The organism is Arthrobacter sp. P1_C12_2 (genome assembly GCF_056406415.1).
Window position 1 is genome coordinate 57,672 of record NZ_JBFUAF010000008.1, and the last position, 54,696, is coordinate 112,367.

Consider the following 54,696-nt stretch of genomic DNA (forward strand, 5'->3'; position numbering starts at 1 on the left):
CTCATCGCTGTTGGTGAAAAAGCGGGTCGGAACCGGTGCGGAATTGACGCCCAGGAAGAAGTTGGCGAGGACCCGGTCCACGGCGGACGAGCCGAGGAGCGCGATTGCCGAGGCGTCGCAGCGCTTGGCGAACACAGCCCGGGCGGCCCGGCTGACGGACTCCGTGGTGGCCATGTCGATCAGCAGCGGCGTGGGCCGGCCTGCGCACAATTCATTGACACGGTCCATGGCCAGTTGGGCGTTGGGGGCATCAATCACCACGCCCCGGGCCCACTGAAGGCGCAGGATGCCGCTGCTGTCGAAGTCCAGGGACGAGATGTCGCGCCCGCCCGGAGTTTCACGATCCTCTTCTGGCACCAGCAATCCTCAATTTCGCCCCAACGTGTCCATTCATGATGACACTAACGCACCGGCCGTGGTGCGCAGGCCACTAAGGCGCCGGGGCAGTACTGCTAGGCGGCGGCGCGGGCCAGTTTCCGGGTCACGGAGTTCTTCCGGGCCGTGTGCAGCATGTCCACGGTCAGCACCAGCAGCGCCAGCCAGACGACGCCGAAACCGGCCCAGCGGTCCGGTGTCATGGTTTCCTTGAACACGACGAGCGCCACGATGAACTGCAGCACGGGCGCGAAGTACTGCAGCAGGCCGATCGTGGTCATCGGCAGCCGGCGGGCGGAGGCCCCGAAGAACAGCAGCGGCACGGCGGTGATGACGCCCGACGCCACCAACAGCCAGAAATGCCCCGCACCGTTGGAGGCCAGAGTTGCCGCCCCGCTGACCGTGAGGAAGATCATGGTGGCCCCAGCCACTGGCGCCAGCACCATCGTCTCCACGGTGAGGCTCGTGACCGCGTCCGCCCGCGGGCCCACCCGCTTCTTGACGAATCCGTACAGGCCAAAGCTCAGCGCAAGCGTCAGCGCGATCCAGGGGAGCTTGCCGTAGGAGACCGTCAGCACCCCGACGGCTACGAAACCGATGCCGACGGCGGCCCACTGCAGCGGCCGCAGCTTCTCCTTCAGGACGAAGACGCCCAGCAACACGGAGACCAGCGGATTGATGAAGTAGCCCAGGGAGGCCTCGACGGCCTGGCCGGTGGTCACGCCGTAGGTGTACGTCAGCCAGTTCACCGCGATCAGGGCAGCGGCGATGGACAGCGGGCCAATCACCGTCCGGTTCCGGAAAGCAGCCGCCAGCACCCGCCAGGACCGCGTGACGGTGACGAGCAGGACGCAGAACAAGAGGGACCAGACCACCCGGTTGGCGACGATTTCGACCGCGCCGGCCGGATGCAGGACAAAGAAGTACAGGGGCAGCAGCCCCCAGAGCCCGTAGGCGCCGATGCCGAACAGGATTCCCGCCGTCGTGTCCTTGTCGACCGGCGCCGGGCCCGCCGGCCGGGCCGGTACCGGCCCTGCTCCAGCGGCGGAGCCGACCGGCGCTGTCAGTGGGGCGGGGGAGAAGGATCCTTCGGGCTTAGGCACAAGATCAATAACACCACCGGCGCGGAGCCTATTCCTGCCAATCGGAGCACGAGCGAGCCGGTGACATTTAGAATAGGGGCCTGTGCGCTGTATCTACTGGCGCTGTCCCTAAGACTCAGAAGGGCTCCCGGTGTCCAACTCGGCCGAATCCACCTCCTCCCGTCCCCTCCGTGTCGCGATTGTTGGCGCCGGTCCGGCCGGCGTCTACGCCGCGGACATCCTGACGAAGTCCAATGAGGTCAAAGACGGCAACTTCCAGGTCAGCATCGACCTCTTCGAGGCATATCCGGCACCCTATGGCCTCATCCGCTACGGTGTGGCTCCTGACCATCCGCGGATCAAGGGGATCGTCAACGCGCTGCACAAGGTCCTGGACCGCGGCGACATCCGGTTCCTCGGCAACGTCACGTATGGCCGGGACCTGACGCTGCATGACTTCCGTGCCTTCTACGACGCCGTCATCTTCTCCACCGGAGCCATCAAGGACGCGGACCTGGACGTTCCCGGGATCGGCCTGGAGGGTTCCTTCGGCGGGGCAGACTTCGTCTCCTGGTACGACGGCCACCCGGACGTGCCGCGTGACTGGCCGCTGGAGGCCAAGGAGATTGCGGTGATCGGCAACGGAAACGTGGCCCTCGATGTGGCCCGCATGCTCGTCAAGCACGCCGATGAACTACTGGTCACCGAAATCCCGGACAACGTTTACCGGGCGCTGAAGGATTCGCCGGTCACCGACGTCCACGTGTTTGGCCGCCGCGGCCCGGCCCAGGTGAAGTTCACGCCGCTGGAGCTGCGCGAACTCAGCCACGCCAAGGACGTGGATATCGTCCTGTATCCGGAGGACTTCGAGTTCGACGAGGCCTCGGACGAGGCCATCCGCAGCAACAACCAGATCCGGACCATGGTCAACACCCTGACGAACTGGCTCGTCGAGGAGCATGCCGAGGCCGAGGAGCCGTCCTCCCGCCGGCTGCACCTGCACTTCCTGCACAGCCCCGTCGAAATCTATGGAACAACAGACGACGCCGCGAACCCCGGCAAGGTCGCCGGCATCAAGTTCGAACGCATGCAGCTGGACGGCACCGGGAACGTCAAGGGCACCGGGGAGTTCCTCGACTACCCGGTCCAGGCCGTCTACCGCGCGATCGGCTATCACGGTTCGCCCCTGGATGAGCTGGAATACGATGCCCGCCGCGGCGTCGTCCCGAACGAAGGCGGCCGCGTGCTCGACGCCGAGGGAAACGCCGTGCCCGGTATCTACGCCACGGGCTGGATCAAGCGCGGGCCCGTCGGGCTGATCGGCCACACCAAGGGCGACGCGCTGGAGACCATCGGCTTCCTGCTGGAGGACCGGCTGACCCTGCCGCCGGCTCAGAACCCGGACCCGCAGGCCATCATCGACCTGCTCCAGGAGCGCGGCATCGAGTACACCACGTGGGAGGGGTGGATCAAGCTCGATGCCCACGAGCTCGCCCTCGGCGCCGAATGGTCCGCGGCGGACTCCGCCAGCGGGATCGAACGGGAGCGCATCAAGGTAGTGCCGCGCGAGGACATGATCGAGATTTCCCGCGGGTAGCCTGTGACCGCCTGAGACGGCAGGCCGGCGCGTTTCCAAACCCCCCGTGCGGAACTAGACTGGGCCGGACGAGGCGGCCTTCGGCACGCCGTCGAGCCCGTCCGGTGGGAGTTCAATGAGGAAACTGGTCCATCCCGCAGCACTGTTACCGCCAGCAGGCGGGGTCACCGCAGCGCTGCGCCAGCAGCATGCCAGCGCCGGGCACGAGGACCTCGACTCGCAGGGGCTCGTTTTCCCGGAGAACCTGCAACTGCCTGGACTCAGCACCCTGATCCAGGAGTCGTGGCGACGTTCCGCGCAGCTGCACGCCAACCCGGACAACCCCGAGGCGCCGCTGGCCATGGACCGCGAGGAACTCGAAGACTACCGCCGCCAGCACCCCCTGGCCGCCATCATGCCCGTGATCCACAAGCTGCTGGTGCTGCCCAGCCACGACAGCGGAATGCTGGTGGCCGTGGGCGACGAGGTGGGCCGGCTGCTCTGGGTGGAAGGCGACGCCGCCCTGCGGCGCCGGGCCGAGGGCATGATGTTCGTCCCGGGCGCAGACTGGTCCGAGGCGAAAGTCGGCACCAGCGCCCCCGGCACCGCGCTGGCCCTGGGCCGGGGAATCCAGATCTCCGGCGCCGAACACTACAAGCGCTCCGTCCATCCGTGGAGCTGTACGGCCGTGCCGTTCCACGACCCTGATTCCGGCGCCCTGCTGGGGGTCGTGGACATCACCGGCACGGAGTCGGCCGTGGCACCGCATACGTTGTCGCTCGTTGAGGCGACGGTCGCCGCGGCCCAGGCACATCTCCGGGTGGAGCGGCTGCAGCTGGCCGCCGCAGGCCAGTCCCCGGCGTCCCGGCGGCGGAGCTCGGCGCCGAAAACGTCCGGGAGCCCGGGCGCCGACAGCCTCTACCGCAACAGCCTCCAGCTGCTCGGCCGCGACCAGGCCCTGCTCAGCATCGACGGCAGCACCGTGGCCCTGTCCGGCCGGCACAGCGAGATCCTGGCCCTGCTCAGCACCCACCCCGCGGGGCTGAATGCGGAGGAGCTCTGCGCCCTCCTCTACCCCGGGGAGGCCTCCACCATGACGCTGCGCGCGGAGATGGTGCGGCTGCGCAAGGTACTTCAGCAGCTCCATCCCGGTGCCGTCCCGGAATCACGCCCTTACCGTCTGCCGCTGGACCTGGTTCCCGACGCCGGACAGGTGCTGGACTGCCTGCAGCGCGGCGCCCACCGGATAGCGCTGGAAATTTACCGCGGCGCCGTGCTGCCCCGCTCCGAGGCGCCCGGCATCGTGGAGCTGCGGACCAGGGTCTCCGCGCTGATGCGCGAGGCCCTGCTGACGGACGGCAGCGCCGAATCGCTCCTGAAGTACGCCGCGCTGCCCGAGGCAAAGGACGACGTCGACGTCCGCAGCGCCGCGCTGAAGCTGTTGGCACCGCGCTCGCCCAGGCGCGCCGCCGTCGTCGCCGATCTGGAACGGCTGGACCGGGAACTGAGCGCCTGAGCCGTCGCGGTGCCCGCCGGAATGCCCGTCCAGTGACCTGGCTCACGCGGTTGCAACCTGACTGCAACCTTCGCGCGCCTACGCTGGGTGCAACGGGGACCGGAAGCGCCTTGCTGCCCCCATCTTGCACAGCAAAGGAGCTAGCAATGACTGTTTATGCCCAGCCCGGAACCGACGGCTCGAAGGTCACCTTCAAGGACCGCTACGAAAACTGGATCGGCGGCGAATGGGTTGCCCCGGTCAAGGGCCAGTACTTCGAGAACATCACCCCGGTGACCGGCAAGGCTTTCTGCGAGGTGGCCCGCGGCACCGCCGAGGACATCGAGCTGGCGCTGGACGCCGCCCACAAGATTGCACCGTCCTGGGGCAAGACCTCCGTGGCCGAGCGCGCCGCGATCCTGAACAAGATTGCCGACCGGATCGATGAGAACACCGAGATGCTCGCCGTCGCCGAGTCCTGGGACAACGGCAAGCCGATCCGCGAGACCCTCAACGCTGACATTCCGCTCGCCGCCGACCACTTCCGCTACTTCGCCTCCGCCGTCCGCGCCCAGGAGGGCCGGCTGTCCCAGCTCGACGACGACACCACCGCCTACCACTACCACGAGCCCCTCGGCGTCGTGGGCCAGATCATCCCCTGGAACTTCCCGATCCTCATGGCCGTCTGGAAGCTCGCCCCGGCCCTCGCAGCGGGCAACGCCGTCGTGCTGAAACCGGCCGAGCAGACGCCGTCCTCGATCCTGGTGCTGATGGAACTGATCAGTGACATCCTGCCGGCCGGCGTGGTCAACGTGGTCAACGGGTTCGGAGTCGAGGCCGGCAAACCGCTGGCCTCCAGCCCGCGGATCCGCAAGATCGCCTTCACCGGCGAAACCACCACGGGCCGCCTGATCAGCCAGTACGCCAGCCAGAACCTGATCCCGGTCACCCTGGAACTCGGCGGCAAGAGCCCGAACATCTTCTTCAACGACGTCGCCGACACCAACGACGCGTTCTACGACAAGGCCCAGGAGGGCTTCACGCTCTTCGCCTTCAACCAGGGTGAGGTCTGCACCTGCCCGTCCCGCGCCCTGGTCCAGGACGGCATCTACGACTCCTTCATGGCCGACGCCATCGCCCGGGTGCAGAAGATCGTCCAGGGCAACCCGCTGGACACCGAGACGCAGCTCGGCGCCCAGGCCTCCAACGACCAGCTGGAGAAGATCCTCTCCTACATCGACATCGGCAAGCAGGAAGGCGCCAAGCTGCTCACCGGTGGCGCCCGTGCCGAACTGTCCGGCGACCTCGCCGGCGGCTACTACGTGCAGCCCACCATTTTCGAGGGCCACAACAAGATGCGGATCTTCCAGGAGGAGATCTTCGGCCCCGTGGTGTCCGTGACGCGCTTCAGTGACTACAACGACGCCATGGGGATCGCCAACGACACCCTCTACGGCCTCGGCGCAGGCGTCTGGTCCCGCAACGGCAACGTTGCCTACCGTGCCGGCCGCGAGATCCAGGCCGGCCGCGTGTGGGTCAACAACTACCACGCCTACCCGGCCGGTGCCGCGTTCGGCGGGTACAAGTCCTCCGGCATCGGCCGCGAGAACCACTCCATGATGCTGGACCACTACCAGCAGACGAAGAACCTCCTGGTCAGCTACAACGAGAACAAGCTCGGCTTCTTCTAAGCCGCTTTTGACCCGGGCGGGGCGGATCGGCAGTGATCCGCCCCGCCCGTACCACTTTCCGGACCAGCCAGGGAGACCCCGATGACCCAAACCAGGATCGACGCCGCCATCACGCGCGACGGCGAGGACTTCTCCCGCGTGGCGCTCACCCTTGAAGCAGCCGAACTGCTGCGCAAGCTCTGGACACAGTACGGGCCTTTGATGTTCCACCAGTCCGGCGGCTGCTGCGACGGGTCCTCACCCATGTGCTATCCGGCGGGGGAGTTCCTGACCGGCGACTCCGACGTCCTGTTGGGCCTGTTCGACATCTCGGACGGGCTCCAGCCCCAGCCGCTGGAATTCTGGATGTCGCGGGAGCAGTTCAACTACTGGAGCCACACGCACCTGACTGTCGACGTCGTCCCTGGCCGGGGGAGCGGTTTCTCGGTGGAAGCGCCGGAAGGCAAACGGTTCCTGATCCGCTCCACACTGATGGAAAACTGGCCCGTCTGACCCGGCTCCCGGACCGGTCAGGGCCGCTGCGAAGCAGCCTTTCCGGCTGCTCCGACCGGAGCCTTCGTCTCACTATGTGGGACAAATCGGGCCGCCCAGTGGATGGACACTAGTATGGATAGGTCTGTTTCCAAACCAGTTATCGAGATTGCGGACCTTCCTATGAACCTTTTCCGGACCAAATCCATCGAGCAGTCCATGTCCGACGCCGATGAACCCGGACGCAAGCTGAAGCGCTCGCTTAGCACGTGGGACCTCATGATCATGGGCGTCGCGGTTGCTGTGGGCGCCGGGATCTTCTCGGTCGGTGCCAAGGCCGCGGCGAATTTCGCCGGCCCCGCCGTCACCATCTCCTTCGCGATCGCCGCCGTCACCTGCGCGCTCGCCATCATGTGCTACGCCGAGTTCGCCACAGCCATCCCGGTGGCAGGCTCGGCCTACGTCTTCACGTACGCGACCATGGGTGAAATCCTGGCGTGGATCATCGGCTGGAACCTGATCCTCGAACTCTTCACGGCCGGCGCCGTGATCGCGAAGTACTGGGGCATCTACCTCAGTAAAGTCTTTGCGCTCATGGGCGTGGACATTCCGCCGTCGATCTCCCTGGGCGGCATCGACCTCTACTGGGGCGCCTTCCTGATTGTTGCCATCTTCACCGTGCTGCTGGTCCTCGGGACCAAGCTCTCCGCCCGTGTCGGCAACATCTTCACGCTCATCAAGATCGCGGTGGTCCTCTTCGTGATCGTCGTCGGCTTCACGTACATGAAGGTCGAAAACTACAGCCCGTTCGTCCCGGCGTCCGAGCCGACCGGAGGCACCGGAACCGCGGATGTCCTCAAGCAGTCCTTCTTCGGCTTCCTGACCGGCGCGGCCCCGGCCCAGTACGGAACCCTCGGGATCTTCGCCGGCGCCGCCCTGGTCTTCTTCGCCTTCATCGGCTTCGACGTCGTCGCCACATCGGCCGAAGAGGTCAAGAACCCGCAGAAGACGCTGCCCCGCGGCATCTTCGGTGGCCTGGCGATCGTTACGGTGCTCTACATCCTCGTGTCGCTGGCGCTGACCGGCATGGTGTCCTACACGAAGCTGGCTGAGGCCAAGAACCCGACGCTCACCACCGCCTTCGAGGCCGTAGGCAATACCGACGCCGCCAAGGTCATCGCCTTTGGCTCCCTCGTGGGCCTTACTACGGTCATCATGGTGCTGCTCATGGGCCTCTCCCGCGTGGTCCTGGCGATGAGCCGCGACGGCCTGCTTCCGCGCTCCCTGTCCAAGACCAGCTCGGTGCGGGGGACGCCGGCCCGCCTGCAGATCATCTGCGGGGCCGGGGTGGCACTCGTTGCCGGCCTGACCAACGTGGACCTGCTCGAGGAAATGATCAACATCGGGACCCTGTCCGCCTTCGTGATGGTCAGCCTCGGCATCCTGGTGCTGCGCAAGAAGCGCCCCGACTTGAAGCCGGCCTTCCGTGTCCCGTTCGGCAAGGTGCTCCCGATCGTCTCTGCCGTCCTCTGCCTGTACCTGATGACGAACCTGGCAGTGGAAACCTGGATCTTCTTCGCCATCTGGCTCGTGATCGGTGTTGCGATCTACTTCGCCTACGGCCAGCGGCACTCCCGGCTCAACGAAAAGTTCGCCGAAGCCCGTGCTTCGGTGAACGGCCCGGGCACGGCAGGCGCCGTCAACGCGGCTGCGTCGTCCGGGTCGGCCGCGTCGTCCGCGGAGGACGACGAGGACGCGCTCACCCGCTCCTGACCGCGAAGCGAACGGCCCCGCCACACCGAAGTCGCCGGAGCGGTGCGAATTCGCTGGAATCTTCCGGCGTAATCGTACGGTTCCGGCGACTTCGGCGTCTGGGCGCGGCGCTCCCTAAGATGGACACATGGCCCGCCCAGCAAGACCGGAACGCAAATCAGAGTTGCTGTCGGCAATTCTCGACTACCTCATGGACAAGACCCTGGCGGAGCTGACGTTCCGCAGCCTCGCCGACGGGCTGGGCGTCAGCAGCTACGTCCTGGTGTACCACTTCGGGCACCGCGAACAGCTGATCAACGAGATCATCCGCGGCATCGAATCCCGGCTGGACAGCATCCGCGCCACCGACGTCAGGGACATCGACCGGGACGCGTGGCGCGCCTTCCTTCTTGAGTCCTGGCAGTGGACCATGGCGCAGCGCAACCGGCACCTGGCCCGGCTTGAATTTGAGGCGACAGCGCAGGATGTTGTGGCGGCGGKGCCGCGCGGCACCGCCCAGGAGCACTTCCGGATGCTGCACGAGAAGTCCCGGGACTGGCTGATCATCCAGGGCATCCAGCCGGAGTTCGCGGACACCGACGCCCGCCTGTTCACGGCCGCGTTCTACGGGCTCCAGTTCGATTTCGTCGTCAACAACCAGCCCGAGGAGGCCAGCAAGGCCTTTGAGCTGATGATGCTGGTCTTCTTCAACAACCTCGACAGGCGCCTCGCCACCGACGGCCAGCACATCTGAGCTGAACCTCAGGGAGCGGCGTAGCGGCCCTCCCACTCCACGAGGGGACGCAGTTCCTCCCAGCGCTGTGCCACTTCCTCCACCGCCCCGGGCCCGGCAAGCCAGCCCGGCTGGCCCACATTGACCCCGGCCGTGAGGGATTTGTGCTTGAGCAGCTCCGCCCTGGGATGGTCCTTGTCGAAGCCCCGCGGCACTGTCTTCAGCCGTTCGCCCTCCACCGCGAACCCTGCCGTCTCGACCTTCCGCACGATCGCCTTGAGGGCCTCGCCGCTGGCGGGGTCATCCACGGCACCGCGAAAGCGTGCCAGCTGGGCGGGAGTGTGGGTGTGGCAGCCGCCGCCGATCAGGAGGCCGTCGGCGCTGAGCTGGATATAGAAACCGACCCCTTCGTCCACCGCCGCGAAGGCCCCCTGCGCGGTCTTGTAGGGCGACTTGTCCGGCGAGAACCGGACATCCCGGTTGGGGCGGAAGAGCTTGGCCGGGCCGAAGCGTGGCTCCAGCTCGGCCAGCAGCTGGGTCAGCGGCCCCTTCACCGCGGCATCGTAGACGGGCTTGTGCTCCAGCCACCAGTCCCGGTTGTTGTTCTGTTCAAGATCGGCGTAGAACCGGAAGGCGTCACTTGGAATGCCGGCGAATGGAATGCCTGTGAATGCGGTCATGCCCAAATCCTACGGAGCCGCGGCACACGGCGGCGAGGGGCGCGCGCACCCATGTGGATAACGGCAGAACGCCCCGCCACGGAAGTCCGTGGCGGGGCGTTCTGTTGGCTCAAGCGGTCACCGGCAGCCTGCATTCAAGGCCGGCTATCAAAGCGGCCGGCCGTCAGGCAACCCTCGACGCAGCCGGGGAATCAGACCTTGTTGGCGGCCTCGGCGTCGGACTCAACCTGTCCGGCGCCGAGGTTGGCGCGCAGCTTGGCGCCGAACTCGGCGTCGACGTTGGTCCAGTACTGGATGGCGCGTTCCTTGATGCCGGCGTTCTTGACGCCGCTGACGGCGCCGGTGACGGTCTCCAGCAGGCGGGCCTTCTCGCCATCGTTGTACACCTCGCGGTACAACGTGCCGGCCTGGCCGAAGTCGCCGTCCTCGGCGTGCAGGGAGTGCGCGGAGTGCGTGAGCTCGCCGTCGTTCTCCCAGCCGCCGCCTGCAACGCCAGGCTCAACCGCAGTCGGGCCGCCCACGGAGTTCGGTGCGTACACCGGAACGGACGGAGCGTTGAAGTGGTAACGCCCGGCGCCGTCCTGGCTGTAGTTGTTGACCTGGCTCTGGGGCGCATTCACCGGGAGCTGGGCGTGGTTGGTGCCGACGCGGTAGCGGTGAGCGTCCGCGTAGGAGAAGATGCGGGCCTGCAGCATCTTGTCCGGGGAAGCGGCGATGCCCGGCACGAAGTTCGACGGCGCGAAGGTTGCCTGCTCGATCTGAGCGAAGTAGTTCTCCGGGTTCTTGTTCAGCTCCATGGTGCCGACCTTGACCAGCGGGTAGTCCGCGTGCGGCCACACCTTGGTGAGGTCGAAGGGGTTGAAGCGGTACGTCTTGGCGTCCTCGTATGGCATGACCTGGACGTGCAGGTCCCAGGACGGGAAGTTGCCGGCGGCAATGTTTTCCTGGAGGTCGCGGATGTAGAAGTCGCCGTCGGCGCCGGCCAGGGCCTCGGCCTCGTCACCGGTCATGGACTTGACGCCCTGGTTGGACTTGAAGTGGTACTTGACCCAGAACCGCTCGCCCTCGGCGCTGATCCACTGGTAGGTGTGCGAGCCGTAGCCCTGCATTTCACGCCAGGAGGCCGGCAGGCCGCGGTCGCCCATGAGCCAGGTGACCTGGTGGGCCGACTCGGGGGAGAGGGTCCAGAAGTCCCACTGCATGTCGGCGTCGCGCAGGTGGGTGCCGGGGAGGCGCTTCTGGGAGTGGATGAAGTCCGGGAACTTGATGCCGTCGCGGATGAAGAACACCGGCGTGTTGTTGCCGACGAGGTCGTAGTTGCCCTCGGTGGTGTAGAACTTCACGGCGAAACCGCGGGGGTCGCGCCAGGTGTCGGGGGAGCCTGCCTCGCCGGCAACGGAGGAGAAGCGGATGAGCATGTCCGTCTCAACACCGGGCTGGAACAGTGCGGCCGCGGTGTACTTCGAGACGTCCTCGGTGGTCTTGAACGTACCGAAGGCGCCGCCGCCCTTGGCGTGCACGACGCGCTCCGGGACGCGCTCGCGGTTGAACTGCGCGAGCTTCTCGATCAGGTAGTGATCGGTCAGGATGATCGCGCCGTCGGCGCCGACGGACTTGGAGTGGGCGTCGGAAGTGACGGGAGCACCGGACTGTGTCGTGGACACGGCGGGCGCAGAGATGATCTCAGTCATCGTTCTCCTTTGGTTGGGTTTCTTAGTTTCGTTCGGAGGGAAGCTGTTGGGTGCGCTGGCAGTCCTGGCAGATGCCCTGGTAGAGCACGTCCGCGATCTGGATGGTCATCGGCTTGGCGTTCGCGTCCCAGTGCGGGGTCAGGCAGGGCGCGTGGCCCACGGCGCATTCGACGTCCTCCACGCGGCCGCAACTGATGCACACGGCATGGTGGTGGTTGTCTCCGACCCGCGTCTCGTACAGCGCGGGGGAATGCGGGGGCTCGAAACGGCGCAGCATGTGCAGATCGGTGAGATCCCCCAGGACCACATAGACGGACTGCGCGGTCAGGTCCGGCAATTCCTGCCGGGCGGCGGCAAGGATTGCCTCCGCCGGCGAATGCGGGTGATGTTCGACGGCGGCCAGCACGGCCAGGCGCTGCTTGGTCACCCGGCGGCCGTGGGCACGCAGGGCCGCTGCCCATGCGTCGTGGGTGCCCGTGGAATCCGTCATACCCCCATTCAAGCACTTATTATGACTCCCTCACAATAAGGCGGGGCTAAGAATGTCCAGCCGTGTCCCAAGGCGCTCCCGGGCCGCCGCTAGAGTTGCCCGGTGGAGAATCTTCTGGCGGACATCACGCCCGTGCGCGAAAGCCCCGCCTTCCGCCGTTTGTGGCTCGGCTCAGCCGTCTCGGCGCTGGGAAGCCAGCTGACGCTCGTGGCCGTCAGCCTCGAGGTCTACCGGCTGACCCAGGACAGCCTCTACGTGGGGCTGCTGAGCATCTTCGCCCTCGTGCCGCTGGTGTTCGGCGGCCTGCTGGGCGGATCGATCGCCGACGCCCACGACCGCCGCACAGTGGCCCTGCTGGCGTCCTCCATCCTCTGGCTCAGCACTGTGGCCCTGGCCCTGCAGGCGTGGCTGCAGGTGGGAAACGTGTGGCTGCTGTACGCGATCGTTGCGGTGCAGAGCGGCGCCCAGGCCATCAATCAGCCGGCCCGCAGCGCGATCATCGCCGTCCTGGTGCGCAAGGAGCTCCTGCCGGCCGCCAATGCCCTGAATATGATGACCTTCGGCCTGACCATGACGGCCGGCCCGCTGCTGGCCGGGGTGCTGGTGGCGTGGATCGGGTTCGGCTGGACGTACACGATCGACGTCGTCACCTTCGCATTCGCGTTCTGGGCGCTGCTGAAGCTGCCGCCCATGCCGCCCGGAGAGCACGCCAGGCCGGCCGGGCTGCGTTCCGTGCTCGAGGGCTTCCGCTTCCTTGGCACCCGGCCCAACCTCCGCATGACCTTCGTCATCGATCTCGTCGCCATGATCTTTGCCCAGCCACGGGCGTTGCTGCCCGCAATCGGTGCGGTGATGATCGGCGGCGGCGAGGCCACGGTCGGCATCCTGCTGGCCTCCACTGCCGTGGGGGCGTTCCTGGCCGGCGTGTTCTCGGGACCGCTGGGCCGTGTGCGACGGCAGGGGGCCGCCGTCGTATGGTCCGTGATGGGCTGGGGTGCCTCAATCGCGGCACTGGGCCTGGTGGTGGTCCTTGCCCGTCATTCCGGAGCCGATGGCGTGACCGTCTGGCTGCTGCCCGCCGCCCTGTGCTGCGCGCTGGCCGGGATCGCGGATTCCGTCAGCGGAGTCTTCCGGACCACCATTCTGCAGGCCTCCACCCCTGACCACCTGCGCGGGCGGCTGCAGGGCGTGTTTGTGGTGGTGGTGGCCGGCGGGCCCCGGATCGGGGACATGCTGGCAGGCGGCGCGACTAAACTTTTGACCGAGGGATGGGTTCTGCTGCTCGGCGGCATGTTGTGCATTGCCGTGGCCTGGACATTGGCCCGCCTGCAGTCGGGATTCCTGCGGTACGACGCGCGGAACCCGGTACCGTAGCGGTTCGTTTTCTTGGTAGTTCATTGAAGTACAGGGCATTGAACTAAAAGGCATCAGGAGGACCAGTGCACAAGCATCACAACGGACTGAAGACCGCGGCCCTATTTGGGGTGCTGTGGGCGGTCCTGCTGGGCCTGGGGGCGTTCATCGCCGCCGGGACGCGCAGTGCCGCGCCGATCTGGATTATGGCCCTGATCGGCGTCGCCACTACGGCCTACGGGTACTGGAACAGCGACAAGCTGGCCATCCGAGCCATGCAGGCCTACCCCGTCACGGAGGCCGAGGCGCCCCAGCTGTATCAGATCGTCCGGGAGCTGTCCGGCCGGGCCAACCAGCCGATGCCGCGCATCTACGTCTCGCCCACTATGGCGCCGAACGCCTTCGCCACCGGCCGGAACCCGCAGAACGCGGCTGTCTGCTGCACGGAGGGCATCATGAGGATGCTGGACGCCCGCGAACTGCGCGGCGTCCTCGGCCATGAACTGATGCACGTCTACAACCGGGACATCCTGACGGCGTCGGTGGCTGCCGCCGTCGCCGGCGTCATTACCTCGGTGGCCCAAATGATGCTGCTGTTCGGCGGCGGTGACCGCCGCAACGCGAACCCGTTCGCCGCGATCGCCATGGCGCTGCTGGCCCCGTTCGCGGCCTCCCTGATCCAGATGGCCATCTCGCGGACGCGGGAGTACGACGCCGACGAGGACGGATCCGCGCTCACCGGAGATCCGCTGGCGCTCGCCTCCGCCCTGCGCAAGATCGAGCAGGGCGTGCAGCTGGCGCCGCTGCCGCAGGACCAGCGGCTGGTCAACGCCTCCCACATGATGATCGCGAACCCGTTCCGCGGCGGGGGCGTGGCCAAAATGTTCTCCACCCACCCGCCGATGGCCGAGCGGATCGGCCGGCTGGAACGGATGGCCGGGCGCCCGCTGACCTGAACCGAACCGCAGAAGTTCAAGACAGCCGGTTTTCGATGGTGATGCCACGCCCAAGGAGCGGCCAGAGCCGCCAGCATCTCATCGAGCATTGCATCACCGCTTCGACATCTATCTTCACCACGGACGAGACAGTAGGGTCTGGGTACGACAGCCAGCACGCCGTGTCGCCGCACAACCTGTGGCGGCAGACACTAATTTCTGAGTGGCAGTCCTTCTCAAGCAAATTGGGGGTCTATTTGTCTAAGCCGAAGCCTTCACGGGCTCTACTCGTTGTGGGATTCCTGCTCTGGTTTCTCGCCGCTTTCGTTGGTTACGCCGTTCCGTCACTCGTAACGGCCTACTTTGTCTCCCAAGGCGGACAGACTGTGGTGGTCAATTTCTTCCCGTTAGTTGTTGCCGGCTCCGCTGCGTTCCTCGTTGGGATGGTATTTGTGGTCATGGGCGTCGGCCGTGCAGCCGCAGGCATGGATTACCTCGTTAGCGTCGCGCGCGAGCCTGCGCCTTCGAGCACCCATAACACCTACCCCGCCTCTGGCCGAGTGCCGGAGACAAGACGAGGACCGCAGGATCAAGGTTGATCGCTGCGGTCCTCGGGGATTCTGCGGACTCTGCGGACTGTGGAAGCAAGTCCCCTGTAATCACGCGGTGAAACCGTGATTAGCTGCGGAAGTTCACGAACTGCAGATCGGCCTCGTCGAAGCCCTTGAGCAGGTTCATGGTCTCCTGGAGGTCATCGCGGGACTTCGACGTCACCCGGAGCTCGTCGCCCTGGATCTGCGACTTGACGGACTTGGGGGCCTCGTCCCGGATCAGCTTGTTGATCTTCTTGGCGAGGTCCTGGGCGATGCCCTCCTTGATGGAGGCCTCGAGCCGGAATTCCTTGCCGGAGGCGTAGGGCTCGCCGGTGTCGAGGGACTTCAGCGAGATGCCGCGGCGGATGAGCTTGGACTGCAGCACGTCGAGCACCGCCAGCACCCGCTCCTCGGAGTTGGCCTTCATGAGGATCTTCTCGCCGCTGAAATCGACCTCGGCGCCGACGCCCTTGAAGTCGTAGCGCTGGGCAATTTCCTTCTGCGCCTGGTTCAGCGCGTTGGCGACTTCCTGCTTGTCTACCTTGCTGACGACGTCGAACGTGGATTCGCCTGCCATGACTTTCCTCCTGATGGTTGCCGGGTGCCTGCTAGAGGCCGGGATGTCTGCGTTCCAGCCTAGTACGGATGCCCGCGATGTGGCGGCCGGCCTGGGGGACCAGGTTTCACAGTCCGCTCATAGCTCAATCACGGCGGGAACGAAGCCGGGCTGGCCAGAGTTGCAAGAGTTGGAACCGCTGCTGAAAGGCAAGAACATGCACCATAAGGCCGTCCGCTACGTCACCCGCACCACCGCCGCCGCTGCCAGCACCCTGGCCGCGACGGCGACCTCCGTTGCCGCCGCCGCGCTGGCGGCCTCCATCATCCTGAGCCCGACCGCCGACGCGTCTGTCCGCATGGACGGTGTCCACGCGGACCTGGTCCGCGCCGTCGGGCTGAACCAGGTCACGCCGGAGCAGGCGGCGCGATTCGAGGCCCGGCTGGCCGGGCGCATTCTCGGAGAGGCCTGATTTTCCGCGGATTTTGGCCCCTTTGTGGCCGATGGATGCCCCGATTCGATTCTTCGGCGGAAGTTCTGTAAAGTTGTCTTGCCCGCGGGTGCTGGAAGCGAAACGAACTGGAAACAGGCGTTCCGGGACTGGAAACCGCGAGTGATCTTCTTTTGAAGTTCGGCAGATTACCCGAGCGGCCAAAGGGGGCTGACTGTAAATCAGCTGGCAACGCCTACGGGGGTTCGAATCCCTCATCTGCCACCCTTGGAAGAGCCTCTGGAACCAATCGGTTCCGGAGGCTTTTTCTTTGCCCGGATATCCGCGGGCAGCACCCTGACAACCGGCGGCTCAGTCGACCGGTGGATTTGGGATGGCTACCGTGGTGCCGGCGGGCGGAATCCATTCCTCGCCGGTCAGCAGGTTCAGGTTGGCGATCCGCAGTGCATAGAGCGGGACGCCATAGCGGCTCGCGATGCCGGAGGGGGTGTCTCCGGCGCTCGCCTTGTACAGGAGTTGTCCCTGACCGTCCTGCCCGGTCACGCTGCCGCCGGCCCCAAGCTGGGGCACATCCACCCCCCTGAGGTCGATGACCTCTCCCGCGGCAACGGACGCCGATTCATTGAAGCTCCTGAGGATCTCCGGAGTCATTCGGAAGTGGGCGGCGATGCCCTCCCAGGTGTCGCCGTCGACAGCCGTGTAGCGCATCGGCTGGAAGAACCCGTTCATTTCGGTCGTTCCCTGCAGGCCTCCGGGCGCCGGGGAGGTTGCAGGGGCAGCGGCCGACGGCCGCCCCGCCGGGGCTCCGCCCGGGGCATCCGCGCCGGAAGAGCAGGCTGTCGGCAGGCCGGCGAGAACCGCGGCAAGAACAACTGCGGCGGCGGGCCGAACGCGTGCAGCGGAACCGAGACTCACCCTGGGTGTCCTGTCGCTCGGGGCCTCCCCCCGAGGCCCGTTGCCGCAATTATTCCATACGCTTTATGAAACCCTGTTTTCCGCCGGACGGGCCCCGCGGGTTCGGTATAGTGCCGGACATGGACGACAAAGCGATCTTGCATACATACCTGCGCACCCGGCGCGCAGACCTCCTCGGGAAGCTCGAAGGCCTCAGCGAGTACGACGTACGCCGGCCCCTCACGCCCACGGGAACCAACCTGCTGGGACTGGTCAAGCACGTGGCCAGCGTCGAACTCGGCTACTTTGGCGAGACCTTCGGCCGGCCCAGCGACCTGGAACTGCCATGGTTCGCCGATGATGCGGAGCCGGACGCCGACATGTGGGCCGCCCCCGGCGAGACACGGGAGCAGATCACGCAGCTTCACCGGCTCTCGGCCGCCCACAGTGACGCCACCATCGATGAACTGCCGCTCGACGCGCCCGGCGTCGTGCCCTGGTGGCCTGACGAGCGCAAGCACGTAACCCTGCAGCAGATCCTCGTGCACATGTGCGTGGAGACCGCCCACCACCTCGGACACGCCGACATCCTGCGCGAACTCATCGACGGCAGCGCCGGCCAGCGACCGGGGGATCCGAACCTGTCGGCGCGCACCTCCGAGGGATGGGCCGTTCACCGGGCCCGCATCGAGGCTGCCGCCGTCGCTGCCGAAGCAGGGGCGGCAGGCCGGTAGTACAGGCCGCTAATACAGGCAGGCAGTCCAGGCAGATAGGAGGGCCAACGGGAGCAGGGAACACACCCCGCGAAGGACTGCCGGCAACGCCGCATCGTTTCTGCAAGCAAAATCTCAGTTTTCGGCGCGGAGCCATCGTAGGGTTGTCCGGTCCGCTGTTGAAGAAGAAGGAGCATTCGTGAAGTCGTTTGCCTGTGGTGATGTGGTTCCCGGTTGTGACGCCCGTTGGGTGTGCAGTACGGACGATGAAATTCTGGTCAATGTGGCAGCCCACGCTGCGTCCGCACACGGGCTGGTGGAGCTGCCGGCCGACGTCGTGCAGTCGGTCCACAGAGCCATCGTTTCCGTTAGTTGATTCACGAGGCAGGCGGCCTCCCGCCCGACGCCGGGGCCGCTCCGGGCCCGGATTGGGACGCGCAGCTGGCGGCCGCCTGCCGAGGTGCTGGCCTGGCCGCGGCCTACCAGCCCATTGTTGATACTGCCCGCGGCACAGTGGTGGGCTATGAGGCCCTGGCCCGGTTCCCGGGTTTTGCCGAAAAGAATCCTGAAGTGTGGTTTGCTGCCGCGCGCACGCATGGACTGTCGGCCGAGCTCGAGGCCGCAGCCTTGCGGGCGGCGCTCGCGGCCCGCCCCACTCTGCCGCCGAACTGCTTCCTGACGCTCAACGTCTCACCGGAGCTGCTGTTGACGGAGGAGATCCGCGGCATCTGGCGCGGCCAGGGAAACCTTGGCGGACTGGTGGTCGAGCTGACGGAGCAAACCCCGATCGACTCTTATCTCGAGCTCGAGCCCGACCTCAACCAGCTGCGCGCTGCCGGTGCGCTGATCGCCGTCGACGACGCCGGCGCCGGCTATGCCGGACTACGGCACCTCCTGGCCCTGCGGCCCTCGCTGATCAAGCTCGATCGTGAACTGATCCAGGACGTCGACCGTGACGAAGCCAAACGCGCCCTGATCTCTATGCTCGGAACCTTTGCCAGCCGCGTCGATGCCTGGATCCTGGCCGAGGGAGTGGAGCGTGTGGAGGAACTGGACGCCCTCGTCGCCCTCGGCGTACCCCTGGTGCAGGGGTATTGCCTGGCCAGGCCCGGGCCGGCGTGGGAACAGATCGATCTTGACGTTGCCCACCGCCTGGCGTCCAAACCCCCGGCGACGCACCAGAGCATCATCCGGGACATCGTGGAACCCGCGATGACGGCCACCACGACCGCGACGGCGGCTGCCGCGTTTGATGACAACCCCGCCCTGCAGTCGGTGGTGCTGATGGGCGAACATTTGCGGCCCGTTGCGGTGCTCGACCCCGCCGCGGCGGCCCTGGGCGTGGTGAGCCCGGGAATGCGGGTCAACCTGGACACGCCGCTCAGCGAGGCCCTGGCGCGGTCCATGACGCGGACCCAGGCCAACCGGTTTGACCCCCTGCTGGTGACGGACAACGCCGGCCGCTTTGCCGGCGTCGCCCGCATGGAGCGGATGATCACGGCGCTGGCCGCGGCGGACAGCTAACCGCGCGTCGGGTCCGGCCCGCCGCGCTCGTCCGGACCGCCTAGCTGTCCTTCCAGCAACTGTCCCGTGCCGGGGTCCTCCCGGCCGTCGAAGTAGCGGTCCAGGACGTCGCGGAATCCCGGCTCGGCGGGGGCTGCAAGCCGGAACAGCGTCATGGACGAGTGCAGCTTCTTCGCGTCGATGCTGCCGAAAATTTGCACCGCGGACCGCCCCTGCAGAGCGGCCACAGCGGCGGCAACCTCCCGCAGCCGCGGGCCCAGGACGTCGTGCCGGATGTAGGCCCGGGCCTCGTCCAAGGAGGAGATGGCGTATTTGCGGGCGGTTTCGCTGTGGCCCAGGCCTGCGAGCTGGGGGAAAACGAACCACATCCAGTGGCTCCTTTTCATGCCCGACCTCAACTCCGCCAGGGCTTGCCCGTAGGTTCCGCCGGCGTCCTGGGCCGCCACGAACCGGTCAAGGTCGTAGGGATCTTCCATGCCCGCTAGGCTACGTCGCCGGGGCACGAAGCGACAGCGACAGAGTCGTGACAGAGCTACTCCGGCTGGCGCCGCCGGGAATTTGCCGCCGGAGCGGAACAGTCGCGCCACTAGTGCGCAACCGTTCCACTACTCCCCAACAAGGGGCGGCGGTAGTATCAACTTCGAGAGCCCTTGGCGCACCTCAGAGTTGACCGGGCGCCACTCTCGGGCCGGGCCGGAGGGCGGGATGCAGGACGCGTATGGGCTATATACCCCAACCACGCTGGTGGAAGTCGGGCTGCTGCTGGCGACATTTGTCCTCTGCTCCCTGATCGGCGCCGAGCGGCAGGTCCGGCAGAAGGTCGCGGGCTACCGCACCCACGTTCTGGTCGGTTTGGGCTCTTGCACCTTCACCCTTATCTCGGCCTACGGCTTCGTCTACGCCCTGGCGCCTGGGGCCGCCGTGGACCCGTCCCGTATTGCGGCCCAAATCGTCAGCGGCATCGGCTTCCTCGGCGCGGGGGTGATTTTCAAGGGACGGAACGTTGTCCGCGGCCTGACGACAGCCGCCAGCATCTGGGTTTCTGCTGCCGTCGGCATGGCGTGCGGGGCCGGAATGCTGTCCCTGGCTGTTTCACTGACCGCCTTCCACCTCATCACCCTCTACGTCGTGTCTCCTGCGGTGAGGAAGATCCCGACGCCGGACAGCACCCGGGTCCTGCATGTGGGCTACGCGGACAATCAAGGCGTCTTGCGGCAAGTGCTGGAGTTGGCCACCAATATGGGCTTCAGCTCATCCATCGTGAGCACCAAGAAATCAGGCACTGAACAAAAACCCATCGTTCTCATGAACATCCGTTTCCACGGCCACCTTCCTCTGCGGGAGCTGGTTCCGTCGCTTCTGGAAGTGCCCGGCGTGAAGACTGTTACCGTGGTCGGTTCGGACCCGCACGAGGACTACGATGACGACAGCGCCTGAGAACCTGCCGCGACCAGACCCCCGGGTTGACGCGTTCATCGCGGGCCTCCCGGACTGGCAGCAGGATATCTGTGCTCAGGTGCGTGAACTTGTCCATGCCGCCGACCCGGCGGTCGAAGAGACCATCAAACGCACCACGCAGCCCTACTTCGTCCTCGACGGCAACATCTGCGCCCTGCTGGCGGCCAAGGACCACGTCAACGTCTTTCTGTACGACGGCGGGATTGTCCCGGACCCGGAGGGCATCATCACGGGCGGGCACGGGAACAAGACCGGGCGCACCGTCGCCTTCCACCAGGGAGAAGCCATCCCCGGGGAGGCCCTCACGGCGATGTTCCGGCAGATCATTGCGGACAACCGGGCCGGCGGCTGGCGGAAACTCAAGCCGGGCCGCTGAAGCAGGCCAAAGGCCACCGCGCTGGACCACGCCTGTACGGGCCACGGAAAACAGTCTCGACCTTTCATGCCCGCCAATTGAAGCCGTTCGGGATGACCGTTAGAGTCTGCGGATGACCGAGAACAGCGTCGCTTTGACGGATACTGTGCGCGTGCGGGTGCTGCGCAGGCCCGACGCCGGGCCCCTGGCCGATGCCTACCTGCGGAACCGGGAGCACCTGGCGCCGTGGGAGCCGCTGCGGTTTGAGGAATTCTTCACCGTCCGGGGACAGGCCGCCAGCATTGAATCCAAGCTCGGGTTGTTCATCGCGGGATCGGACGTGCCATGGGTCCTGGTGGAAGGCTCCCGCATCATCGGGGTGATCAACCTCAGCGGGATTGTCCGGGGGCCATTCCTCAGCGCCCACCTCGGCTACTGGGTGGACAAGGACATGACGGGGCAGGGGATAGGCTCGGCCGCGCTGGAGTTCGCCGTTCAAACCGCGCGGAACGAGCTGGGGCTGCACAGGCTGCAGGCCTCAACCCTCCCGCACAACGCCGCGTCCCAGCGGATCCTGAAGCGGGCTGGCTTTGAGGAGATCGGTTTGGCTGCCCAGTACCTGCGGATTGCCGGATCCTGGCAGGACCACATCCTGTTCCAGCGGATACTGTTCTGATGGCTGATGTTCCGGTTACACCTGTTCTATTTGCACCGGCGGACTTTGGTGCCCTCCACCATGTTGAACTCTGGGTGCCGGACCTGCAGCGGGCCAGGGACCAGTGGGGCTGGCTGCTGGGCCGGCTGGGCTATGAGGCCTACCAAGACTGGGCCCACGGGTGCAGCTGGCGCCGCGGGCCGACGTATATCGTCGTCGAGCAGTCCCCGGCGCTGACTGGAACCGGGCACGAGCGCACAGCGCCGGGCCTGAACCACCTCGCGTTCAGCGCGGGGACGCGGGAGCATGTGGACACCATGGCGGGCGAGAGTCTCAGCCACGGCTGGGCCGAGTTGTTTCCGGAGAAATACCCGCACGCCGGCGGTCCCGACCACTTCGCCGCGTACCTCGTGAATGCGGACGGCTACGAAGTAGAGCTGATTGCTTCGGACTGAAAGCGCCGGGGCCCGCGTCAGTGCCCTACGAGTTGGTTGTCGGAGACGCCTTTTCAGCCTTAAGTTCCTCGCCGTGGGCGATGACCGCGTAGATGATCAGCACGTCGATGGCGATGACGATGAAGGACCACCACGGCTGCTGCGGAATGAGCATCAGTTGAACGACCGCGCTGACGCCCGAAACGACGACAGCAACGATTCGAGCCCACGTTGCACCGGAGAAGAGCGCGACGGCAGTGAGGATCAAGAGCACCCCGAGAGCCACATTCCACCAGCCCCACCCCTTCGCATCGAAGAGGAACAGCGTGCCCGGGGTCGACAAATAGTAGGTGTCGGGCCCGGTGAGCGCGACGAGACCTTGAAGGCCGCTGAAGACGCCGTTGATGATCAGAATGACTCCGGCGAAACGGACCCAACCGGTCCAGCCAGTCGAAGCAACAGGGTGATGGGCAGTACTCATAGTGCCGACCGCTTTCCGTTGAATGCTCTGCCGTCGGCCTCATGGTCGGCGCAGTCGTGTCGTGAAACTCGTACCGATTCCGATTATGTTCCTCACAATCCGCGCCGGTCAATCACTGGAGGTCAAGTTCGGCGTCGGCCAATGCTGATGCAGACGCGCCGGGCTCATTGCGGTTGCCCCCGATCCGGGTACGTTGAAGCATGACCATTCTGCTTGTTGGCGGCGGCCCAGACACCGTCACCACACCGGCCGTCTTCGACCGCTTCATCAAGGAACTGCGGCACCGGGCCCCAGGCAGGGTCCCGCGGGTCGCCGTCGTCCTCTTTGACAACCAGGGCAGCTCGGAATATTTCCTGCCCGCCTACCGGGGGCCGCTGGAGTCCCGAATAGTCTGCACCGTGGTCCCGGTCCTTCTCCCCTTCAACGAAGTGGCGGATCCTGCCGCGTTCGACGACGTCGACGGGATCGTGGTGGGCGGCGGCCCGACGCCCGGCTACCTGGACGGACTCCTGCCGTCCGCCGAGGCCATCCGCCGGGCGGTCTCTGAAGGTGTGCCGTATATGGGCTTCTCTGCCGGCGCGATGGTGGCGCCGGCGCGGGCGATCGTGGGCGGCTACCGAATCAGGGGCACGGAAATCTGCCCGGCGGAATGGTCTGAGGGTCTCGAGGAACTGGAAATCCGAGACGGGCTTGGACTGGTGCCCTTCGCCGTGGACGTCCACGCCGCGCAGGCCGGAACGCTGAGCCGGGCCATTGGCGCTGTGGCGAAAGGCCTCGTGGACCGCGCGGCAGCCGTGGATGAGAACACTGCCCTGATCCTGCACCACACGGACCTGGAATCGTTGGAGGTAATCGGCGCCGGGAACTGCTGGACCATTCGCGGCGTGGGCGCCAAGGCCACGGTCTCGGTCCTGTCGGCGCATAACTAGGTTCCGGGCCCCACCCCCTTGGCACGCTTGTTACTCGCGGGTAGCATTGGATGCATGCACCTCCTGTTCCGGACCCTCCTGCTGCTGTTCACGTCCTCGCGCCGCTCACCGCTGAGCATCTGGGACAGCTCCTCGCTGCCGCTGCGGGTCCTGCCCACGGACATCGACATCGCCATGCACGTCAACAACGGCGTGTACTTCTCGCTCATGGACCTGGGGCGCTTCGACCTCATGGCCCGCAGCGGCACCTGGAAAAAGATGCGCCGCCGGGGCTGGACCCCGGTCGCTGCCGGGGAGACCATCGCCTTCCGCCGTTCGCTGCAGCTCTGGCAGCAGTACACGATCGAGTCCAGGATCATCGGCCTGGACTCGAAGGCCATCTACTTCGAGCAGCGGATGGTGGTGGACGGCGAGGTTTACGCACGGGCCTACATCGCCACCCGGCTGCTCAACAAGGGCAAACCCGTCAGCCAGGAGGAAATTATCCGCGAATTCGGCGCCCCGCCGGCGGATCTGGAGCTGCCCGAGTGGATCCACGAATGGCGCGAAACCAATGCCCTGCCCGGCGCCAGGCGTCCGGCCCCGCACGCCTGGGCGTGACCAGCGGACGACCCCGCACGGATGTGCCAACAGCGAAATGCCGGGGACAATCCACGGCTGCTCCCGTACCGTTGACTCATGGCTACCGTAGACATCACAGGTGAACAGTTCGCATCGACAGTGGAGGATAACGACATTGTCCTCGTCGACTTCTGGGCCGAATGGTGCGGCCCGTGCAAGCAGTTTGGCCCCACGTACTCGGCGATCTCCGAGAAGCACCCGGACGTCGTCTTCTCCAAAGTCGACACCGAGGCGGAGCAGCAGCTCGCTGCCGAGGCCGGCATCACGTCGATCCCCACCCTGATGGCCTTCCGCGAAAAGGTCCTGGTGTTCTCACAGCCCGGCGCCTTGAACGCGCAGCAGCTCGAGCAGGTGGTCGACGCCGTCAAGGCCCTGGACATGGAAGAGGTCCACGCCCACGTCGCCCGGTCCCAGGCCGAGGCCGCCGCCGCTGCGGCCAAGCAGGACGGGACCCAGATCCCGGAGGCCTGAACCTCCACGGCGTAATTCCACGGTTTAAAGCAACGCGGGGTCACTCCGCGCCCATCGACCCCTCGGGGATGGGCGCGGAGTGACCCCGCGTTGTGGTTGGAAGGGTGGGGTCAGAGCTTTTCGAGTTTGACCGGCTCAGCCAGCAGCGCGCTGAGGGATTCGTTCAGGTCCTGGACCGCAGTGCCCTTGGAGTGCTTGTCCAGGTCCGCCTGGCTGGCCCAGCGTTCGGTCAGGACGAGCTTGTCCTCGCTGGCCTCGGTGAGCTCGTAGCGGATGCAGCCGGGCTCGTGGACCACCTCGTCGATCGCGATGTCCAGGGCGAGCTTCACGCGGAAGAATTCGCCGTCGTTGGGGATGAAAATGGCCTGAAGGTCAACGGGTGCACTCATGGCAATCACCCTACCGGGCCGCTGCGCAGGCGCCGGAAGATGACCCAAGATTTCGTAGGACTTCCAAGCTTTGCTCTTCTTTTGCCCCCGCACTGTTGGTAGCGTCACATCATGCTTGCTTTCACAGCCGGGGACACTGACGTCCCGCTGCTCGAGGAAACCATCGGCGCGAACTTCGAACGGATCGCGGCGCGGTTCCCGTACCACGACGCCCTGATCGAGGCGGCCGCGGTGCCCGGCGAAGAGGCCCGGCGGTGGAGCTACACGAAGTTGAACGACGACGTCGACCGCCTGGCGCGTGCGCTCCTCGCCCTGGGTGTCGCGAAGGGCGAGCGGATCGGCATCTGGAGCCCCAACTGCGCCGAATGGACCATCCTGCAGTACGCCACCGCGAAGACCGGTGCGATCCTGGTCAACGTCAACCCCGCCTACCGCAGCCATGAGCTGGAGTTCGTCGTCAAGCAGAACGGCATGCGGATGCTGGTCACCGCGCCGTCGGACAGGAACAGCGACTACACCGCGATGGCGCGGCAGGCGCTGGCGGCGTGCCCGGACCTGCGCGAGCTGGTCTTCCTCCCGGACGCCGGCCTGGACGGACTGACCGCGGGCGAGCCCGACAATGAGGCGGAGCGCACCTATGCGGAGCTGCTCAAGCGGGCTGACGACGTCGGGCACTCCGCCCTGAAGGCGCGCATGGCGGAACTGGACGCGCACGATCCCATCAATCTGCAGTACACCTCGGGCACCACGGGGTTCCCGAAGGGCGCCACCCTGACGCACCACAACATCCTCAACAACGGCTATTCGATCGGCGAGCAGCTGGGCTACACGGAACACGACCGCGTGGTGATCCCGGTGCCCTTCTATCACTGCTTCGGCATGGTGATCGGGAACCTGGCGGCGCTCAGCCACGGGGCCGCCGCCATCATCCCCGGCCGGTCGTTCTCGCCGGCCGCGGCGCTGGAGGCCGTGCAGGACTTCGGCGGAACCTCGCTGTACGGGGTGCCGACCATGTTCATCGCCGAGCTCGCCCTGCCGGACTTCGCCTCCTACGACCTCGCGACACTGCGCACGGGCGTCATGGCCGGCTCGCTGTGTCCGATCGAGGTGATGAACCGGGTCATCACGGAAATGAACATGAAGGACGTCGCCATTTGCTACGGCATGACGGAGACCTCACCCGTGTCCACGATGACCCGGAGCGTGGACACCATGGCCCAGCGGACCGAGACGGTGGGCCGGACCATGCCGAACCTGCAGAGCCGGATCGTGGACCCGGCCACGGGCGAGGTGCTGGAGCGCGGCGGGATCGGCGAACTCTGCACGCGCGGCTACGCCGTGATGCGCGGGTACTGGAACCAGCCGGACAAGACCGCCGAGGCGATCGACCCCGACGGCTGGATGCACACCGGGGACCTCGCCCGGATGGACGCGGACGGGTACATCGTGATCGAGGGCCGGATCAAGGACATGGTGATCCGCGGCGGCGAGAACGTCTACCCGCGCGAAATCGAGGAATTCCTCTACACCCACCCGGACATCCAGGACGTACAGGTGATCGGCGTCCCGGATGCCAAATACGGCGAGGAACTGATGGCCTGCGTCATTCTGAAGCCCGGGGCCGCGCCGATGGACGCCGCCAGCCTGGCCGAGTTCTGCCGCGGCAAGCTGGCGCACTTCAAGATCCCGCGCTACGTGGACGTCCGGGAGAGCTTCCCGATGACGGTCTCCGGCAAGATCCGCAAGGTGGACATGCGCCAGGAAGCCGCGGCCCGCCTGGGCCTCCACTCCGGCGACTGACACCACCGCGTTGCTCCTGGGTGGCTGAGGTCGGGAGTGCTGTTTCGTAGCGGGGCGGTTCCGTCCGGGGGCACTTTGGGCGCAATGTTCGACGCCGGCGCCCTGGTTGGCGGCGTGTCCGGGCCAAAGTGCCCCCGGAGTGCGGCCGGGCCCGGTGGTGGGTCGGGTAGGTCAGTGGGCGCGGTGGTCCTGGATGGTCATGCGCGGGCCGAAGGTCGGTTTCCGGAAACCGCTGAGCCCGATCATCCGGACCACGCGCTGGCGGTGTCCTGCCCAGGGGGCCAGCAGCCTGAGCATGCCGGCGTCGTCGGTCCGGCGGCCGGTCAGGGCGGCGCCCACGTAGGCCGCAAGGTGGTAGTCGCCCACCGAGATCGAGTCCGGGCAGCCGTGCGTGCGCTGCACCACCTCCGCCGCCGTCCACACCCCGATTCCGGGGAGAGTCTGCAGCTTGGCCGCCGCCTCCGCAGCGGGAAGGGCGGCGAGCCGTTCCAGCGCGACGGCGGAACGCAACGCCCGCATGACGGTTCCCGAACGCTGCGGACCCACGCCGGCCTTGTGCCATTCCCAGGACGGGATGTGCAGCCACTGCGCGGCCGTCGGCTGGACCAGCAGATTGGCGGGAGCGACGGTGCCGGCGCCCGGCGCCGCCGTCCCGAAGCGGTACATCAGGTAGCGGTACCCGCGGCGGGCCTCGATAACGGTGACCTTCTGCTCCAGGATGGTCGGCACCAGTGAGTCGATGATCCGGCCGGTGGCCGGCAGCCGGATCGCGAGATTCCGGCGTCGGGCTTCAGTGACCATGCGCGGGAGTGTGGCATGGAACGCGGGGTCGTCGAAGCCGGACCAGTCGTCCTCGTTCCCGAGCATGCGCGGGACGGAATCGACGGCGTCCGCCGCACCGGGGCCCCAGGCCTGCGCGTCCACTGCCGGGTCCGCCCGCGTCCCGGCAGTTGCCAGGCGCAGCGTGGCCGGACCGTGCGGCGTCGTGAACGCGAACCAGATCGCGTCCGGCGCCGTGCGGATGGACGGGTCGCCGTGGCCGCGCAGGAGCGTGCCGACGGTTTGCATCAAGTCGAACGGGCCGCCGGGGTGCCACCTCACTGAGGCGTCCGCCGCCGCGGCAATGCCTGCGGGGACGTCTGCAAGGCTCATTCGAACATGTTCCCACGGCCCGCTGACAGCGGCCGCATCCGCATCGACGAAGCACGGACCGTAGGGCCCTTAACCTCCGGCGCTGCCGGGGTTAAAATCCGGCTGTGGCGTGGAGCGCCCACGCCCGCCTCTTGGCCCCGATCCTTGTTCTTAGGAGAGTGTGATGGCTGGTGGAGTTGTACATTTCGAAATCCCCGCAGACGACGAGGGCCGCGCACGGGAGTTCTACAGTTCGGCGTTCGGCTGGGAGGTCAGCCAGGTGCCGGAGATGAGCTACGCCATGATCAAGACGACGCCGACGGATGCCAGCGGCATGCCCTCCGTTCCGGGTGCCATCAACGGCGGCATGTTCCGCCGCGAGGGCGACCTCACGTCCCCGGTTCTGACGGTGGACGTCGATGACATTGACGCGGCGTTGGAGAAGATCAATGCCCTGGGCGGCAGCACCGTCTCGTCACGGCAGGAAATCGGCACCATGGGCTGGGCTGCCTACTTCCGGGACACCGAAGGCAATGTGGTTGGTCTGTGGCAGAACGCCGCGCCGGAGGGCGGCGCGGCCGCCGCGAACTCCGGGAACGACATCGGCGCCTGACGCGGCCGCCGGGCACGGTGCACCCAGCGCCGCCAAAACCCCGCGCTTCGAAGACCCAGTGCTTCCAAAACCCCGGGCCTCCAGACTCACTGCATCCCCGTGGTGAGCCACAAGGCGACGACCGCCAGCGGGACGGTGAGGACGACGGCGGCCACGCCGGCGACGGCGAAGCCTCCCCACCGGATCTCCACGTTGAGGGAGCGGAGCCGCTCGTGCCACAGCAGCGTGGCCAGGGACGCCCACGGGGTCACCAGCGGGCCCAGGTTCACGCCGATCAGCAGGGCCGCCAGCCGGGCCGGGGAGCCGCCCACCGGTTCCAGGGCCAGATAGGCGGGCAGGTTGTTGACCGCGTTGGCTGCCCCGGTGCCCATGCCGGCGAGCTGCAGGAGCGCCGGCAGGCTCTCGCCCGTGCCGGCGATCCCGGTCAGGAACTGGGTGAGCCCGTTGGCGTGCAGGGTCTCCACCACCATGAACAGCCCGGACGTGAGCATGAGCGGACGCCACGGAATCATGGACCAGCGCAGGGCGGAGCGCCGCCGCCAGAGGAAGAGCAGGAGCAGGGCCGCAGCCGCCGCGAGCGCCGGGATCTGCACCGGAACCCCGGAGACAAGGGCCGGGAGCAGAACCACCATGACCCCCGATGCCGTGTACAGCAGCACCCGGTCCCGCACCCTTCGGACCGGCTGCGGCCCGTACCTGCCCCGCAGATCCTTCCGGAATGCCAGCCACAGGAGCAGCAGCGGCACGAGGATGCCCACCAGGGCCGGGGCCCACACCAGCGAAGCGAACGCGGCGGGGCTGAGGTTGAGCTGCTCCTGTGCCAGCAGGTTGGTCAGGTTGGAGACCGGCAGCAGCAGCGAGGCCGTGTTCGCCAGCCACACCGTGGTCAGCGCGAACGGCAGCGGCGGAATGCGGGCGTGAATGGCCAGCAGCACGACGACGGGAGTCACCAGCACCGCCGTCGTATCCAGCGACAGGAACACCGTGGAAACGGTGGCGAGGGCGATCGCGAGGAACCACAGCAAGAGCACCCGGCCGCGGCCCAGGGCGGCCAGCCGCTCCGTGACCACGCGGAAGAGCCCGGCCTCATCCACTAGCTCGGTTACGAGGGACATCGCGACCACGAACGCCAGTACCGGGACGGTCCTTGCTGCCAGCGCCTGGAAGTCGGCTACCGGCAGCAGCCCAGTGGCCAGCGCCGCGCACCCGGCCAGCAGCATGCCCGCGGGCAGCGCGTAGCTCTTGAGCTTCTTCAGCCGGGCAATCCTCTTCACCGCCATATCCTCGCATCTGCCAGAGCCGTGGCAGCGCCGTGGCCGGGCCGACGTGCCTGCCGCGCCGGAGACGGTAGCTTTGTACCTATGAAGTACGCCCAGTCCGTCCTGGACCTCATTGGCCACACGCCGCTCGTCAAACTCAACCACGTGACCGATGGCATCGCAGCCACGGTCCTGGTGAAAATCGAATACCTGAACCCTGGCGGTTCGATCAAGGACCGCATTGCGGCCAAGATGATCGAGGAGGCCGAACGGACGGGCAAGCTCCTGCCCGGCGGCACGATCGTGGAGCCCACCTCGGGCAACACCGGCGTTGGTTTGGCGCTCGTCGCGCAGCAGAAGGGCTACCGCTGCATCTTCGTCGTGCCGGACAAGGTCGGCGAAGACAAACGGGCCGTGCTCCAGGCCTACGGCGCCGAAGTGGTGGTCACTCCCACCGCCGTCCCGCCGGACAGCCCGCAAAGCTACTACGGCGTCTCCGACCGGCTCGTCACCGAAATCCCGGGAGCCTACAAGCCGGACCAGTTCTCCAACCCGGCCGCCCCGGCAAGCCACTACGAATCCACCGGCCCGGAGATCTGGAACGACACCGACGGCCGGATCACGCACTGCGTGATCGGCGCCGGCACCGGCGGCACGATCACCGGCACCGGCCGGTACCTCAAGGAAGTCTCCGCCGCGCGGCCCGTGGCCGAGGGCGGCGTCGTGAAGATCATCGGCGCGGATCCGGCAGGCTCGGTGTACTCCGGCGGCACGGGCCGCCCGTACTTCGTCGAGGGCGTCGGCGAGGACATGTGGCCGGCCAACTATGACAAGTCCGTCCCGGACGACGTCATTGCCGTCAGCGACGCCGATTCCTTCGCGATGACGCGGCGGCTGGCGCGCGAGGAAGGCCTGCTGGTGGGCGGGTCCTCGGGCATGGCCGTCGTGGCCGCCATGGAGGTCGCCAAGGACCTCCCGGCCGAAGCTGTCGTCGTGGTCATCCTGCCGGACTCCGGCCGCGGCTACCTGGCCAAGATCTTCAACGACCAGTGGATGCGCTCCTACGGCTTCCTGGCCAGCGGGGACGAGGCCTCGGTGGGCGAGATCCTCAAGGCCAAGACCGGTGAACTCCCGGACCTCGTCCACATCCACCCGAACGAGTCCGTCCGCGATGTCATCAACATCATGAACGAGTACGGCGTCTCGCACATCCCCGTCCTGTCCCAGGAACCGCCGGTCGTCATGGGCGAGGTGCTGGGTGCCGTGGACGAACGCACCCTCACCGCCAAGCTCTTCCGCGGCGAGGCCAAACTCTCGGACAAAATCTCCGAACACATGGAGGCCCGGCTTCCCGTGATCGGCTCGCTCGAATCAATCTCGACCGCCCGCGAACTCCTCTCCGACGCCGACACCCTCATGGTGACGTTTGTCGGCGCTCCGGTGGGGATCCTGACCCGCCACGACCTCCTCGCGTACCTCAGCAACTGACCAGTTCAAGGAGTCCCATGTCTGTGCCTGAAAGCTCGTCCCCGACAAATCAGGGTTTCAACACCCGCGCCATCCACGCCGGCCAGGCGTTTGAGCCCCGCACCGGGGCCGTCGTGCCCCCCGTGCACTTCTCCTCGACCTATGCCCAGGACGGCATCGGCGGGCTGCGGGCCGGTTACGAATACGGCCGGGGCACCAACCCCACCCGTGACTCGCTGCAGGAGCAGCTGGCGGCCCTGGAAGGCGGCAGCGCCGCGTTCTCCTTTGGCTCGGGCCTGGCCGCCGAGGACTCCATGATCCGCGCCCTCACCCGGCCCGGTGACCACATTGTGCTCGGCAACGACGCCTACGGCGGAACATACCGGCTCATCAGCCGGGTCCTGGGGGAGTGGGGCATCGGCAACACCCCGGTGGACATGTCCGACCTCGACGCCGTCGCAGCCGCCGTCGCGGCCGGAGGCACCGCCGACGGCGGCGGCAAGACCCGCCTGGTGTGGGTGGAGACGCCGTCGAACCCGATGATGAAGATCACCGACATCGAGGCGCTCGCCAAGGTCGCGCACGACGCCGGCGCCCTCCTCGTGGTGGACAACACCTTCGCCTCCCCGTACTTGCAGACCCCGCTCGCCCTCGGCGCCGACATCGTGGTGCACTCCACCACCAAGTACATCGGCGGCCACTCCGACGTCGTCGGCGGCGCGATCGTGGTCAATGACCCGGAACTGGCGGAGAAGATCGGATTCGTCCAGTTCGCCGTCGGCGCCGTGTCCGGGCCGATGGATGCCTTCCTCACCACCCGCGGCCTGAAGACCCTCGGGGTGCGCATGGACCGGCACAGCGACAACGCCCAGGCCGTGGCCGAATGGCTGCTGGAGCGCCCCGAAGTGGAGGCCGTGCTCTACCCGGGCCTGCCCTCCCACCCGGGCCACGAGCTGGCCAAAAAGCAGATGAAGAAGTTCGGCGGCATGATCTCCGTGCAGTTCAAGGGCGGCGAGGCCGCGGCGCGCAAGGTGGCCGAATCGACCTCCGTCTTCACCCTGGCCGAGTCCCTGGGCGGGATCGAATCGCTCATGAACTACCCGTCCGAAATGACGCACGCCTCGGTCAAGGGCACCGAACTGGCCGTCCCGGTCAACCTGATCCGGCTCTCGTGCGGCATCGAGGACGTCGAGGACCTGATCGCCGACCTCGACGCCGCGCTCTCCTCCCTCGACGCCGGCAGCTAACCGCACCCGCAGCTGCACCGCGAAGCTGCACCGCCGCAGCCGACCCCTGCCCCGCGTGTTTCCGCCGAGCGGCCCACCCTAGCTTTCTCTAAGAGAGTCAGCTAGGGTGGGCCGCATGGCACTCCGATCCGACTGGTCCCAGCGGACCTGCAGCATGGCCCGCGGCCTCGACATCCTTGGCGATCCCTGGAGCATGCTCGTCCTGCGCGAGGTGTTTTTCGGCAACGGCCGCTTCGAGGCCATGAAGGCCCGGCTCGGGGCGGCCGATTCCGTCCTCACCAAACGGCTCGCCGGGCTCGTGGACGCCGGGCTCCTCATCCGGCGGCCTTACGACGACGGCCGCCGCGCCCGCCAGGAGTACGTCCTCACCGCCAAGGGCGAAGACGCCCTCCCGGTGCTCAACGCCGTCGTGATCTGGTCCGAAAAGCATCTCCCGGCGCCGTCCGGGCAGGCACACATGTTTGTCATTCACAGCGGCTGCGGGGAGAGGACCTCCTCCGCGGACACGTGTACGGCCTGCGGGGAACCGCTGACGGCCGCCAACACGAGCTGGCACAGTCTCTCCCGCACCGCGGAGCCCGTGCCCCTGGCTTCGGCCGGCACCGGGACCCCTGCCCACTCCGAGAACGGAACCGCCGCATGAGCGCCCCTGAAATCATGACCCCCGCGCCGGTCCGCCGCCGCATCCACCCGGCGTGGACCGTCGCCGCCGTGGCTTTCCTCGCGCTCGTCGGCGCCGCCGGGTTCCGGGCCGCGCCGGGCGTGCTGATGGTGCCGCTGCAGAACGAGTTCGGCTGGTCCACCACCGTGCTTTCCGCCGCGGTCAGCATCAACCTGGTGCTCTTCGGGCTCACGGCGCCGTTCGCGGCAGCGCTCATGGAACGTTTCGGCATCCGCGCGGTCACGGCCGTGGCCCTGGTGCTGATCGGCGCCGGCAGCGCGCTGACGGTCTTCGTGACCCAGTCCTGGCAGATCCTGCTGACGTGGGGGCTGCTGATCGGGCTCGGCACCGGGTCCATGGCGCTGGTCTTCGCCGCGACCATCGCCAACACCTGGTTCGCCAAGAGCCGGGGCCTGGTAATCGGCATCCTCACCGCCGGCAGCGCCGCCGGACAACTCGTGTTCCTGCCCTTCATCGCCGCACTGGCCCAGGACCCGGGCTGGCGGCAGGCCTCGCTCCTCATCGGTGCCGGCGCGCTGGCCGTGGTGCCGCTCGTGCTGATGTTCCTGAAGAACTCCCCGGCCGAGGTCGGCGTGCTGCCCTACGGGGCGACGCCGCCGTCCGCCGGCCCGGACGCCGCCGGCCAGGAAACCAGCGGGACCGCACCGACGGTTCCGGCAGGGCAGGAAACGCAGGAACCCCGCCGGAACGCCGCGATCCGGGCCCTGCAGGTCCTCAAGCGGGCCAGCAAGGTACGTACCTTCTGGGCCCTGGTGGCCGGTTTCGCGATTTGCGGCGCGACCACCAACGGGCTGATCGGCACCCACTTCATCCCCTCCGCCCATGACCACGGCATGCCGGAAACCACCGCGGCCGGCCTGCTCGCCGTCGTCGGCCTCTTCGACATCATCGGCACCATCGCCTCCGGGTGGCTCACGGACCGCTTCAACCCGCGGATCCTCCTCGCCGTGTACTACCAGTTCCGCGGGATAGGGCTGCTGGTCCTGCCGCTGCTGCTCAGCGCCAGCGTCCAGCCCAGCATGATTGTGTTCGTGGTCATCTACGGCCTGGACTGGGTCGCCACGGTGCCGCCGACCGCCGCGATCTGCCGCCAGGTGTTCGGTGCCGACGGGAGCGTCGTGTTCGGCTGGGTGTTCGCGGCCCACCAGCTCGGCGCGGCCGCCGCGGCCCTCGCGGCCGGGGCGGTCCGTGACGCGACCGGCCAGTACACCTTCGCCTGGTTTGCCGCCGCCGCCATGTGCACCATCGCCGCCGTCATCAGCGCCACCATCCGCAAGGACGCCCGGAAGCCGGACTCCGTCCCGGTTCCGGCGTAGCTGTTCTGTAGACTGACCCGACAGCGAGGGCGCGTTTGCGCCGCCCTGGACGGAACCGACCAAACGGCCAGCGTCTACACCAGCAGCCCGATGGGGGAATTCATGTCAGTGCCCGATTCAGACCACAGCCCGGCGCGGCACTCACCCGTCCCGCAACTGTTCCGGCTCTCCGTCATCCTGGCCATCGCCGCCGTGGGCTACTTCATCTGGATCTCGCTCGGTGTCTGGGGCAAGCACGGCCTGGACTTCAGCGTCTACTGGTACGGCGGCAAAATCCTCAACGATGCCGGCGCTGCGCCGTCAGAGCTGTATAGGGGAAATGTGGACTGGGCCGGCGGGCCGAACCTGATGTTTACCTACCCTCCGTTCGCCGCCATGATCTTCGGCCTGTTGGCCCGGCTGCCCCAGGCGGCGGCCCTGAACCTGTTCAACGCTGCCGGCGCCGTCGTGGCGATCCTGACCGCGGTCCGAACGGTCCGCTACTGGAACGCGAGATCCTCCTGGCGCGCCACCTTCCGGGCACCGGGCAACGTCTGGGCCGCCGCCGTCCTGGTCCTGGCCGTGCTGAACCTCGGCCCGTGGCGCGAGACCCTGGTGTTCGGCCAGATCAACGCCCTGCTGATGGGCCTGATCGCTGTGGACCTGCTGGCCCGCAACCACCGCTGGACCCGGGGCTTCCCCGGCAGCGGCTTCCTGGTGGGTGTCGCCGCCGGCATCAAGCTGACGCCCCTGGTGTTCGGGCTCTACTACCTGGTCCGCAAGGACTGGCGCGGCCTGGGCAACATGGCCGCCGGTTTCACCGCCACCGTAGTGGCCGGCTGGCTGCTGCGGCCCGCCGAATCCCTGCAGTTCTGGCTCCAGATGCTGCCGGACACCTCCCGGATGGGGGGAGCGGGCTATGTGGACAACCTGTCCCTCAAGGGCGCGCTGCTGCACTTCGGAGTCCCGGAAGCGCACGTCACCGTGCCGTGGCTGGTGCTGAGCCTGCTGGTTGTGGCCGTGGGCGCCGCAGTGATCAAGGCCGCCAGCGATCAGGGCGCCCGCGTCGTGGCCGTATCGGCGACGGCGCTCACCATGCTGCTGATCAGCCCGGTCTCGTGGTCCCACCACTGGGTGTGGGTCGCGGCGGTCTTTCCGGCTTTCGCCTGGACCCTGCGGGAAACTCCGCGCCGGTACCCCGGATTGCGCTGGACCATGGGCGGCGTGCTGGGCGTGTCGATCCTCGTATTCCTGTTCTCGCCCAAGACCATTGGCACGGCCCTCGGCGCCGAAAACCTCGATATCCAGACGCCCGGGCTGTGGATCATGGCCTCCAGCGCCGGCGTTTTCTGCGCCGTGGCCCTGCTGGTGTGCTGGCTCGTGGCCCTGCGCCGGGACCCGCTGGCGACGGAGCTCGACCTTGCACGCGGGCTCGACCTTGCCGCCGAACCGGTTGCCGAACGGGACGACCGGGCCGCCGCCTCTACCTCCTCGTAGGCGCCGCGCCGGCCGCCACCGCTAGGCTGTTCGGCATGAGCTCCCTTGTCCCGCGCAAGACTGCCCTTGTCACCGGCGTCGGCCGGCTCGCCGGAATCGGCGCCGGCATCGCGCGCCGCCTCGCCGCGGACGGCTGGGACCTCGTACTGACGTACTGGCCGGACTACGACGCCCGGATGCCGTGGGGAGTCCAGCCGGACGACGTCGAACGCCTCACCGCCGAGCTGCAGCCGACCGGCGCAGCCGTCGTCGCGCTGCCGGCGGATTTCCAGGACCCGCACGCCGTGGACCGGCTGATGGCCGCCGCCGCGGCGGAGGCCGGAACCCTGCAGGGCATGGTGCTCAGCCATGCCGAATCCGTGGACTCCGGCATCCTGGACACGTCCCTGGCGAGCTTCGAGCGGCACTTCGCCGTCAACACCCGGGCCAGCTGGCAGCTGATCGCCGCTTTCGCCCGGCAGGCCGGCCCCGACGGCGGGGCGATCGTGGCGCTGACCAGTGACCATACCGCCTTCAATCTCCCCTACGGGGCATCAAAGGGCGCCCTGGACCGGATCGTGATCGCGGCCGCCCGGGAACTTGGCCCGCTCGGGATCAGCGCCAACGTCCTGAACCCGGGACCGGTGGATACAGGCTGGATGGATGCGCCGATCCGGGACGAACTGGCCCGGAGGCACCCCGGCGGCCGGCTGGGCACTCCGGCGGACGTGGCCGGCACCGTCGCGTTCCTGCTCTCGCCCGAGGGCCGTTGGATGTCCGGACAGCTGGTCAAGGCCGACGGCGGCTTCTCCGCCTGACGTCCCCGGACTCTGCCTCCCTGTACGCCAAGGTGGTAGCCCGCGGCAGCAGACGCTGATTCGGGTATCCGATGGTGGCCGGATCCGGTCAGTCGGCGGTCAGCAGGGCCAGGGCTGTTGCCAGTTCGGCGGCGGCGCTTTGGAGGAGGCAGGCCGTCTCGCGTGCACGGGCGTTGCGCCCGGACTGGAGATCGGCATCAATGAGGTCGGCTATGAGTTCGAGCCGGCAGGCACCGGCCCTGGATGCGGACCAGGACAGACTTTGGGCGGCGAAGCGCGCGTCCTCCCAGTCCCCGACGGTCAAGGCTCGGTGGACCTTTTCGACCCGGTGGGGAAGCACGAGCTGGGATGTACTGACGAAGTCGTGGAACCGCCAGGATTGGAGTGTTCCTGCGCTCTCCTGAAGTCGGTTTGGGTCCAGAACGCGTGCCGTGGCGATGCGGACACGGTACTTGCGGGGTCCCTGGCCAGCCCCGGAAATATCCTGGTCGTTCACGCCCGCGCTGGCCGTGGCGTGACGTGCCGGAAAGAAGCGGAGCGTCCACACGTCTGACTTGGCACTGAGACCCATGATGTCCCCCCCGGCATCCTGTACCGACCCGTCGGATCGGTAGCGATGGCACCACTCTACGAATGCGCTCCAGGGAGAACACGAGTGCTGCCTACCCGAAAACTCAGCAGTCATCACTTGTATCACTGGCCTCATACGTATCAAAACGACCGGGATCGCCTTCGCGGGATCCAGGTGGCCGCACGGCCCAGTCCATCTCGCGCAGCTAGCGGAAGGCGGGCAGGCCCGTGATGTGCTGGCCCAGGATCAGGGTGTGGACCTCGTCGGTGCCCTCGTAGGTGCGGACGGATTCCAGGTTGTTGGCGTGCCGCAGCGGCGAATAGTCCAGCGTGATGCCGTTGCCGCCCAGGATGGTGCGCGCCTCCCGGGCAATAGCGAGCGCCTCCCGCACGTTGTTCAGCTTGCCGAGCGAGATTTGCTCGGGACGCAGCGTGCCGGCGTCCTTGAGCCGGCCCAGGTGCAGGGCCAGCAGGGTGCCCTTCTGGATTTCCAGGAGCATGTTCACGAGTTTCTCCTGCGTCAGCTGGTACCCGGCCAGCGGCTTGCCGAACTGCAGCCGCTCCTGGGCATAAGCCAGGGCCGCCTCGTAGGAATCCCGGGCGGCACCCATCGCACCCCACGCGATCCCGTACCGGGCCTCGTTGAGGCAGGAGAAGGGGCCCCGCAGCCCCCGCGCCGTCGGCAGCAGCGCCTCCGGACCCAGCCGGACGGCGTCGAACGTGATGTCGCACTGGATGGAGGCGCGCATCGAGAGCTTCTGCCCGATCGGCGTCGCGGTGACCCCCGCGGTGCCGGCGGGGACGAGGAAACCGCGCACGCCGTCGTCGGTCATGGCCCACACCACCAGCACGCCGGCCACGGAGGCGAGCCCGATCCAGCGTTTGGCGCCGTCCAGGACCCAGCCGGCGCCGTCGCCGGAGCCGTCGCGGCGGGCGAAGGTCTTCATCGAGGCTGGGTCCGAGCCGGCCGTGGGCTCGGTCAGGGCAAACGCGCCGATCAGCTCGCCGGCGGCCATCCGGGGGAGCCACTCCTGCTTTTGGTCCTCGGAGCCCCACTTGTGGATGGCAGTCATGGCGAGGGAGCCCTGCACGGAGACGAACGTGCGGACGCCGGAATCGCCGGCCTCGAGTTCCATGGCCGCGAGGCCATATTCGACGGCGGAGCGGCCGGGGCAGCCGTAGCCCTCCAGGTGCATGCCGAGCACGCCGAGCTCGCCAAGTTCCGGGGCGAGCTCCAAGGGGAACACGGCGTCCTCGTACCAGCCGGCGATACCCGGCCGGATCCGCTGGTTCGTGAAATCGCGGACGCGCTCACGCACGGCCAACTCCTCCGTGCTCAGCAGGGAATCGATCGCCAGGACATCGGAAACGTCGGAATCGTCGGGAATGCCAGCTTCGTTGCTCATGCCAGCATCCTACGGCCGCACCTGCAGGGGCACGCCGCAGGCCTACACTGGTGCCATGGAAACCGCATCCGTGCTTGCTGTCTGCAGGGTTCACCAGCTGCTCGATGATCCCGGCAGCGTCGGGGTCACCGCGATCGACAAGCGCCCCGTGGATGGACCGGTGAAAGTCCATAAACTTGGCCTGCGCGGTGATGTCCAGGCCAGCAGGATCCACCACGGCGGCGAGGACCAGGCACTGTACGCGTATTCGCAGGACGACGCAGACTACTGGGCCGGCGAGCTCGGGCGGGACATGCCGCCGGGCATCTTCGGCGAAAACCTCCGGATCACCGGCCTCGACGCCTCCAACGCCGTGATCGGCGAACGGTGGAAGGTGGGACTGGACGTCGAGGTGGAAGTCACCTCGCCGCGCATCCCCTGCGCCACCTTCCAGCGGCGGATGGGCGAGCCTCACTGGGTCCAGCGGTTCACCGAGGCGGGCAAGGTGGGCACCTACCTCCGGGTGGTCCGGACCGGCAGCATCGAAGCCGGCAACCACATCCACCGGCTGTTTGTCCCCGCCCATGGCGTGACGATCGCCAAATGGTTCACCGATCCCACCCTGGAGGACATGGAGGCCCTGCGCGACGCCGATGCCGACGGACAGATCCGCCTGCAGCCCGAGTACCACCAGAGGTTCGAGCAGCTGCAGCGCCGTCTCGGGGTCTAGGCGTGGGGAGCCGGTGTGCGCAAGCTCACCGCCCGCCGTCGGCCCCTCAATTACCACTGTTCTGTTCCATGCCCTACACTTGAAATATCCCCCACTCCGGAAATCCCTTATTCCTGCCCAATTCTTGAGGCAGGACTGGCAAGTGTTGGGGCCCGCAAATGTGATGCGGGCATTTTCATAGGGAGAGCCGGCAAAAGAAAACGCTGTACAGACTGCTGGGATAGCAGCCAAGAGATGCAGCGGGAAGTCCTGCCACGGGATTGCGAAAGCGCCGGACTTCTATGTGACCCGCCGGTCAACCGTACGCCCGGCAATTCGTGTCACGCGTACTGCGGCTCCGCTCACCTCGGGTTGTGCCGCTTGGCCCCTATGGATGAGGAAATTTCACCTATGCCCGAAAATCAGAACAACTCCGTCGACACCGAAACCATTCAGAGTGACGTCGAGACTTCTGAAACGGCTGCCCCCGCAGCCGGCTCCGCCCCGGAATTCACCGAGGCTCCTGCAAACGTTGTAGCACCGGCCGCCGAAGCTGCCGAAGTTGCCCCGCAGGCTGACACCAAGACCGAGGCCACTTCCGCCCCGGCAAAGGACGAGGACGCCGAGGAAGAAGGCGTCAAGTTCGTAGACCTCGGCATTGACGGCCGTGTCCTGGCTGCCCTGCAGGACGTCGGCTACGAGAAGCCGTCCCCGATCCAGGCAGCAACCATCCCGCTGCTGCTCGAAGGCCGCGACGTCGTGGGCCTGGCCCAGACGGGTACCGGTAAGACTGCAGCATTCGCAGTACCGGCACTGTCCCGCCTGGCCGAGCTCCACGACCTCAACGGCCCGTCCCGCAAGACCCAGGCCCTGGTGCTGGCTCCCACCCGCGAGCTCGCCCTCCAGGTCGCCGAGGCCTTCACCTCTTACGCCAAGCACATCGACGACTTCACCGTCCTCCCGGTGTACGGCGGCTCCGCCTACGGACCCCAGCTCGCCGGCCTGCGCCGCGGCGCCCAGGTTGTTGTCGGTACCCCCGGCCGCGTCATCGACCACATCGCCAAGGGTTCCCTCGACCTCTCCGAACTCCAGTACCTGGTGCTGGATGAGGCCGACGAGATGCTCCGCATGGGCTTCGCCGAAGACGTTGAGCAGATCTTCCAGCAGACCCCCGCGGGCCGCCAGGTTGCGCTGTTCTCCGCCACGATGCCGAGCCAGATCCGCCGGCTCTCCAAGCAGTACCTGAACAACCCCGCCGAGGTGCAGGTCAAGTCCAAGACCACCACGGGCGCCAACACCCGCCAGCGCTACCTGCAGGTCATGGGCCCGCACAAGCTCGACGCGCTGACCCGCATCCTCGAGGTCGAAGAGTTCGAGGGCGTCATCGCCTTCGTCCGCACCAAGATGGCCACCGAGGACCTCGCCGACAAGCTGCGCTCGCGCGGCTTCCAGGCCGCCGCCATCAACGGCGACATCCCGCAGCAGCAGCGTGAGCGCACGGTCGAGGCCCTGCGCGACGGCAAGATCGACATCCTTGTTGCCACCGACGTTGCCGCCCGCGGCCTGGATGTTGAGCGTGTCAGCCACGTGGTCAACTACGACATCCCGCACGACACCGAGTCCTACGTCCACCGCATCGGCCGTACCGGCCGTGCAGGCCGTTCCGGCGACGCGATCCTGTTCATGACGCCGCGCGAGAAGTACCTGCTGCGTTCCATCGAGAAGGCAACCCGCCAGCCGGTGGAGCAGATGCACCTGCCCACGGCCGAGACCGTCAACACGCTGCGCCTGGGCAAGTTCGCCGAGCGCATCACGGAGACCCTCGCGTCCGAGGACGTTGCATCGTTCCGTGACCTCATCTCCTCCTACGAGGAAGAGCACAACGTGCCGGCCTCGGAGATCGCCGCCGCACTGGCCGTCATGGCCCAGGGCGGTCAGCCGCTGCTGGTCAAGGAACTGCCGGCCGCTCCCGAGTTCCAGAAGCGCGAGCGCTCCAAGGACGGCTTCGGCTCACGCGGCCCGACCCGCACCCTGACCGAGGGCAACGCCACCTACCGGATCGCCGTCGGACGCCGCCAGCGCGTCATGCCGGGTTCGATCGTTGGCGCCATTGCCAACGAAGGCGGCATCTCCTCGGCCCAGATCGGCGGCATCGACATCCGCTCGGACCACTCCCTCGTGGAGCTCCCGGCGGACCTGAGCTCCGATCAGCTCAAGGCCCTGTCCCGCACCCGGATCGGCGGCGAGCTGATCCACCTCGAGCTCGACAACGGCCGTAAGCCCTCCGGGGACCGTGGCTCCTACCAGGGCAACCGCGGCGGCGAGCGCGGCGGAGACCGTGGCGGCTACTCCGGTGGCAGCGGCAACTTCAAGGGCAACGGCGGCTTCAAGCGCGAATTCCGCAAGGGCGACGGCGAGCGGTCCTCCGCTGACCGTGGCGGCCGCTCCTTCAGCGAGCGTTCCGAGCAGCGGACCTTCGGCGCCGACACCCGCAAGCCCCGCACCGAGGGCGGCTTCAAGCCCCGCAACAAGTGGTAACCACTAGCACCATCTGAGAACGGGCCGGCTCCCTGAGCCGGCCCGTTCTTGTTTAACCATTTCGCCCCGTGTTCGCTTCGTCACAGCCGCGGCGGCCGGACGGTCCCGGGAGCCGATTCGGGCTCCCGGGACCCCGCTGGGAGCCCGGATTTCCGCTGTTTCCGGCATGTTCGGCGTCGTTGGCCCGCCGATTTGTTGGTGGGCGAATCTTCCGGTAGAGTATTTACTCGTTGCCCCCCTAGCTCAGTGGTAGAGCGCGTTCTTGGTAAGAACGAGGTCACCGGATCGATTCCGGTGGGGGGCTCTGAATGAGGGCCTGTGTCAAGGCGGTTTTTGACCGGCTTAGCGCAGGTTTTCCTCATTTACGGCGGTGTAGCTCAGTTGGTTAGAGCGCACGACTCATAATCGTGAGGTCGGGAGATCGAGCCTCCCCACCGCTACAGGCAAGACCCCCGGAATCCATTGAGATTCCGGGGGTTTTTCTGTCCCGTCGGTAGGACCGTTGAACACATGAAGCCCCCGCGGCCCCACATGCGGCTGCAGAAGGACGTTGACAGCGCGATGATGGGGAGGGGGCCGCGAAGGTGGGCGAGGCAGCGAGGGAGGCTGCCTGCTTACTGACAGGGCGCCGGCATGCGGTTCCGCGCGCGACCCGCTATGCCAGGACTTGCGCCTCCCGCGAGGCATTGAGATCCTCCACAGCCCCCTGCATATGGGTCCGGATGGCCTGCTGCAGCGCTGCTTCGTCTCCCGCCTCGAGCAGGTCCAGCAGCTTCTGGTGCTCGGTGACCAGCACGTCCACGCGCGGGTAGGCCACTTCGAGGTCCAGGATGCACATACGGGATTCGGCAGCCAGTGTTTCGTAGATCCGGATCATCCGCGAGTTACCGGTGCCGGCCACGAAGGCTGTGTGGAAGTCCATGTCCAGCTTCGCCAGCGCCTGCCAGTCCGCGGCTGCCACGTTTTTGGCCATGCCAGCAATGATGGCTTTCAGCGACTGGGCGGTCTTCTTGACCATTGGCTGGCCCCCTGCGAGCAGCATGTGCGCACACGCTGTCTCCACAGCCTCCCGGACGTCGTAGATTTCCCTGATGTCCTCTTCGGACAGTTCCAGGACGAAGACCCCACGGTTGCGCCGGCTCACCAGGATGCCCTCCTGGCAGAGCCGCTGCAGGGCTTCCCGCACCGGCCCGCGGGAGGTCTTGAGCTGGGTGGCCAACACCGACTCGTTGATTTGCTGGCCGGGGCGGAACTTGCCCAGCACAATGTGCTCCCGGAGCTGGTCAGCGATCAGCTCGGCAGTGGGTCGTCCTTCTAGCATGAATAGTTCGCCTGATGACGCCATCTGGCTCATCTCCTTGGTTCGGCCCGAAGTTAGCGGACAGGGATTGCTGTGTATTTGTATTCCAAGAATTCTTCGATGCCGGTCCTGCCGCCCTCCCGGCCCAGGCCGGACTGCTTGACGCCGCCGAAGGGGGCAGCAGGATTGGACACGATCCCGGTGTTCAGGCCCACCATTCCTACTTCCAGGGCGGCAGAGAATCGGAGGGCCTTGTCCACGTCCTGGGTGAAGACGTAACCCACCAAGCCCCAAGGGGTGTCGTTGGCCCGCCGGATCACTTCGTCTTCGGCGTCGAACGTGCTGATGGCAGCCACGGGACCGAAGATCTCTGTACTCATCAGTTCTGCGTCGGCGGGAACGTCAACCAGGACGGTGGGTTCGTAGAAGTAGCCGGGACCGTCTACCCTGCGTCCGCCGGTGAGGATGCGGGCGCCCTTGTCCACTGCGTCGGCCACGAGTGTTTCTACCTTGTCCAGTCCCGCGTGGCTGATCAGGGGTCCCACGTCTGTGCCTTCGGCGGCTCCGTCGCCCACCCGCAGCTCCGCGAGGCGCTTGGACAGCTTCTCTCCAAAATCCGCCGCCAGCGTGCTGTGCACGTAGAAGCGGTTTGCTGCGGTGCAGGCTTCCCCCATGTTCCGCATCTTAGCCTTGATGGCGCCATCTACGGCCCGTTCGATGTCGGCGTCAGCCAGCACGATGAACGGTGCGTTGCCGCCCAGCTCCATGGAGGAGCGCATCACGTTGCCGGCTGCCTGTTCCAACAGCAGCTTCCCTACTGCCGTGGAGCCGGTGAAGCTGACTTTGCGGGCAATCCCGCTCCGCATCCACGGTTCCACCACGGTGGACGCCTTCGAGGTGGTGACGACGTTGAGCACCCCGTCCGGAAGGCCGGCCTTCCGGAAGATCTCCACCAATGCCAGGGACGTCAGCGGGGTCAGCTCGGCCGGTTTGAACACCATGGTGCAGCCTGCGGCCACGGCGGGGGCGATCTTCCGCGCACCCATGGCCAGCGGGAAGTTCCAGGGCGTCACCAGGACGCAGGGTCCCACCGGTTCCTTGGTGATCAGGATGCGGTTGTTGCCGTCCACGGTGGTGGTGTGGTCGCCACCCACCCGTACAGCTTCTTCGGAAAACCAGCGCAGGAACTCGGCGCCGTAAGCCACCTCGCCTCTGGCTTCTGCCAGAGGTTTGCCCATCTCTGCGGTAATGATGGCGGCCAGGAGGTCCGTGTCCTCTAGCACCAGCTCGTACGCCCGACGCAGGATGTCCGCCCGGTGCCGGGACGTTGAGGCTGACCAAGCTGCCTGTGCCCTGCCGGCAGCCTCGATGGCGCGCCTTGCGTCTTCCGGTCCGCCGTCGGCTACCTCGGCGATCACCTGGTGGGTTGCCGGGTTCTCCACCTCGAAGGTGGTTGATGATGCCGCGGGCTGCCAGGAGCCGTCGATGAACAGCTCAGTGTGTAACGTCCCGAGGTCAAGGGTGGTGGTGCTCATTGTTCCCGCTTTCAGTGGAAGAGATTGGGGCGTCTGCTCGCCCGTGGAGACGTCCGACGGCGGCAATGGGGGCTGGTGCCCCGCACGGCCTGGGTGCGGGTTCGGTCAGGCGGTGCCCACCTTCAGTGCCTGAGCAAACCGGGCCAGACCGGTCTGGATCTCCTCGGTGCTGACGTTGAGTGCGGGGATGACGCGGATGACATTTCCATGCGGCCCGCAGGTCAGGAGGAGGAGCTCCTCTGCGACCGCTGCCTGCTGGACGGCCAGGGCTGTCTCGGGATCAGGGGTGTTGCCCGCCGTGGTGAACTCCACTCCCTGCATCAGGCCCAGGCCGCGGACGTTGCCAATGGCCGGGGTGTCCGCGGCAAGGTCCTCAAGGCCTGCACGGAGTTCGTCGCCGCGGAGCTGGGCGTTGGAGACGAGGTCTTCGCGTTCGATGACCGCCAGGGTGGCCACGCCGGCAGCGGCAGCAACCGCGTTTCCACCGTAGGTTCCGCCTTGCGATCCCGGCCAGGCCTTACCCATCAGTTCAGCGGGTGCGGCGATCGCGGAGATGGGGAACCCGCTGGCCAGCCCCTTGGCAGTGACGAGGACGTCCGGGGTTATGCCGGCCCAGTTGTGGCCCCAGAACTTGCCCGTCCTGCCTACACCGGCCTGGACTTCATCGAGGATGAGGATAATGCCGTGCCGGTCGGCGCGTTCGCGCAGGCCCTGCAGGAACGTGGGCGGAGTGGGGAGATAGCCGCCGTCGCCCAGGACGGGTTCGATGATGAATCCGGCAGTGTCGGCCGGGCTGCTCACGGACAGCAGGAGATGGTCAAGTTCCTGCAGCGCGAACTCGACGGCGGTCTGTTCGTCCCAACCGTACCGGTAGGCGTAAGGGAACGGGGCAATGTGCACCCCGCCCATCAGTGGTGAGAATCCGGACCGGAACCTGGTCCCCGCTGTGGTGAGGGAGGCGGCGCCGACTGTCCTGCCGTGGAATCCACCCTGGAACGAGATGATGTTGGGCCGGCCAGTGGCCATTCTGGCTAGGCGGACCGATGCTTCCACAGCTTCGGATCCGGAGGTGGCGTAGAAGATGCTGTCCAGCCCGGCAGGCAGGACCTCGCCGAGCTTCTCGGTGAGTTCGAGGAGGGGCTTGTGCATCACGGTGGTGTATTGCGCGTGGACGATCTTGCCCACCTGTTCACGGGCTGCGGCAACAACGTCGGGGTGGCAGTGGCCGGTGCTGGTTACGCCGATCCCGGTGGTGAAGTCGAGGTATTGCTTGCCGTCCGTGGCATGGATCCAGCTGCCGGCGGCGTGGTCAACAATGACCGAGGTGGCCTGCTTGAGCAGGGGGCTGAGGGTTGCCATGGTGTATCCGTTCGTAGCTGGTACCGATTAGGATGCGCCGAAGCGCTGCGGCCGGACGAAATCCAGGCCGTCAAACATTTGCTTGCCCAGCGCTTCGTGGGCGGCGATTTCTCCGAACCCGGACGCCATTTTGAAGCCGGCGCCGGAGAAGCCTGTGGCGCAGTAGATCCTGCCTGTTCCTCCGAGTTGCCCCAGCAGGGGGTGGTTGTCGGAGGTGTGGAGATCCGGGTAGGCATCTGAACGGACGATGTTCGGGTAGAGGCCGGGGAAAAATTCCGTCACCGTTTCGGTGGTTTCCGTGATTTCAGCGGCCGTCAGTTCCCGTAGCAGGGAGTCAGCGCTGGCTGCCGGAGAGGACCTGCCGTCCAGGGTGGCCTTCACCGTGACGCCGTCTACGCTGGGCGCTCCGTACATGCTTCGTTCCCCGGAAATCCTGATAAAGACGGGGAATCGGTCAGGTGCAAAGGCGGCGGCATCCTTGGCCACGAACCAGGTGAGGTAGCTACGGTGGGGGGCACTGGCCGCACGCAGTGCTTCCGGCATCAGCTCCCGGGACCAGGCGCCGGAAGCGATGATGGCGGACTCGAAGGTCCATGACTGGGCGCCCGAGGTGATCAGCACGCAATCGGCCGTTTCCTCGATGCTGTCGATGGGCGTGTTGGCCATGACGGTGGCGCCGTTGGCCCGCGCGGCGGCCACTGCGGCCGTCACTGCACGGTCGGTGCGGAGGGCGCCGGCGTTGGGGTCGAAGACTGCCGCATCATCGGATCTGAGGTTGTGCTGCGGGTAGCGTTCAGCCATCTCCTGACGGCTCAGGAGCTGGTGTGCTGAGCCGTTGTGTTTTGTGGTCTCGAGCAGAGCGGTCAGGTAGGGTCCGTCTGCCGTCCCGATCGAGAGGCCTCCGCAGCGGAGCAGGATTTGCTGCCCCGCTTCGGCTTCCAGTTCACGCCACAGCGTCTGGGACCGCTGCATGATGGGGTAATAGCCCGGGTCTCCGCGATAGAGCATGCGGAACAGCCGGGTGTCGCCGCCCACCCCGCTGCGCGCGTGCCCTGGTGATGCTGTTTCGAATCCCACCACGGAGCCGGACAGTCGCGAGGCCTGCCACAGGGCCATGCTGCCGATGCTTCCGAGGCCGACGACGGCGAGTTTCCCGTCCATGCTCACAGCACCTTTTGCAGGAAGGACTTTGTCCGGGTTTCCTGGGGGTTGGCCAGGACTTCCCGTGCGTCGCCTCGTTCCACCACGCAGCCGTCGTCCATAAAGATCAGGGAGTCGGCCACTTCGCGGGCGAAGCCCATCTCGTGGGTCACCACCACCATGGTCATTCCTTTCTTGGCCAGCCCCTGCATCACGGCGAGTACTTCGCCCACTTTTTCGGGGTCCAGTGCGCTGGTGGGTTCGTCGAAAAGCATGATCTGCGGATCCATGGCCAGCGCCCGGGCGATGGCCACGCGCTGCTGCTGTCCGCCGGAGAGCTGGGCCGGGTAGTAGTCTCCGAAACCGCTGAGTCCGACGTCGGCGAGCAGCTCGTGCGCACGCCTGCCAGCTGCCGCCTTGTCGCCCTTCTTGACGAGCACGGGCCCGGCGGTGATGTTTTGGTGGGCGGTCATGTTGGGGAAGAGGTTGAACTGCTGGAACACCATGCCAATGCGGGTCCGCTGTTCTGCCAGTTTCCTGCGGCTCACCGCGTGGTAGGCGTGTTCGGTTTCGTAGTAGCCGAAGTCCTCGCCGTTCATTTTCAAGATTCCGGAATCCACCGTTTCGAGCCCGTTCATGCAGCGGAGCAATGTTGACTTGCCGGAGCCGCTGGGCCCGATGATGCAGCAGATCTCGCCGCTGGCGATCTCCAGGTCGATGTTCTTGAGGACTTTTTTGGTGCCGAAGGATTTGTGGATTCCCCGCGCCAGCACCGTGCCGTCACACGCGACGGCATCCTGGCCGGCCAGTGTCATGCTGTTGGTCATCGCGCTATTCCTTCCGGAGTGGTGAGAAGCTTCCGCGCCTTGCGGGGCACCGTGGCCGCCGACCTGTTGTATTTCTTTTCCAGCAGGGACTGCGGGTGGCTCAGCACCAGGGTCATCACCAGGTACCAGAGGCTCGCCACGATCAGTAGCGGGATGGTCTGGTAGTTCCGGGCGTAGATCAACTGTGCGCTCTGCAGGAGTTCAGCAACGCCCAGGACACTGACCAGGGAGGTTTCCTTGAACATGCCGATCACCTGGTTGCCGGTGGCCGGAATGATCGAGGGCATAGCCTGCGGGATGATGATTTTCCGCATCTTGGTGAAGCTGCTCATGCCCAGCGAGTCCGCCGCCTCGAGCTGGCCCTTGCCAACGGAGGAGAAACCTCCGCGAATGATCTCGGCCATATAGGCGGCCTCGTTCAGGGTGAGCCCGATGATGGCAGCAGTGATCGGGGCCATCAGGGCATTGACGTCCACGGCCTGCTGGATGTTGGTGAACGGGATGCCGATGGTGAGGTTGGGATAGAGCGCTGCGATGTTGAACCAGAAAATCAGCTGGACCAGGACCGGGGTGCCCCTGAAAAAGGTGATGTACACCCCGGCCGCGGCCGCGATCGGCTTGATTTGTGATGAGCGCAAGATGGCCAGGGCAAGCCCCAGGAGTGTTCCGAGTGCCATGCTGACCACAGTGAGCACGATGGTGAGTGCCAGGCCGCGGAGGATGCTCTCCTGTGTGAAGTACCGGGCCACCACGTCCCACTTGAAGTTGGGGTTGGTGGCCACGGAGAAGAGAATTCCCGCTGCCAGCAGGATGCACACGCACCATGCCGTGTACTCGAAGGCGCTTCTGCGCTGGAGCCGCGGTTTAAGGATCCCGTCGGGATGGCTCATTGTTGTCTCATTTCCTTCGGAAACCAGGGACTGCATTGGCCGGTCCTGCTAGTTCAGCTTGGCTTCGGTGATGCCCCCGTTGGTGAGTCCCCAGTTGCTGAGTGACTTCTTGTATTCCGGGCTGTCCAGGACGTCCTGGATGGCTTTCTGCAGTGCAGGGGTCAGGGCGGATCCCTTCTTCAGGCCCACGGATACGGTGTCCACGGACCGGGTGTCCACCTGCGGTGTCAGGACCTGGAAGGTGTTCGGCTGCTGCTTGTCAGCCCACGCCAGGGCCGTGGTGTCATAGAAGACGCCGTCAACGCGCTTGGACGCCAGCTGGGTCAGGGCATCCTGGATGTTGGGCAGGGTCACTCCATTGATGGCCGGCTTGCCTTTGGAGGTGCAGGTCCATTCAGAGACGTTGGGCAGGTGGACCAGCTGGGCGTTGGAGCCCTTGGTGACGGCGATGTTCTTGCCGCACATGTCGTCGTTGCTGATATTCAGCGGATTGCCCGCGCTGACGGCCACGGAGACGCCGTCGCTGAAGTAGTCGACCATGTCCAGGACCTTCAGCCGCTCGGTGGAGGCGGACATGGTGGTGGCAGTGAAGTCATACCGGCCTGCGTCGATGCCCGGGATGATGGTGTCGAAAGCCGTGTTTTCGAACTTCAGCTTGAGTCCGAGCTTCTTGGCCACCAGCCGTGCAATATCGGGGTTGAGTCCGATCGGGGTGGTGTTGTCATCGGCAAGGAAGGTGGTGGGCGGGTAGTGCAGGTCCATGGCGACAGTCAGTTCTCCCTTGTCCTTGATGGCCTGGGGAAGCAGCTTCGTTGCTGCCTCATCGGGCTGGACGCCTTCGGAGATGTCGGTGGTGTTTGCCGTCTTTGAGTTGTCCGGTGATGATGTGCTGGCGGTGGTGGTTCCGCCACAGCCGCTGAGGGCGACCAGGACGGCGAGGCCGGCAGCGGCAGTCTGTACTTTATTTCTGGCCTTCATGTTGCTTCCCTTCAAATGGCTTCAGGGCGGATCGCGCTGAAGCGGGTGCAGTAGCGGCCCAGCTGTCCGGGCGGGGAACCTGCGGACGGTGCCGGGCTGGCGCTGGCGAAAGTTGTACGGGTGGATGCGTTGGGTTCCGGATACTCGCTGCATCTACCGGCAATGCAATCATGCAGATTGCAGATTGTCGACAATTTGCCTGAAAAAGTGTGAATGTTTTTGTGAACGGCGTCACAGAGTAATTCCTCCCCCGGAACTGTTGACAATCTACAATTTCCAGCCCTAGAGTCGGAGCCGTCGGAGCCCCAACGAACGCCACGGGTTCCCCAATGGACGTGCTATTCCCATCCCGCCACCGGCCTGACACTGGCCGCCTGGCACCCCTCTTGTGAACGGACGAACGATGGCTAACACCGAATTCCGGCCCGAGTACATCTCCTTCGATTGCTACGGCACCCTGATCAACTACCAGATCGAGCCCACCACCCGGCATCTGCTGCAGGGCCGTGTCCCTGAGGAGCAGATGCCGGCCTTTATGCGGGACTTCCGCAACTACCGGTACGACCAGGTTTGCGGGGAGTACTACGCGTATGAGCAGGTCCTCCAGGACGCCTATGACCGCGTCTGCACCAAATGGGGCCTGGAGCGCACAGCCGACGCCGGAAAGCAGCTCGGCGATGCCGTCCGAAGCTGGGGCGCCCACGATGACGTACCGGCACCCCTGAAGACCATGGGGGAAAACTTCAAACTGGTGATCCTCTCCAACGCGGACACCAGCTTCCTCGACATCAGTGTTCCCCGTCTCGGCGCTGATTTCCACGCCGTCTACACGGCTGAACAGGCCGGCTTCTACAAGCCGCGCTACGGAGCCTTTGAGTACATGCTGGGGGAGCTCAACGCGGCGCCCGAAGACGTACTGCACGTTTCCTCGCACACCCGCTACGACCTCATGCCGGCCTATGACCTCGGCTTCACCAACACGGTCATGCTGGACCGCGGCTACGATCCGCACAGCCCGGCGTACAACTACACCACGGTCAACTCGCTGGACGAGCTCAACAAGCTCCTCGGCCTCTAAGACTTCCGGCAACCGAAAGGCCAACCAACCGTGAAACTCACTCCCTACTGGCTGGACACCGCGGAACCGTCAGGAGACTACCGCCGCAATCCCGTCCCGGACTCAGTGGACGTGGCCATCATCGGAGCAGGATTCACCGGCCTTTCCGCGGCCCTCGAATTCAGCAAGCAGGGGGCCAGCGTGGCCGTCCTGGAACGGCACACCGTGGGCTGGGGCGCGTCCGGCCGCAACGGAGGCATGGCAACCACCGGGCTGGCGATCGGATTCAACACCGCGGTCAAACGCTACGGCGGTACCCGTGCGGTGGAAATGTTCCGGGAGTACAACGACGCCATCGACACCATCGAAAAGCTGGTGCACGACAACGCCATTGACTGCGACTACAAGCGGCACGGCAAGCTTTCGCTCGCCTTTCACCCGTCCCACTACGAGGGCATGCTGAAATCCCAGGAGCAGCTGGCGGACCTGGCCGACTACCACGTCACCACCATCCCCAAGTCGGAGATCCACAGCGAGATCGGCACGGATTTCTACCATGGCGCCATGCTGGACCCCCTCGGTGCGGGGCTCCATGTGGGTAAGTTCGTCCACGGGCTCGCCCGTGCCGCGGCCGACGCCGGCGCACACCTTTGCGAGGACGCTGCGGTTACGGAGCTGAAGAAGGTCTCCGGCACGGTCCACGATGTCCACACCACCCGGGGGATTGTCCGAGCCAAACAGGTTTTGGTTGCCACCAGCGGCTACACGGGCCCGGTGACGCCGTGGCTGCAGCGCCGGGTGATCCCGGTGGGCAGCTTCATCATCGTCACGGAGCCGCTGCCGGAGGACTTGGTCAACCGGATCCTGCCCAACAGGCGCCAGGCCTCGGACAGCAAGATGCTCACGTACTACTTCAGGATCACCCCGGACAACCGCCTGCTGTTCGGCGGCAGGGCAAGGTTCGCGCTCTCCAGCCCGGACTCGGATGTCAAAAGCGGTGAGATCCTCCGGAAGGCCATGTTGGAGCTGTTCCCGTACCTTTCCACAGCGAAGGTGGACTACACGTGGGGCGGGCTGGTGGATCTGTCCATGGACCAGATGGTGCACGCGGGCCAGCATGACGGGCTCTTCTACTCGCTCTGCTACAGCGGCCATGGTGTCCAGATGGCCGCGCACATGGGCAAGAAGATGGCCAGCTACATGGGCGGAGACAGGTCCGCGAATGTCTGGGAGGGCCTGAAGAACCCGCCAGTGCCCGGCCACTTCGGCCCGCCCTGGTTCCTGCCCTTCATCGGCGGAGCGGCAAAAATCATCGACCGGATCAGCTAAGGAACCCTATGCCCGCCTACCTCAGCACCGTCGACCAAGACCAGCACATAAGCCGGAAGCTGTCCGCCGTGGAGGACCTCCCGGGCGGCGCTTTCCTGGAGGGCAGCTGGCAGCCCGCGGACCGGGCACAGGAGGTGCGCAACCCTGAGGACGGAGCCCTGCTGGGCTGCGTGTCCACTTCGACGCCGGTGGATGTCACCCGGGCAGTTGCCTACATCAGGGCCAACCTCACACAGGAGTGGCCGCTGCGATCGCGCCGGGAGGCCCTGGAGAAGGCAGCGCGACTGCTGGCCCGAGCATCGGCACGGTTCGCTGCGCTCATCGCTTCCGAAAGCAGCAAGACCATCAGGGAAGCCGAACGTGAAGTGCAGCGCTGTACCGAGACGCTGAGGCTCTCGGCAGCGGCTGCCAGCGTATTGAGCGGTGAAACGCTGAATTTTGAAGACAGCCCCGGAGGCGGGAACAAGATCGGCTGGTACAGCCGTAAACCCGTAGGAGTGGTCGCGGCGGTCACGCCCTTCAACGATCCACTGAACCTGGTGGCACACAAGCTGGGCCCTGCCCTCATCGGCGGGAACGGCGTCGTTCTTAAACCGTCCGGACGTACCCCGTTGACCGCCCTGGCATTCGTGCAGCTGCTGCTGGAGGCCGGTGTCCCGGCCGAAAGGCTGGCGGTGGTGGCGGGCGGACCGGGTGTGGCGGAAGCCCTGGTCACGGATCCCGGGATCGACCTGATCTCCTTCACGGGTGGCCCCGGGACGGCGGAGCGCATCGCCGCTGCCGCTGGTGCGCGGAAGATTGTGTCGGAGCTGGGCGGCAACAACGCCACGATCGTCTGCGCGGACGCGGATGTGGCCCATGCCGCGCAGGCCATCGTGGCGGGTGCGTTCGGCGTGGCAGGCCAGAACTGCCTGTCGGTACAGCGCGTCTATGCCGAGGAATCGGTGTATCAAGAGCTGGTGCGCCGCGTCACGGCCGGCACGCAGGGGCTGAAGTGCGGGCCCAAGTTGGACAGGGCAACGGACGTGGGGCCGCTGATCTCAGAGGCCGAAGCGGAACGCGTGGAAGCCTGGGTGGATGAAGCCAGGGCCGCCGGCGCCTCCGTCCGCACCGGCGGAACACGGCGGAACGCCCACTATGAACCCACAGTCCTCACTGACGTTCCAACGCACTGCCGCGTAATCCGGGATGAGGTGTTCGGCCCCGTCGTCAGCATCCTCCCGTTCCGCGAGGTGGGGGAGGCCGTCCGTGCGGCCAACAACACCGAATACGGACTGCAGGCCGGCGTCTTCACCCGGTCAGTGGAGCAGGCCATGGCAATTGCCGAGAAGCTGGAGGTGGGCGCAGTGGTGATCAACGAAACCAGCGATGTCCGGATCGACTCCATGCCATTTGGCGGCTTCAAGAAATCCGGCGTCGGCCGGGAGGGCGTCCGGTACGCCGTCCTGGAAATGACAGAGCCCAAGAGCACCATCATCAACCTCCCGGAGCGCATACTATGACCACCAGCCACAGCATCGCAGTCATTGCCGGCGACGGGATCGGCCAGGAGGTGGTGCCGGCAGCCATCGAATGCCTGGAAAAGATCGCCGGGATCCACGGACTGGACTTCGACTTTGTGCCGTTCGACTGGGGCTCGGAGTACTACCTGCGGCACGGGCGGATGATGCCCGTTGACGGCCTGGACCAGCTGGCCGGGTATGAGGCCATCTTCCTGGGCGCCGTGGGTTCCCCGGACATCCCGGACGCCGAGACACTCTGGGGGCTGCTGATTCCCATCCGTCGGGAATTCCAGCAGTACATCAACCTCCGCCCGGTCAAGACGCTCGACGGCGTCGCGTCGCCGCTGGCCTCGAGCGAACAGATCGATCTCCTGATCGTGCGGGAGAACAATGAGGGCGAGTACTCCGAGGTCGGCGGCCGGATGTTCCGGGGCCTGCCGCAGGAGAGCGCTGTGCAGGAAACGGTCTTCACCAGGATGGGGATCACGCGGGCCGCCCATTATGCCGCCCGGTTGGCGTCCTCCCGGCGGGGAAAGCTGACCTCCGCCACCAAGAGCAACGGCATCATCCACACCATGCCGTTCTGGGATGAGGTGGTGGCGGAAACCGTGGCTGAATACCCGGACGTGGTGCTCAGTTCTGAGCTAGTGGATGCGCTGGCCGCCCACGTGGTCCTCAAGCCGTGGACCTTGGACGTCATTGTCGCGTCCAACCTGTTCGGTGACATCCTCTCGGACCTGGGCAGCGCCGTCACCGGCTCCATTGGTTTGGCGCCCAGCGCCAACCTCAACCCCGAGCGGCGCTTTCCCTCGCTCTTCGAACCAGTGCATGGCTCGGCCCCTGACATTGCCGGGAAGGGGATCGCCAATCCGGTGGGGCAGATCTGGTCCGGCGTGATGATGCTGGACCATTTGGGCCATCCGGCCGCAGCGAGGCACCTG

The 54,696-nt window shown here is 66.4% G+C and carries 54 protein-coding genes and 3 tRNA genes (2 of these 57 running past the window's edge); 36 read left to right on the forward strand and 21 right to left on the reverse strand.

The window, feature by feature from the left end; genetic code table 11:
- Both AC1DZQ_RS10505 and rarD read right to left on the reverse strand, forming a co-directional pair.
- A protein-coding gene (locus tag AC1DZQ_RS10505) for a DUF7793 family protein (RefSeq protein ID WP_476963480.1) crosses the window boundary here: on the reverse strand, positions 1 to 363 show its 5' portion. Its footprint begins 42 nt before the window's first position; only the first 363 of its 405 coding nucleotides appear in the window; the start codon lies at positions 361 to 363; its stop codon lies beyond the left edge, outside the window.
- 89 nt (positions 364 to 452) lie between these two features.
- Positions 453 to 1,478, reverse strand: coding sequence for an EamA family transporter RarD (gene rarD, locus AC1DZQ_RS10510; RefSeq protein ID WP_476963481.1), 1,026 nt, complete (start codon positions 1,476 to 1,478; stop codon positions 453 to 455).
- A 130-nt stretch (positions 1,479 to 1,608) separates the two neighbouring features.
- Between rarD and AC1DZQ_RS10515 the strand changes: the two genes are divergently transcribed.
- The 6 genes from AC1DZQ_RS10515 (at position 1,609) to AC1DZQ_RS10540 (ending at position 9,196) form a co-directional block, all read left to right on the forward strand.
- Positions 1,609 to 3,054: an FAD-dependent oxidoreductase gene (locus tag AC1DZQ_RS10515; protein WP_476963482.1), complete on the forward strand. Its 1,446-nt coding sequence runs from the start codon at positions 1,609 to 1,611 to the stop codon at positions 3,052 to 3,054.
- A 115-nt stretch (positions 3,055 to 3,169) separates the two neighbouring features.
- On the forward strand, positions 3,170 to 4,549 hold the full coding sequence (locus AC1DZQ_RS10520) for a GAF domain-containing protein (RefSeq protein ID WP_476963483.1): 1,380 nt from the start codon (positions 3,170 to 3,172) through the stop codon (positions 4,547 to 4,549).
- Positions 4,550 to 4,695: 146 nt separating this feature from the next.
- Positions 4,696 to 6,219 carry an acetaldehyde dehydrogenase ExaC gene (exaC, locus tag AC1DZQ_RS10525; protein WP_476963484.1) on the forward strand — a complete coding sequence of 508 codons (1,524 nt, stop codon included), beginning with the start codon at positions 4,696 to 4,698 and terminating at the stop codon, positions 6,217 to 6,219.
- A gap of 81 nt (positions 6,220 to 6,300) precedes the next feature.
- A complete protein-coding gene (locus AC1DZQ_RS10530; protein WP_476963485.1) occupies positions 6,301 to 6,711 on the forward strand; it encodes a DUF779 domain-containing protein in 411 nt (136 codons plus the stop codon).
- A gap of 162 nt (positions 6,712 to 6,873) precedes the next feature.
- A complete protein-coding gene (locus AC1DZQ_RS10535; RefSeq protein ID WP_476963486.1) occupies positions 6,874 to 8,463 on the forward strand; it encodes an amino acid permease in 1,590 nt (529 codons plus the stop codon).
- 127 nt (positions 8,464 to 8,590) lie between these two features.
- Positions 8,591 to 9,196: a TetR/AcrR family transcriptional regulator gene (locus AC1DZQ_RS10540; RefSeq protein ID WP_476963487.1), complete on the forward strand. Its 606-nt coding sequence runs from the start codon at positions 8,591 to 8,593 to the stop codon at positions 9,194 to 9,196.
- An 8-nt stretch (positions 9,197 to 9,204) separates the two neighbouring features.
- Here AC1DZQ_RS10540 and AC1DZQ_RS10545 read toward each other — a convergent pair whose 3' ends face one another.
- The 3 genes from AC1DZQ_RS10545 to AC1DZQ_RS10555 all read right to left on the reverse strand — a co-directional run bounded on the left by AC1DZQ_RS10545 (position 9,205) and on the right by AC1DZQ_RS10555 (position 12,036).
- Positions 9,205 to 9,855 (reverse strand): DUF2461 domain-containing protein, encoded by a 651-nt coding sequence (locus AC1DZQ_RS10545; protein WP_476963488.1) that lies wholly within the window; start codon positions 9,853 to 9,855, stop codon positions 9,205 to 9,207.
- 191 nt (positions 9,856 to 10,046) lie between these two features.
- Complete coding sequence (locus AC1DZQ_RS10550; RefSeq protein WP_476963489.1) at positions 10,047 to 11,546, reverse strand: catalase; 1,500 nt, start codon at positions 11,544 to 11,546, stop codon at positions 10,047 to 10,049.
- Positions 11,547 to 11,568: 22 nt separating this feature from the next.
- Entirely contained in the window at positions 11,569 to 12,036 is a 468-nt protein-coding gene (locus tag AC1DZQ_RS10555) for a Fur family transcriptional regulator (protein WP_476963490.1), read from the reverse strand.
- A 102-nt stretch (positions 12,037 to 12,138) separates the two neighbouring features.
- On the opposite strand from AC1DZQ_RS10555, the gene AC1DZQ_RS10560 reads away from it, so the two are divergent.
- The gene (locus AC1DZQ_RS10560; protein ID WP_476963491.1) at positions 12,139 to 13,410 is read left to right on the forward strand and encodes an MFS transporter; all 1,272 of its coding nucleotides are present in this window, start codon (positions 12,139 to 12,141) and stop codon (positions 13,408 to 13,410) included.
- A gap of 65 nt (positions 13,411 to 13,475) precedes the next feature.
- Entirely contained in the window at positions 13,476 to 14,345 is an 870-nt protein-coding gene (gene htpX, locus AC1DZQ_RS10565; protein ID WP_476963492.1) for a zinc metalloprotease HtpX, read from the forward strand.
- A 657-nt stretch (positions 14,346 to 15,002) separates the two neighbouring features.
- Here the strand turns inward: htpX and AC1DZQ_RS10570 are convergent.
- A complete protein-coding gene (locus AC1DZQ_RS10570) occupies positions 15,003 to 15,494 on the reverse strand; it encodes a YajQ family cyclic di-GMP-binding protein (protein WP_018773569.1) in 492 nt (163 codons plus the stop codon).
- Positions 15,495 to 15,690: 196 nt separating this feature from the next.
- On the opposite strand from AC1DZQ_RS10570, the gene AC1DZQ_RS10575 reads away from it, so the two are divergent.
- Both AC1DZQ_RS10575 and AC1DZQ_RS10580 read left to right on the forward strand, forming a co-directional pair.
- Positions 15,691 to 15,945: a hypothetical protein gene (locus AC1DZQ_RS10575; RefSeq protein ID WP_476963493.1), complete on the forward strand. Its 255-nt coding sequence runs from the start codon at positions 15,691 to 15,693 to the stop codon at positions 15,943 to 15,945.
- A 161-nt stretch (positions 15,946 to 16,106) separates the two neighbouring features.
- Positions 16,107 to 16,188: transfer RNA gene (locus tag AC1DZQ_RS10580), tRNA-Tyr, on the forward strand.
- A gap of 87 nt (positions 16,189 to 16,275) precedes the next feature.
- Here the strand turns inward: AC1DZQ_RS10580 and AC1DZQ_RS10585 are convergent.
- Positions 16,276 to 16,653 carry a LysM peptidoglycan-binding domain-containing protein gene (locus AC1DZQ_RS10585; protein ID WP_476963494.1) on the reverse strand — a complete coding sequence of 126 codons (378 nt, stop codon included), beginning with the start codon at positions 16,651 to 16,653 and terminating at the stop codon, positions 16,276 to 16,278.
- A 305-nt stretch (positions 16,654 to 16,958) separates the two neighbouring features.
- On the opposite strand from AC1DZQ_RS10585, the gene AC1DZQ_RS10590 reads away from it, so the two are divergent.
- The 3 genes from AC1DZQ_RS10590 to AC1DZQ_RS10600 all read left to right on the forward strand — a co-directional run bounded on the left by AC1DZQ_RS10590 (position 16,959) and on the right by AC1DZQ_RS10600 (position 19,055).
- Positions 16,959 to 17,552, forward strand: a complete 594-nt coding sequence (locus AC1DZQ_RS10590; protein ID WP_476963495.1) for a DinB family protein — start codon at positions 16,959 to 16,961, stop codon at positions 17,550 to 17,552.
- Positions 17,553 to 17,730: 178 nt separating this feature from the next.
- On the forward strand, positions 17,731 to 17,907 hold the full coding sequence (locus AC1DZQ_RS10595; RefSeq protein ID WP_476963496.1) for a DUF1059 domain-containing protein: 177 nt from the start codon (positions 17,731 to 17,733) through the stop codon (positions 17,905 to 17,907).
- Entirely contained in the window at positions 17,904 to 19,055 is a 1,152-nt protein-coding gene (locus tag AC1DZQ_RS10600; protein ID WP_476963497.1) for an EAL domain-containing protein, read from the forward strand. Before AC1DZQ_RS10595 ends, AC1DZQ_RS10600 begins: the two co-directional genes overlap by 4 nt.
- Here AC1DZQ_RS10600 and AC1DZQ_RS10605 read toward each other — a convergent pair.
- Entirely contained in the window at positions 19,052 to 19,531 is a 480-nt protein-coding gene (locus AC1DZQ_RS10605) for a DUF1810 domain-containing protein (RefSeq protein ID WP_476963498.1), read from the reverse strand. The two genes, AC1DZQ_RS10600 and AC1DZQ_RS10605, sit on opposite strands and share 4 nt — an antisense overlap.
- 229 nt (positions 19,532 to 19,760) lie before the next feature.
- On the opposite strand from AC1DZQ_RS10605, the gene AC1DZQ_RS10610 reads away from it, so the two are divergent.
- From AC1DZQ_RS10610 to AC1DZQ_RS10625, 4 genes are all read left to right on the forward strand, one after another.
- Complete coding sequence (locus AC1DZQ_RS10610; RefSeq protein ID WP_476963499.1) at positions 19,761 to 20,492, forward strand: MgtC/SapB family protein; 732 nt, start codon at positions 19,761 to 19,763, stop codon at positions 20,490 to 20,492.
- On the forward strand, positions 20,476 to 20,889 hold the full coding sequence (locus AC1DZQ_RS10615) for a DUF1801 domain-containing protein (protein WP_476963500.1): 414 nt from the start codon (positions 20,476 to 20,478) through the stop codon (positions 20,887 to 20,889). Before AC1DZQ_RS10610 ends, AC1DZQ_RS10615 begins: the two co-directional genes overlap by 17 nt.
- 112 nt (positions 20,890 to 21,001) lie before the next feature.
- A complete protein-coding gene (locus AC1DZQ_RS10620; RefSeq protein ID WP_476963501.1) occupies positions 21,002 to 21,544 on the forward strand; it encodes a GNAT family N-acetyltransferase in 543 nt (180 codons plus the stop codon).
- Positions 21,544 to 21,978 carry a VOC family protein gene (locus AC1DZQ_RS10625; RefSeq protein WP_476963502.1) on the forward strand — a complete coding sequence of 145 codons (435 nt, stop codon included), beginning with the start codon at positions 21,544 to 21,546 and terminating at the stop codon, positions 21,976 to 21,978. Before AC1DZQ_RS10620 ends, AC1DZQ_RS10625 begins: the two co-directional genes overlap by 1 nt.
- Positions 21,979 to 22,003: 25 nt before the next feature.
- Here the strand turns inward: AC1DZQ_RS10625 and AC1DZQ_RS10630 are convergent, their stop codons facing one another.
- Positions 22,004 to 22,438 (reverse strand): DUF7144 family membrane protein, encoded by a 435-nt coding sequence (locus AC1DZQ_RS10630; protein WP_476963503.1) that lies wholly within the window; start codon positions 22,436 to 22,438, stop codon positions 22,004 to 22,006.
- Positions 22,439 to 22,638: 200 nt separating this feature from the next.
- Between AC1DZQ_RS10630 and AC1DZQ_RS10635 the strand changes: the two genes are divergently transcribed.
- The 3 genes from AC1DZQ_RS10635 to trxA all read left to right on the forward strand — a co-directional run bounded on the left by AC1DZQ_RS10635 (position 22,639) and on the right by trxA (position 24,459).
- The gene (locus tag AC1DZQ_RS10635; RefSeq protein WP_476963504.1) at positions 22,639 to 23,367 is read left to right on the forward strand and encodes a Type 1 glutamine amidotransferase-like domain-containing protein; all 729 of its coding nucleotides are present in this window, start codon (positions 22,639 to 22,641) and stop codon (positions 23,365 to 23,367) included.
- A gap of 54 nt (positions 23,368 to 23,421) precedes the next feature.
- Positions 23,422 to 23,967: an acyl-CoA thioesterase gene (locus tag AC1DZQ_RS10640; protein ID WP_476963505.1), complete on the forward strand. Its 546-nt coding sequence runs from the start codon at positions 23,422 to 23,424 to the stop codon at positions 23,965 to 23,967.
- Between the two features lie 78 nt (positions 23,968 to 24,045).
- Positions 24,046 to 24,459: a thioredoxin gene (trxA, locus tag AC1DZQ_RS10645; protein WP_018773584.1), complete on the forward strand. Its 414-nt coding sequence runs from the start codon at positions 24,046 to 24,048 to the stop codon at positions 24,457 to 24,459.
- A 110-nt stretch (positions 24,460 to 24,569) separates the two neighbouring features.
- Here trxA and AC1DZQ_RS10650 read toward each other — a convergent pair whose 3' ends face one another.
- Entirely contained in the window at positions 24,570 to 24,848 is a 279-nt protein-coding gene (locus tag AC1DZQ_RS10650; protein ID WP_476963506.1) for a putative quinol monooxygenase, read from the reverse strand.
- Between the two features lie 111 nt (positions 24,849 to 24,959).
- Between AC1DZQ_RS10650 and AC1DZQ_RS10655 the strand changes: the two genes are divergently transcribed.
- Positions 24,960 to 26,648, forward strand: coding sequence for an AMP-binding protein (locus AC1DZQ_RS10655; protein ID WP_476963507.1), 1,689 nt, complete (start codon positions 24,960 to 24,962; stop codon positions 26,646 to 26,648).
- Between the two features lie 171 nt (positions 26,649 to 26,819).
- Here AC1DZQ_RS10655 and AC1DZQ_RS10660 read toward each other — a convergent pair whose 3' ends face one another.
- On the reverse strand, positions 26,820 to 27,800 hold the full coding sequence (locus AC1DZQ_RS10660; RefSeq protein WP_476963508.1) for a DNA-3-methyladenine glycosylase family protein: 981 nt from the start codon (positions 27,798 to 27,800) through the stop codon (positions 26,820 to 26,822).
- 163 nt (positions 27,801 to 27,963) lie between these two features.
- On the opposite strand from AC1DZQ_RS10660, the gene AC1DZQ_RS10665 reads away from it, so the two are divergent.
- Positions 27,964 to 28,392, forward strand: coding sequence for a VOC family protein (locus tag AC1DZQ_RS10665; RefSeq protein WP_476963509.1), 429 nt, complete (start codon positions 27,964 to 27,966; stop codon positions 28,390 to 28,392).
- Positions 28,393 to 28,478: 86 nt separating this feature from the next.
- Here the strand turns inward: AC1DZQ_RS10665 and AC1DZQ_RS10670 are convergent, their stop codons facing one another.
- On the reverse strand, positions 28,479 to 29,672 hold the full coding sequence (locus AC1DZQ_RS10670) for an SLC13 family permease (protein WP_476963510.1): 1,194 nt from the start codon (positions 29,670 to 29,672) through the stop codon (positions 28,479 to 28,481).
- 81 nt (positions 29,673 to 29,753) lie between these two features.
- On the opposite strand from AC1DZQ_RS10670, the gene AC1DZQ_RS10675 reads away from it, so the two are divergent.
- From AC1DZQ_RS10675 to AC1DZQ_RS10700, 6 genes are all read left to right on the forward strand, one after another.
- Complete coding sequence (locus AC1DZQ_RS10675) at positions 29,754 to 31,139, forward strand: cystathionine beta-synthase (RefSeq protein WP_476963511.1); 1,386 nt, start codon at positions 29,754 to 29,756, stop codon at positions 31,137 to 31,139.
- A gap of 17 nt (positions 31,140 to 31,156) precedes the next feature.
- Complete coding sequence (locus tag AC1DZQ_RS10680) at positions 31,157 to 32,365, forward strand: cystathionine gamma-synthase (RefSeq protein ID WP_476963512.1); 1,209 nt, start codon at positions 31,157 to 31,159, stop codon at positions 32,363 to 32,365.
- A gap of 115 nt (positions 32,366 to 32,480) precedes the next feature.
- On the forward strand, positions 32,481 to 33,008 hold the full coding sequence (locus tag AC1DZQ_RS10685; RefSeq protein WP_476963513.1) for a winged helix-turn-helix transcriptional regulator: 528 nt from the start codon (positions 32,481 to 32,483) through the stop codon (positions 33,006 to 33,008).
- Positions 33,005 to 34,363, forward strand: coding sequence for an MFS transporter (locus AC1DZQ_RS10690; RefSeq protein WP_476963514.1), 1,359 nt, complete (start codon positions 33,005 to 33,007; stop codon positions 34,361 to 34,363). Before AC1DZQ_RS10685 ends, AC1DZQ_RS10690 begins: the two co-directional genes overlap by 4 nt.
- A gap of 102 nt (positions 34,364 to 34,465) precedes the next feature.
- A complete protein-coding gene (locus AC1DZQ_RS10695; protein WP_476963515.1) occupies positions 34,466 to 35,839 on the forward strand; it encodes a glycosyltransferase 87 family protein in 1,374 nt (457 codons plus the stop codon).
- 35 nt (positions 35,840 to 35,874) lie between these two features.
- The gene (locus AC1DZQ_RS10700) at positions 35,875 to 36,636 is read left to right on the forward strand and encodes an SDR family oxidoreductase (protein ID WP_476963516.1); all 762 of its coding nucleotides are present in this window, start codon (positions 35,875 to 35,877) and stop codon (positions 36,634 to 36,636) included.
- Positions 36,637 to 36,724: 88 nt separating this feature from the next.
- On the opposite strand, the gene AC1DZQ_RS10705 is transcribed toward AC1DZQ_RS10700, so the two are convergent.
- Both AC1DZQ_RS10705 and AC1DZQ_RS10710 read right to left on the reverse strand, forming a co-directional pair.
- Positions 36,725 to 37,207: a hypothetical protein gene (locus AC1DZQ_RS10705; RefSeq protein WP_476963517.1), complete on the reverse strand. Its 483-nt coding sequence runs from the start codon at positions 37,205 to 37,207 to the stop codon at positions 36,725 to 36,727.
- Between the two features lie 205 nt (positions 37,208 to 37,412).
- Positions 37,413 to 38,612, reverse strand: coding sequence for an acyl-CoA dehydrogenase family protein (locus AC1DZQ_RS10710; protein WP_476963518.1), 1,200 nt, complete (start codon positions 38,610 to 38,612; stop codon positions 37,413 to 37,415).
- A 55-nt stretch (positions 38,613 to 38,667) separates the two neighbouring features.
- Here AC1DZQ_RS10710 and AC1DZQ_RS10715 point away from each other — a divergent pair, with 55 nt between their 5' ends.
- From AC1DZQ_RS10715 to AC1DZQ_RS10730, 4 genes are all read left to right on the forward strand, one after another.
- The gene (locus tag AC1DZQ_RS10715) at positions 38,668 to 39,321 is read left to right on the forward strand and encodes an MOSC domain-containing protein (RefSeq protein ID WP_476963519.1); all 654 of its coding nucleotides are present in this window, start codon (positions 38,668 to 38,670) and stop codon (positions 39,319 to 39,321) included.
- Between the two features lie 390 nt (positions 39,322 to 39,711).
- On the forward strand, positions 39,712 to 41,838 hold the full coding sequence (locus AC1DZQ_RS10720) for a DEAD/DEAH box helicase (RefSeq protein WP_476963520.1): 2,127 nt from the start codon (positions 39,712 to 39,714) through the stop codon (positions 41,836 to 41,838).
- A 232-nt stretch (positions 41,839 to 42,070) separates the two neighbouring features.
- Positions 42,071 to 42,142: transfer RNA gene (locus tag AC1DZQ_RS10725), tRNA-Thr, on the forward strand.
- A 62-nt stretch (positions 42,143 to 42,204) separates the two neighbouring features.
- Positions 42,205 to 42,278, forward strand: a tRNA-Met gene (locus AC1DZQ_RS10730).
- Positions 42,279 to 42,493: 215 nt separating this feature from the next.
- Here the strand turns inward: AC1DZQ_RS10730 and AC1DZQ_RS10735 are convergent.
- The 7 genes from AC1DZQ_RS10735 to AC1DZQ_RS10765 all read right to left on the reverse strand — a co-directional run bounded on the left by AC1DZQ_RS10735 (position 42,494) and on the right by AC1DZQ_RS10765 (position 49,867).
- Entirely contained in the window at positions 42,494 to 43,159 is a 666-nt protein-coding gene (locus tag AC1DZQ_RS10735; protein WP_476963521.1) for a GntR family transcriptional regulator, read from the reverse strand.
- A 53-nt stretch (positions 43,160 to 43,212) separates the two neighbouring features.
- On the reverse strand, positions 43,213 to 44,673 hold the full coding sequence (locus AC1DZQ_RS10740) for an NAD-dependent succinate-semialdehyde dehydrogenase (protein ID WP_476963522.1): 1,461 nt from the start codon (positions 44,671 to 44,673) through the stop codon (positions 43,213 to 43,215).
- A 105-nt stretch (positions 44,674 to 44,778) separates the two neighbouring features.
- Positions 44,779 to 46,032: an aspartate aminotransferase family protein gene (locus AC1DZQ_RS10745; protein ID WP_476963523.1), complete on the reverse strand. Its 1,254-nt coding sequence runs from the start codon at positions 46,030 to 46,032 to the stop codon at positions 44,779 to 44,781.
- 27 nt (positions 46,033 to 46,059) lie between these two features.
- The gene (gene solA / locus AC1DZQ_RS10750; protein ID WP_476963524.1) at positions 46,060 to 47,193 is read right to left on the reverse strand and encodes an N-methyl-L-tryptophan oxidase; all 1,134 of its coding nucleotides are present in this window, start codon (positions 47,191 to 47,193) and stop codon (positions 46,060 to 46,062) included.
- Positions 47,194 to 47,195: 2 nt separating this feature from the next.
- Complete coding sequence (locus AC1DZQ_RS10755; RefSeq protein WP_476963525.1) at positions 47,196 to 47,999, reverse strand: amino acid ABC transporter ATP-binding protein; 804 nt, start codon at positions 47,997 to 47,999, stop codon at positions 47,196 to 47,198.
- On the reverse strand, positions 47,996 to 48,889 hold the full coding sequence (locus AC1DZQ_RS10760) for an amino acid ABC transporter permease (RefSeq protein ID WP_476963526.1): 894 nt from the start codon (positions 48,887 to 48,889) through the stop codon (positions 47,996 to 47,998). Before AC1DZQ_RS10760 ends, AC1DZQ_RS10755 begins: the two co-directional genes overlap by 4 nt.
- A 48-nt stretch (positions 48,890 to 48,937) precedes the next feature.
- Positions 48,938 to 49,867, reverse strand: coding sequence for an ABC transporter substrate-binding protein (locus AC1DZQ_RS10765; RefSeq protein WP_476963527.1), 930 nt, complete (start codon positions 49,865 to 49,867; stop codon positions 48,938 to 48,940).
- A 403-nt stretch (positions 49,868 to 50,270) separates the two neighbouring features.
- Between AC1DZQ_RS10765 and AC1DZQ_RS10770 the strand changes: the two genes are divergently transcribed.
- The 4 genes in view from AC1DZQ_RS10770 to AC1DZQ_RS10785 are tightly spaced (at most 30 nt apart) and all read left to right on the forward strand, a layout consistent with a single transcriptional unit that may run on beyond the window.
- On the forward strand, positions 50,271 to 50,945 hold the full coding sequence (locus tag AC1DZQ_RS10770) for a haloacid dehalogenase type II (RefSeq protein ID WP_476963528.1): 675 nt from the start codon (positions 50,271 to 50,273) through the stop codon (positions 50,943 to 50,945).
- A 30-nt stretch (positions 50,946 to 50,975) separates the two neighbouring features.
- Entirely contained in the window at positions 50,976 to 52,253 is a 1,278-nt protein-coding gene (locus AC1DZQ_RS10775; protein WP_476963529.1) for an NAD(P)/FAD-dependent oxidoreductase, read from the forward strand.
- Between the two features lie 8 nt (positions 52,254 to 52,261).
- Entirely contained in the window at positions 52,262 to 53,755 is a 1,494-nt protein-coding gene (locus AC1DZQ_RS10780) for an aldehyde dehydrogenase family protein (RefSeq protein ID WP_476963530.1), read from the forward strand.
- Positions 53,752 to 54,696 carry the 5' portion of a tartrate dehydrogenase gene (locus tag AC1DZQ_RS10785; RefSeq protein WP_476963531.1) on the forward strand. The gene runs 132 nt beyond the window's last position, so 945 of the gene's 1,077 nt are visible here — the first part of the coding sequence; its start codon is at positions 53,752 to 53,754; the stop codon falls past the right edge of the window. The genes AC1DZQ_RS10780 and AC1DZQ_RS10785 overlap by 4 nt, the downstream gene beginning before the upstream one ends.

What these genes read in the sequence shown, in the direction of transcription:
- AC1DZQ_RS10550 (WP_476963489.1), bottom strand. Translation starts at nt 11,546, where the DNA reads ATGACTGAGATCATCTCTGCGCCCGCCGTGTCCACGACACAGTCCGGT.
- AC1DZQ_RS10765 (WP_476963527.1), bottom strand. Translation starts at nt 49,867, where the DNA reads ATGAAGGCCAGAAATAAAGTACAGACTGCCGCTGCCGGCCTCGCCGTC.
- AC1DZQ_RS10695 (WP_476963515.1), top strand. Translation starts at nt 34,466, where the DNA reads ATGTCAGTGCCCGATTCAGACCACAGCCCGGCGCGGCACTCACCCGTC.
- AC1DZQ_RS10700 (WP_476963516.1), top strand. Translation starts at nt 35,875, where the DNA reads ATGAGCTCCCTTGTCCCGCGCAAGACTGCCCTTGTCACCGGCGTCGGC.
- AC1DZQ_RS10740 (WP_476963522.1), bottom strand. Translation starts at nt 44,673, where the DNA reads ATGAGCACCACCACCCTTGACCTCGGGACGTTACACACTGAGCTGTTC.
- AC1DZQ_RS10715 (WP_476963519.1), top strand. Translation starts at nt 38,668, where the DNA reads ATGGAAACCGCATCCGTGCTTGCTGTCTGCAGGGTTCACCAGCTGCTC.
- AC1DZQ_RS10705 (WP_476963517.1), bottom strand. Translation starts at nt 37,207, where the DNA reads ATGGGTCTCAGTGCCAAGTCAGACGTGTGGACGCTCCGCTTCTTTCCG.
- AC1DZQ_RS10690 (WP_476963514.1), top strand. Translation starts at nt 33,005, where the DNA reads ATGAGCGCCCCTGAAATCATGACCCCCGCGCCGGTCCGCCGCCGCATC.
- AC1DZQ_RS10755 (WP_476963525.1), bottom strand. Translation starts at nt 47,999, where the DNA reads ATGACCAACAGCATGACACTGGCCGGCCAGGATGCCGTCGCGTGTGAC.
- AC1DZQ_RS10620 (WP_476963501.1), top strand. Translation starts at nt 21,002, where the DNA reads ATGACCGAGAACAGCGTCGCTTTGACGGATACTGTGCGCGTGCGGGTG.
- AC1DZQ_RS10665 (WP_476963509.1), top strand. Translation starts at nt 27,964, where the DNA reads ATGGCTGGTGGAGTTGTACATTTCGAAATCCCCGCAGACGACGAGGGC.
- AC1DZQ_RS10520 (WP_476963483.1), top strand. Translation starts at nt 3,170, where the DNA reads ATGAGGAAACTGGTCCATCCCGCAGCACTGTTACCGCCAGCAGGCGGG.
- AC1DZQ_RS10650 (WP_476963506.1), bottom strand. Translation starts at nt 24,848, where the DNA reads ATGAGTGCACCCGTTGACCTTCAGGCCATTTTCATCCCCAACGACGGC.
- AC1DZQ_RS10535 (WP_476963486.1), top strand. Translation starts at nt 6,874, where the DNA reads ATGAACCTTTTCCGGACCAAATCCATCGAGCAGTCCATGTCCGACGCC.
- AC1DZQ_RS10735 (WP_476963521.1), bottom strand. Translation starts at nt 43,159, where the DNA reads ATGCTAGAAGGACGACCCACTGCCGAGCTGATCGCTGACCAGCTCCGG.
- trxA (WP_018773584.1), top strand. Translation starts at nt 24,046, where the DNA reads ATGGCTACCGTAGACATCACAGGTGAACAGTTCGCATCGACAGTGGAG.
- AC1DZQ_RS10635 (WP_476963504.1), top strand. Translation starts at nt 22,639, where the DNA reads ATGACCATTCTGCTTGTTGGCGGCGGCCCAGACACCGTCACCACACCG.
- AC1DZQ_RS10640 (WP_476963505.1), top strand. Translation starts at nt 23,422, where the DNA reads ATGCACCTCCTGTTCCGGACCCTCCTGCTGCTGTTCACGTCCTCGCGC.
- AC1DZQ_RS10585 (WP_476963494.1), bottom strand. Translation starts at nt 16,653, where the DNA reads ATGAACGGGTTCTTCCAGCCGATGCGCTACACGGCTGTCGACGGCGAC.
- AC1DZQ_RS10745 (WP_476963523.1), bottom strand. Translation starts at nt 46,032, where the DNA reads ATGGCAACCCTCAGCCCCCTGCTCAAGCAGGCCACCTCGGTCATTGTT.
- AC1DZQ_RS10575 (WP_476963493.1), top strand. Translation starts at nt 15,691, where the DNA reads ATGCACCATAAGGCCGTCCGCTACGTCACCCGCACCACCGCCGCCGCT.
- AC1DZQ_RS10655 (WP_476963507.1), top strand. Translation starts at nt 24,960, where the DNA reads ATGCTTGCTTTCACAGCCGGGGACACTGACGTCCCGCTGCTCGAGGAA.
- AC1DZQ_RS10670 (WP_476963510.1), bottom strand. Translation starts at nt 29,672, where the DNA reads ATGGCGGTGAAGAGGATTGCCCGGCTGAAGAAGCTCAAGAGCTACGCG.
- AC1DZQ_RS10555 (WP_476963490.1), bottom strand. Translation starts at nt 12,036, where the DNA reads ATGACGGATTCCACGGGCACCCACGACGCATGGGCAGCGGCCCTGCGT.
- AC1DZQ_RS10675 (WP_476963511.1), top strand. Translation starts at nt 29,754, where the DNA reads ATGAAGTACGCCCAGTCCGTCCTGGACCTCATTGGCCACACGCCGCTC.
- AC1DZQ_RS10615 (WP_476963500.1), top strand. Translation starts at nt 20,476, where the DNA reads ATGACGACAGCGCCTGAGAACCTGCCGCGACCAGACCCCCGGGTTGAC.
- AC1DZQ_RS10680 (WP_476963512.1), top strand. Translation starts at nt 31,157, where the DNA reads ATGTCTGTGCCTGAAAGCTCGTCCCCGACAAATCAGGGTTTCAACACC.
- AC1DZQ_RS10545 (WP_476963488.1), bottom strand. Translation starts at nt 9,855, where the DNA reads ATGACCGCATTCACAGGCATTCCATTCGCCGGCATTCCAAGTGACGCC.
- AC1DZQ_RS10685 (WP_476963513.1), top strand. Translation starts at nt 32,481, where the DNA reads ATGGCACTCCGATCCGACTGGTCCCAGCGGACCTGCAGCATGGCCCGC.
- AC1DZQ_RS10720 (WP_476963520.1), top strand. Translation starts at nt 39,712, where the DNA reads ATGCCCGAAAATCAGAACAACTCCGTCGACACCGAAACCATTCAGAGT.
- AC1DZQ_RS10770 (WP_476963528.1), top strand. Translation starts at nt 50,271, where the DNA reads ATGGCTAACACCGAATTCCGGCCCGAGTACATCTCCTTCGATTGCTAC.
- AC1DZQ_RS10780 (WP_476963530.1), top strand. Translation starts at nt 52,262, where the DNA reads ATGCCCGCCTACCTCAGCACCGTCGACCAAGACCAGCACATAAGCCGG.
- AC1DZQ_RS10710 (WP_476963518.1), bottom strand. Translation starts at nt 38,612, where the DNA reads ATGAGCAACGAAGCTGGCATTCCCGACGATTCCGACGTTTCCGATGTC.
- AC1DZQ_RS10660 (WP_476963508.1), bottom strand. Translation starts at nt 27,800, where the DNA reads ATGAGCCTTGCAGACGTCCCCGCAGGCATTGCCGCGGCGGCGGACGCC.
- AC1DZQ_RS10590 (WP_476963495.1), top strand. Translation starts at nt 16,959, where the DNA reads ATGGACGACAAAGCGATCTTGCATACATACCTGCGCACCCGGCGCGCA.
- AC1DZQ_RS10760 (WP_476963526.1), bottom strand. Translation starts at nt 48,889, where the DNA reads ATGAGCCATCCCGACGGGATCCTTAAACCGCGGCTCCAGCGCAGAAGC.
- solA (WP_476963524.1), bottom strand. Translation starts at nt 47,193, where the DNA reads ATGGACGGGAAACTCGCCGTCGTCGGCCTCGGAAGCATCGGCAGCATG.
- AC1DZQ_RS10530 (WP_476963485.1), top strand. Translation starts at nt 6,301, where the DNA reads ATGACCCAAACCAGGATCGACGCCGCCATCACGCGCGACGGCGAGGAC.
- AC1DZQ_RS10605 (WP_476963498.1), bottom strand. Translation starts at nt 19,531, where the DNA reads ATGGAAGATCCCTACGACCTTGACCGGTTCGTGGCGGCCCAGGACGCC.
- AC1DZQ_RS10630 (WP_476963503.1), bottom strand. Translation starts at nt 22,438, where the DNA reads ATGAGTACTGCCCATCACCCTGTTGCTTCGACTGGCTGGACCGGTTGG.
- exaC (WP_476963484.1), top strand. Translation starts at nt 4,696, where the DNA reads ATGACTGTTTATGCCCAGCCCGGAACCGACGGCTCGAAGGTCACCTTC.
- AC1DZQ_RS10625 (WP_476963502.1), top strand. Translation starts at nt 21,544, where the DNA reads ATGGCTGATGTTCCGGTTACACCTGTTCTATTTGCACCGGCGGACTTT.
- AC1DZQ_RS10570 (WP_018773569.1), bottom strand. Translation starts at nt 15,494, where the DNA reads ATGGCAGGCGAATCCACGTTCGACGTCGTCAGCAAGGTAGACAAGCAG.
- AC1DZQ_RS10610 (WP_476963499.1), top strand. Translation starts at nt 19,761, where the DNA reads ATGCAGGACGCGTATGGGCTATATACCCCAACCACGCTGGTGGAAGTC.